The sequence below is a fragment of the Kitasatospora sp. NPDC049285 genome, assembly GCF_040678815.1.
Taxonomy (GTDB): domain Bacteria; phylum Actinomycetota; class Actinomycetes; order Streptomycetales; family Streptomycetaceae; genus Kitasatospora.
On sequence record NZ_JBFAQR010000033.1, the window covers coordinates 1 to 56,354 of the forward strand.

Genomic DNA, 56,354 nt, shown 5'->3' on the forward strand with positions numbered 1-56,354 from the left:
TGTCGTACGCGGTCGAGCCGGTCTCGGCGGTGTCGATGTGCAGCCAGAAGCTGAAGGTCGCCTTGCAGCCGGCCGGGATGGTGACGGTCTGCGAGGCGGTGTCGGTGTGGGCGGAGCCGTAGCCGTCCATCCAGGCCTTCCAGGAACCGCTGTGGGCGGCCTCGGAGGTGGAGTTGTCGACCACGCCGGAGGTGGTGGTCCACGGGGCGGCGGTGCCGGTCTCGAAGCCCGCGTTGCCGAGCAGCTGCGCCGGGGTGCAGGTGCCGCCGGTGCCGGACACGGTCCAGCTGAAGGTGGCGGAGCCGGCGGCGCCGGTGGTGTCGGTCGCGGTGACCGTGACGGTGTAGGTGCCGGCGGCGGTCGGGGTGCCGGTGATCTTGCCGGTCGACGAGATCGCCAGGCCGGCCGGCAGGCCGGAGGCGGTGTAGGTCAGGGTCTGGCCGGACGCGCTGTCAGTGGCGCTGACCTGCAGGCTGACCGCCGTGCCGGTGGTGCCGGTCTGGCTGCCCGGGTTGGTGACGGTCACGGTGTTGCCGCCGGTGCTGGTGCCCAGCAGCGCGTTGGTCAGGCCGTCGGCGATCGGGGTGCCCCAGCCGGTGACCTGGTCGTAGCCGGCCTTGGTGGAGAAGTCCTGGTTGGCGCCGGAGGTGACGTCGTGGAAGGCGGAGCCGTAGCTGCTGCCGTTGGCCAGGGCGTACAGCTTCGGGTTGGCCTCGCCGAGCACCGGCTTGGCGGCCGCGGCGGCCTTCTGGTTGAACAGCGCGGCGTAGCCGGACCACAGCGGGGCCGCGGCGGAGGTGCCGCCGTAGACCTGCCAGCCGGCGCTGGTGCTGCCCTGGGTGTAGATCGCGAAGCCGGAGGCCGGGTCGGCGTTGGAGGAGACGTCCGGGACGGTGCGCTGGGTGCCGCTGATCCCGGTGCCGGTCTGCCAGCTGGGCTTGGCGAACTGGGTGGAGGTGCCGCCGCCGGCGGTGCTCCAGGCGCTCTCGGAGCTGTAGGTGGTGCCGCTCACCTTGAGGTTGGTGCCGCCGACGCCGGTGTTGTACGGGCTGGAGGCCGGGAAGTCGACCGCCTTGACGGAGGAGCCGGAGGTGGAGCGGGTGCAGTCCCGGGAGCCGTCGTCGCCGGAGGCCGAGAAGATCGAGATGCCCTGGGCGGCGGCCTGCTTGAAGGAGTTGTTCACCGCGGTCATCGAGGACGCGGTGGTGTCCGGCTCGCAGGAGCCCCAGGAGATGGAGATGACCGAGACCCGGTTGTCGGCGACGATCTTGGCCGCCATGTCGATCTCGCCCTGGTCGCTGTTGGGGGCCTCGTAGACCAGCTGGGTCGCCTTGGGGGCGACGCCGCGGACGATCTCGCTGTCCAGCTCGACCTCGCCCTGGCCCTGGCCGGGCTTCGAGTCGTAGTTGGCGCCGTCCACCGAGACGGTGCTCACCGCCGGGCCGGACAGGCCGAACTGGCTGTCGTAGGTGGAGAGGTTGGTGCTCTTGTAGCCGTCGAACTCCCACAGCGCCACGGTGGTGCCGGTGCCGTCCGCGCCCAGCTGGTTCAGCCGGTACGCGCCGTCGTAGGTCGCCGGGCCGAAGCCGCTCGGGGTGGCCATCGGGGTCGCCGCGGACGGCTTGGCCAGGCGGGTGGTGCGCACGGTGTGGTCGCTGAGGCCGCTGACGCCCTCCACCACACCGGCCAGCGCGGACGGCACCGAGGCGGCGCCGTCGTTGGCGAAGAACGCCCGGCCGCCCTGCTGCGGGTCGGTGTAGGTCGACTCGTGGGTGCCGAAGGCCTGCGCGATCTTGGCGGCGGGGCCGCTGGCGTCCACCACCTGGCGGTTGCCGCTGACCGCGGTGACCTTCAGGCCCTGGGCGGCCAGGTAGGCGCGGACCTGGTCGACGTCGGCCTGGGTCGGGCCGAACTTCTCGGTGAACTGAGCGGGCGTCAGGTAGTGCCCGAACTCGACGGAGCCGGGGGTGCTCACCGCCGTCAGGAACCGGTCCAGCTCGGCGGTGTTGCGCAGCTTCAGGTTGACCGCCACGGATATCTCGCGGTCCGCCGGGAGGTCTCCCTGCTTCTGCGAGCGGGCCACCGCCGGGGTCACGGTCTGCGGCAGCGCCACCCGGGCGGCGGCGGCGTTGGGGGTCGGCGCCGCCTGGGCGGTGCCGACGCCCAGGGAGACAACGGTCAGGGGCAGCACGGCAAGTGCCGCGGCAAGGGCGAGCGAGCGGGGTCGCACGGGCTCCTCCGGAAATCTGGGGGCGTTCCGGTTGGTCGAAAACGCTCGCCAGAATCTCTCAGAGAACTCCCAGGAATAGACCCATGCCTGAGCAATTGCTTACTAAAAAACAGTCAACTGTGGAACGGGAAAGCCATTAACTGAATGCGCGGCCGAACTCACTGAATGGCGGGGCGGCCCAGCCAGCGGCTCAGCGCCGCCCGCAGCTCCCCGCGGGTCGGGTCGACGCAGGCCCACGCCGCGTAGCCGTCCGGGCGGACCAGCAGCACGGTGTCCCGCAGCTTGCCGTGCGGGTCGGCGGGGGCGGCCGTCACCACCCGCTCCGGCCAGGAGTCCGCGACCGACAGCTCGTCGTTGCTGATCAGCACGAACTGGCCGCCGCGCAGCGCCTCGTGGAGCCGCGACGGGCCGCCGGGCACGTCCACCGCGAGCCGCAGGTCCGGCAGCCGGCGGCCGGCCAGCGGGTGCGAGCCCTTGTCGGCCGGGTAGGAGAAGGCGATCCCGGAGACCTGCTTGGCGCCCAACTCGGCCAGCGGGCCCACGTGTCCGGAGACCGTGCTGAGCGCGGAGCGCAGCGCTCTGGCCGGAGCGTGCTGGGCCTGGGCGAGCCGCACCAGCGCGCCGGAGCTGCGCAGCACCGCCCGGCCCACCGGGTGCCGCTCGGTCTGGTAGGTGTCCAACAGGGCGTCAGGAGACCAGCCGCGCAGCACCGCGGCCAGCTTCCAGCCCAGGTTGGCGGCGTCCTGCAGGCCGGTGTTCATGCCCTGGCCGCCGGCCGGGGAGTGGCAGTGCGCGGCGTCGCCGGCCAGGAAGACCCGGCCGGAGCGGTAGGTCGGCGCCTGCCGCTCGTCGCTGTGGAAGCGGGAGGTCCAGCGGGCGTCGTGCAGCCCGTAGTCCTCGCCCATCACCTCCCGCACCAGGTCGGCGAGTTCGGCCAGCACCACGGGCTCGGAGTCGGCCACCTGGCGGTTGCGGTCCCAGCCGATCACCCGGAACCAGCCGTCGCCGAACGGTGCGAGGAAGGCGAAGCCGGCCTCGCCGGCGCCCGCGGTCAGCGGCTCCTCCGGCTCCCGCTCCAGGCGGACGTCGGCCAGCATCACCGAGCGCACCACCGACTCGCCGGGGAACGGGATGCCCAGCAGGTCGCGCACCGTGGAGCGCACGCCGTCCGCGCCGACCGCGTACCGGGCCCGCAGGGACTGCTCGCCCGCGGTCAGCGTGACGCCCCCGGCGTCCTGCCGAAGACCCGTCACCTCGGCTCCGCGGCGCAGCTCCACGCCCGCCTTCAGGGCCCGCTCGCGCAGCACCCGCTCGGTCTGCGACTGCGGGGTGACCAGTACGAACGGGAACCGGCTGGGCAGGCCCGCCAGGTCGACCCGCAGCCGTCCGAAGACCCGCAGCGAGGGCATCACCTGCCCGGTGGCGATCAGTTCGTCGGCCAGGCCGCGGGCGTCCAACTGCTCCAGGGTGCGGGCGTGCACCGCGAAGGCGCGGGTCAGGTTGGACTCCTCCGCGCGCTTCTCGAGCAGGACCACCCGCAGGCCGGCCGCAGCCAGGTCGCCGGCCAGCAGCAGGCCGGTCGGACCGGCTCCGACCACCAGCACGTCGCAGTCGAACTCCATCTCGGACATCCGTGTCTCCCGTCGTCGTCCCGTCGTCACCAGAGCGGAGTCCGCGGCGGCCCGGGTTCTCAGCGCGCTCTCAGACTGCCATCATCGCGGGCCCATCAGGGGCTGTGAACCTCCTTTCCATGACACAGCCAGCGATGCGCCGACCCGCCCGGCTCGACCCGGCGGCCGACGGACGGAGCCCGGCGCCCACCACCGTGAAAACCCGTCTGGTGGAGGTCGTCGTACCCGTCTACAACGAGCAGCACTCGCTGGAGCGCTGCGTCCGTGAGCTGCACGCCTATCTGTCCGAGACCTTTCCGTACGACTACCTGATCACCGTGGCGGACAACGCCTCGGTGGACGGGACCTGGGAGGTGGCCACCCGGCTCGCCGAGCAGATCCCGCAGGTGCGCGCCGTCCACCTCGACCTCAAGGGCCGCGGCCGGGCGCTGCGGCACGTGTGGGGCAGCAGCGAGGCCGACGTGGTGGCGTACATGGACGTCGACCTGTCCACCGGGCTGGAGGCGTTCCTGCCGCTGGTCGCGCCGCTGCTGTCCGGGCACAGCGACCTGGCGATCGGCAGCCGGCTGCACCGCGGCTCGGCGGTGGTGCGCGGCCCCAAGCGGGAGTTCATCTCCCGCACCTACAACTTCCTGCTGCGCGCCACCATGGCGGCGAAGTTCTCCGACGCCCAGTGCGGCTTCAAGGCCGGCCGCACCGAGGTGGTGAAGCGGCTGCTGGACGAGGTCGAGGACAACGCCTGGTTCTTCGACACCGAACTGCTGCTGCTCGCCGAGCGCTCCGGCCTGCGCATCCACGAGGTCCCGGTGGACTGGGTGGACGACCCGGACAGCCGGGTGGACATCGTCCGCACCGCGCTGGACGACCTGAAGGGCATGGCCCGGGTGGCCCGGCGCAGCCTGGCGGGGACCGGCCGGGTCGAGCTTCCGGAGAGGGTGCGGCAGGCGCAGGTGCCGCTGGGGCTCGGCTGGCAGGCCGTCAGCTTCGCGGTGATCGGCGGCCTGTGCACGCTGGCGTACGTCCTGCTCTACCTGCTGCTGCGGCAGGCGGTGCCGGCGCTGCTCGCCAACGCGCTGGCGCTCGGCGTGACGGCCGTCTTCAACACCGCCGCCAACCGGCGCTTCACCTTCGGCGTGACGGGCCGTCAGGACGCGCTGCGACACCAACTGGAGGGCGGGATGGCCTTCCTGGTGGGCCTGGCGCTGACCAGCGGCGCGGTCGGGGCGCTGCACTGGCTGCGCCCGGGGTCCGGGCACGGCGTGGAACTCGGCGTGCTGGTGGCGGCGAACGCGCTGGCCACCCTGGTGCGCTTCGTGCTGCTGCGGGTGTGGGTGTTCAACCCGCGGCGGCCCTGAGGCACTCGGCTCTGGGGCGCCCGGCCCTGAGGCGCCCACTGACCGGCCGGAGGCCCGGAACCGTTGTGGGACGGTTCCGGGCCTCCGGTCACTGCGGTGCGGGTGCGACTACTTGCGGATCTCGATGGTGCGGAACCGGCTCGCGACGAACGCGCCGTCGCAGTACGCGGCGTTGGCGGCCGGGTTGGCGCCGGTGCCGTGCAGGTCGGAGAAGGCGGCGGTCTGGTTGACGTACACCCCGCCGGTCAGGTTGAGCGAGAGCGAGACGCCGGAGTCGAGGCAGGCCTCGATCAGCGCGTCCTCCACCGCCGGGTCGGTGGTGTAGGCGCCCGCGGTCATCGCGCCGTGCTCGGCGGTGGTGCGGCGCAGCAGTTCGACGGCGGCGGCGGTGTCGGCCACCGCGACGGCGAAGGCGACCGGGCCGAAGCACTCGGCGAGGAAGACCGCGCGGTCGTCCGGCTTGTCGGCGTCGGCCTTCACCAGCGCGGGGGTGCGGATGGTCGCGCCGGGGAACTCGGCGGAGGCCACCACCCGCGGGGCGAGGGCGAGTTCGCCGAACTCGCCGCCCGCGGCGGCGGCGCTGCGGCCGAGCACCGCGGGGTTGACCACGGCGCCGAGGATGGCGGACGCCCGGGCGTCGTCGCCGAGCAGGCCGTCGATCGCCGCGGCGAGGTCGGCGACCACCTCGTCGTAGGAGCGCTCGCCCTGGTCGGTGGTGATGCCGGTGCGCGGGATCAGCAGGTTCTGCGGGGTGGTGCACATCTGGCCGCTGTACAGGCTGAGCGCGAAGGCCAGGTTGCCGAGCATGCCGCGGTAGTCGTCGGTGGAGTCGATGACGACCGTGTTGACGCCGGCCTTCTCGGTGTAGACCTGGGCCTGCCGGGCGTGCTCCTCGAGCCAGTCGCCGAAGCCGGTGGAGCCGGTGTAGTCGATCAGCTTCACCTCGGGGCGCACGGCCAGCACCTGGGCGATCGAGGAGCCCTCGTGCTCGGCGGCCAGGCACACCAGGTTCGGGTCGAAGCCCGCCTCGGCCAGCACCTCGCGGGCGATCCGCACGGTCAGCGCCAGCGGCAGCACGGCCCGCGGGTGCGGCTTGACCAGCACGCCGTTGCCGGTGGCCAGCGAGGCGAACAGGCCCGGGTAGCCGTTCCAGGTCGGGAAGGTGTTGCAGCCGATCAGCAGCGCGGTGCCGCGCGGCACCGCGGTGAACTCCTTGGTCATGCTGAGCGGTTCGCGCTTGCCCTGGGGCTTGGTCCACTGCGCGGAGCGCGGCAGCCGGACCTGCTCGGCGTACGCGTAGGCGACCGCCTCCAGCCCGCGGTCCTGGGCGTGCGGGCCGCCGGCCTGGAACGCCATGCCGTAGGCCTGGCCGGTGGTGTGCATCACCGCGTTCGCGAACTCGTGCGAGCGGGCGTTGATCCGGCCCAGGATCTCCAGGCAGACCGCCGCGCGGGCGGCCGGGCCGGCCTTCGCCCACGCCGGGCGGGCCGCCTCCAGCGCGGCGAACAGCGCGTCCGGCTCGGCGTGCGGGTAGCTGACGCCCATCTCGATGCCGTACGGCGAGGCCTCGCCGGTCACCGGCTCACCGCCGCCGGGGTGCCCGGGCAGCGCGAACTCGCGGCCCAGCACCGCCTCGAAGGCGGCCTTCCCGTCGGCGGGGGCGCTCTCCCCGTACGCCTTCGGGAACTCCGGGTACGGCGACCAGTAGTCGCGGTCCGCGATCGCGGCGAGTGCGCGGTCGAGGGTGTCCTGGTGACGGGCGGTCAGTTCGGCGACCGTCGGGGTGGGGGTCGCAGCAGCCATGGTGCGCTCCTCATAGGGGCGGGGCGGGACACACCTCAGAGTAACCGAACGATCGGTCGGGGCAAGGGCCCGTGGCCGATCCGATCTCCGCGCGCCGGTGCGCCCCGCGTGATCGCGGTCTACGGAATGCCCAGCTCGAACAGGACGTACCCCGCGTACCAGCCGGAGGCGGCCGCCGTGACGCCCATGACCACCGCCAGCGAGGGCAGCGACAGCCGCTTGAGCGCCACCGCGATCGGCAGGAAGAGCGGGAAGCAGGGCAGCAGGTAGCGCGAGGTGTTGCCGAAGATCTGCTGGCTGCCGAGCACCAGGACCACGGTGACCAGCGTGTAGACCACCAGGAAGGCCGGCGGGCGCAGCCGGATCAGCAGGAAGACCAGGATCGGCAGGGCGAACACCAGCAGCAGCGCGATCAGGTCCTCGGTGGGGTAGCCGAAGATGTAGTCGTGGTGGCCGAGCAGCAGGTTCTTCACCACGTTCTGGGAGTGCTTGCCCCAGTCGAAGAAGTGCAGCCAGGCGCCGCGCTGCAGCTCGAAGTAGGCGGTCCAACTGCCCATCCGCCAGCTCGCCCAGGCGATGTAGCCGGCGAAGCCGAGCGGGGCGATCAGCAGCGCGGTGAGCGGTCCGGCCACCCCGTCGCGGCGGCGCACCAGCGCGGTCAGCGCGGCCACCCCGATCGCGGCGGCCAGCGCCGCCGAGGTCGGCCGGTTGAGCCCGGCGACGAAGGCGGTCACGCCCGCGGCCAGCCAGTTGCGGGTCAGGACGAAGTAGCAGGCCCAGGCGGCCAGCGCGACGAACAGCGAGTCCGAGTAGACCGCCCACTCCACGCCGGAGCCGGGAAACAGGCCCCACACCCCGGCCGCGATCACCGCGGCCCGCCGCCCGGCCAGCAGCTTGGTCACCGCGTAGATGCCCGCGGCGGCGACGAACGAGGAGACCACCGAGACGAACACGCCCGCCCCGAAGGTGCCCAGGCCCGTCACCGCGGAGACCAGCTTCATCAGGCCCGGGTAGAGGGGGAAGAAGGCGACCGAGTTCTGTTCCAGCGTCCACGGCCCGCTGGAGGACGGCAGCAGCTTCGGGTCGTAGCCGTTCGCGGCGACCTGCTGGTACCACCAGCCGTCCCAGCCGCCCATCACGTCCCAGGTGTGGGCGCCGCCGCCGAACCGGTGCGGCTTGGTCAGGTACTCGCCCGACCAGGACAGCAGCCACATGAACACCGTGAACGCGATCAGCCGCACGGCCCCGAACACCGCCAGTGCCGGACCGTACTCCCGCGCCGTGCGCCGGGCCCACTCCCGCGCTCCCTCGCGCGGGACGTCCCCCCTCGGCGGCACGTCGGGACGCTCGGCCACCTCGGTGTCGGGGCTTGCTGCCATCGCCATCAGGTCCTGTCTGAGTGTCGGCCCGCCGCCGGGCCCGCCCGGAATTCCCGGGCGAGCCTACGGTACGCAGTAGTGGTCTGTACCTGACGGGACACCCGCTGGTTAAACTCCCACCACCGGACGGCCACCACCCCCATGCGGCGGGAGAACCCGATGAGCACTGCGGACCAGGACGCCACCGTCCTGTCGGTCGTGGTCCCCATGTACAACGAGCAGGACGCGCTGCCCGCGCTCGTCGCCCGGCTGCGCCCGGTGCTCGACGGGATCGGTGAAAGGTACGAGGTGGTCGCCGTCGACGACGGCAGCGCCGACAAGACCGCCGCGCTGCTGCGCGACCTGGCCGCCGACTGGCCCGAGCTGCGGATGGTCCGGCTGCGCCGCAACAGCGGCCACCAGGCCGCGCTCACCGCCGGCCTGCACCGCGCCGTGGGCCGCTACGTGGCCAGCATCGACGCCGACCTGCAGGACCCGCCGGAGAAGATCCCGGAGATGCTGGAACTCGCCCGCCGCGACGGCCTGGACATCGTCTACGGCGTGCGCGAGGACCGCTCCACCGACACCGGTTTCAAGCGGTACACCGCCGCCGCCTACTACTGGCTGATCCGCCGCCTGGTGGGCCGTCAGGTCCCCTCGCACGCCGGGGACTTCCGGCTGCTGAGCCGCGAGGCGGTCGAGGCGCTCAAGGAACTCCCCGACCAGCAGCGGGTCTACCGGCTGCTGGTGCCCTGGCTGGGCTTCCCCAGCGGCGAGGTCCGCTACGTCCGCGAGGAGCGGGTGGCCGGCAGCACCAAGTACCCGCTGACCAAGATGGTCCGGCTCGCGCTGGACTCCATCACCGGCTTCTCCGCCGCCCCGCTGCGGCTGGCCACCTGGCTGGGCACCGTCGCCTTCTTCACCTGCCTCGGGCTGCTCGCCTTCTGCCTGATCGTGTACCTGGCCGGCAGCACCGTGCCCGGCTGGACCTCGCTCTTCGCCGGCGTGCTGTTCATCGGCGCGGTGCAGCTGATCTGCGTCGGCCTGCTCGGCGAGTACGTGGCCCGGATCTACACCGCGGTGCAGTCCCGGCCCGCGTACTTCGTCGCCGAGGACACCGCCGCCGACCGCGGCTGAACCCCGGCCCCGGAGGCCCACCCCCTCCGGGGCGGGCCTCCGGGGCGCCGGGGATACTCGTGACCATGGCCGACCACTCCGCGCGCACCGCCTACACCGTCGACTCGCTGCTCGCCGTCACGGTGCGGGTCTTCAACGAGCGCGGCTACGACGGCACCTCGATGGAGGACCTGTCGCGGGCCGCCGGGATCTCCAAGTCGTCGATCTACCACCACGTGCGCGGCAAGGAAGAACTGCTGCGCCTCGCCGTCGGCCGGGCCCTGGACGCGCTGTTCGCCATCCTCGACGAGCCGGCCGCCGCCGAGGGCCGCCCGGTCGACCGCCTGGAGCACGTGGTGCGCCGCACCGCGGAGGTGCTGCTCGCCGAACTCCCGTACGTGACCCTGCTGTTGAGGGTGCGCGGGAACACCGCCACCGAACTCTGGGCGCTCGAGCGGCGGCGCGACTTCGACCACCGGGTGGCCGAGCTGGTCCGCGAGGCGGCCGCGGCCGGCCAGTTGCGCGCGGGCCTGGAGCCCCGGCTGGCCACCCGGCTGCTGTTCGGCATGATCAACTCGGTGGTGGAGTGGTACCGCCCCGGCCAGCGCGACACCGACGGCCTGCCCGACGCGGTGGTCCGGCTGGCCTTCGACGGGCTGCGCGCCCAGGACTGAGGCCGGTCCTCAGCGCTCGTCCGGCGGCACCTGGTCGGTCTCCTCGAAGACCAGCATGGTCTGCGTGCTCAGCACCTGCGGGATCGACTGGATGCTGCCCAGCACCAGCTCGCGCAGCGCCCGGTTGTCCGCGGTGTGCACCAGCATCAGCACGTCGAAGTCCCCGCCGACCAGCGCGATGTGCGCCACGCCCGGCAGCTGCAGCAACTGGTCGCGCACCGTCCGCCAGGAGTTCTGGACGATCTTCAGGGTGATGTAGGCGGAGGCGCCCTGGCCGGCCTTCTCGTGGTCCACCCGGGCGGTGAAGCCGCGGATCACCCCGTCCTCGACCATCCTGGAGATCCGGGCGTACGCGTTCGCCCGGGACACGTGCACCCGCTCGGCCACCGAGCGGATCGAGGCGCGACCGTCCTGCCGCAGCAGCCGCAGGATCGACCGGTCGACTCGGTCGAGTCTGGACACCTGTTCAGCCGACATGGCCCCCCATCCCTCGTGATTGGACGTGCTGACCCCAGCAGACCGCCCGTGCGGCCGATTGTCCACCGTCTTGACGCAGATATGGTCAAGGTGAACAGACGACCGAACAATCGGTAGGGAGCCCCCACCACCCCGGAGGTGCCCGAGATGACCGTTCTCGACCACAGAGACCAGGCCGACCACGCGTCCGTGCCCGGCTGGCTGCCCGGTGCCACCGCGCCGCGCACCGACCCCGCTCCCCTGCTGCCCGACGCAGCGCCCTTCCGCGTGCTGGGCACACCCGCCGCCGACAAGGCCGACCCCGAGCTGCTCCGCGAGCTGTACCGCCGGCTGGTGGCCGGCCGCCGCTACAACCAGCAGGCCACCACCCTCACCAAGCAGGGCCGGCTCGCCGTCTACCCGGCCTCCACCGGCCAGGAGGCCTGCCAGGTGGCCGCGGCACTCGCCCTGCGCGAAGACGATTGGCTCTTCCCCAGCTACCGGGACACCCTCGCGGTGGTCGCGCGCGGCGTCGACCCGCTGCAGGCGCTCACCCTGCTGCGCGGCAACGCCCACACCGGCTACGACCCGCGCGCCACCCGCACCGCCCCGCTCTGCACCCCGCTCGCCACCCAGGCCCCGCACGCGGTGGGCCTCGCGCACGCCGCCCGGCTGGCCGGCGACGACACCGTGGCCCTGGCCCTGCTCGGCGACGGCGGCACCAGCGAGGGCGACTTCCACGAGGCGCTGAACTTCGCCGCGGTGCTGCACGCCCCGGTGGTCTTCCTGGTGCAGAACAACGGCTACGCCATCTCCGTCCCGCTCACCCGGCAGTCCGCCGCGCCGACCCTCGCCCACAAGGCGGTCGGCTACGGCCTGCCCGGCCGGCTGGTCGACGGCAACGACGCCGCCGCGGTGCACCAGGTGGTCTCCGAGGCGGTCGAGCGGGCCCGCCAGGGCGGCGGCCCGACCCTGGTCGAGGCGCTCACCTACCGGATCGAGGCGCACACCAACGCCGACGACGCGACCCGCTACCGGCACGAGGAGGAGGTCGCCGCCTGGCGCGAGCACGACCCGATCCGGCTGCTGGAGGCGGCGCTGCGCGAGCGCGGCCTGTTCGACGAGCAGCTCGCCGCGGGCGCCGCCGAGGAGGCCGAGGCGCTGGCCGCCCGGATGCGCGCCGAGTTCCACGCCGACCCCGAGCTGGACCCGACGGCGCTGTTCGCGCACGTCTACGCCGAGCCCACCCAGCAGCTGCGCGAGCAGGCCGCCCAGCTGGCCGCCGAACTCGCCGCCGAGGCCGAGGTGCACCCCCGATGACCACCGCCACCCGCAACCAGTCCGGCACCCGCACCGGCACCATGGCCCAGGCGCTCAACGCCGCACTGCGCGACGCGATGCGCGCCGACCGGGCCGTGACCGTGCTCGGCGAGGACGTCGGCACCCTCGGCGGGGTCTTCCGGATCACCGACGGCCTGGCCGCCGAGTTCGGCCCCGACCGCTGCCTGGACACCCCGCTCGCCGAGGCCGGCATCCTCGGCACCGCCGTCGGCATGGCGATGTACGGCCTGCGCCCGGTGGTCGAGATGCAGTTCGACGCCTTCGCCTACCCGGCGCTGGAGCAGCTGTTCTCGCACGTCGCCAAGATGCGCAACCGCACCGCCGGCAAGCTGCCGCTGCCGATCACCGTCCGGGTCCCGTACGGCGGCGGGATCGGCGGCGTCGAGCACCACAGCGACGCCTCCGAGGCGTACTACGCGCACACCCCCGGCCTGCACGTGGTCACCCCGGCGACCGTCGAGGACGCGTACGGGCTGCTGCGCGAGTCGATCGCCTCCGACGACCCGGTGGTCTTCCTGGAGCCCAAGCGCCTCTACTGGGGCAAGGCCGAGTGGGACCCGGCGGTCGGCGTCGAGCCGATCGGGAAGGCGGTGCTGCGCCGGCCGGGCAGCTCGGCGGTGCTGATCACCTACGGGCCCTCGCTGCCGGTCTGCCTGGAGGCCGCCGAGGCGGCCCGGGCGGAGGGCTGGGACCTGGCGGTGCTGGACCTGCGCAGCCTGGTGCCGTTCGACGAGGCCACCGCCTGCGAGGTGGTCCGCTCGGTGGGCCGCGCCGTGGTGGTGCACGAGGCCACCGGCTTCGGCGGGGCGGGCGCGGAGATCGCCGCCCGGCTGACCGAGAAGTGCTTCCACCACCTGGCGGCGCCGGTGCTGCGGGTCACCGGTTTCGACATCCCGTACCCGCCGCCGATGTTGGAGCACCACCACCTGCCCGGGGTGGACCGGATCCTGGACGCCGTCGCCAGGCTCCAGTGGGAGGAGTGATGGCGATGCCGGTGGTCCGCGAGTTCACGCTGCCCGACCTCGGTGAGGGACTCACCGGGGCCGAGGTGGTGCGCTGGATGGTCGAGGTCGGCGAGGTGATCGCCGTCGACCAGCCGGTGGTGGAGGTGGAGACCGCCAAGGCCGTGGTCGAGGTGCCCTGCCCGTACGGCGGCGTGGTCACCGCCCGGTACGGCGAGGTCGGCACCGAGATCCCGGTCGGCGCGCCGCTGGTGACCGTCGCGGTCGCCGCCGCGCCCGGCGACGCGCCCGCGCCCGAGGTGGAGCGCCCGCTGGTCGGCTACGGGGTCGCCGAGACCCGCCGGGCCGGCCGCCGCCGGGTGGTGCCCGGGGCTGCCGTCGCGGTGGCTCCCCCCGCGCCGGTGGAGCAGCCGCCCGCTCCGGTGGCGAAGGCCCCCGGGGTGGTCGCGGTGATCTCGCCGCTGGTGCGCCGGATCGCCCGGGAGCACGGCCTCGACCTGGCCGCGCTGGCGGGCAGCGGGCCGGACGGGCTGATCATGCGCCGGGACGTCGAGGCGGCGGTCCGGCACACCGCGGTCGCTCCGGCGCCGACGGTTTCACGTGAAACCGTCGCCTCCGAGGCCCTCGACGGGGAGCTGATCCCGCTGCGCGGGCTGCGCCGCACCGTCGCGGAGAAGCTGACCCGCAGTCACCAGGAGATCCCCGCCGCGACCTGCTGGGTGGACGCCGACGCCACCGAGCTGATGGCGCTGCGCGCGCAGCTCAACCGTGCGCCCGGGCCGAAGGTGAGCGTGCTGGCGCTGCTGGCCCGGATCTGCGTGGCCGCCCTGGGTCGCTTCCCGGAGCTGAACTCCAGCGCGGGCCCCGACGGCATCCGCCGCCACCGCGCCGTCCACCTGGGCTTCGCGGCGCAGAGCGAGCGCGGCCTGGTGGTGCCGGTGGTGCGGGACGCCCAACTGCTGGACACCGAGCGGCTGACGGTGGAGCTGGCCCGGCTGACCGAGGCGGCCCGGGCCGGGAAGCTCACCCCGGCCGAGCTGACCGGCGGGACCTTCACCCTGAACAACTACGGCGTGTTCGGGGTGGACGGCTCCACGCCGATCCTCAACCACCCGGAGGCGGCGATGCTCGGGGTCGGCCGGATCACCCCCAAGCCGTGGGTGCACCAGGGCGAGTTGGCGGTCCGTCAGGTCACGCAGCTGTCCTTCACCTTCGACCACCGGGTCTGCGACGGCGGCACCGCGGGCGGCTTCCTGCGCTTCGTCGCGGACTGCGTGGAGCAGCCCGGCCTGCTGCTGCGCGGCCTGTAGGGCGGGCAGCGGTCGTCACCTTGCGTGGTCGTACGGCCGCGCAAGGTGGGGAGGGCCCGCGAGATTAGCGCGTGAACGGTGTCGGTGTCCGGTCTTCGCGTGATTTGTCGGATGAGCTGTGCGGGCGTGCCAATGTGCTGAAGGCGTCAGCAGATTGGTCGACCGGAAGCGAAACGATTCTCTTGGGTACTCGTCAGATCGCGCTGAAGAGCAGGTCGCTGAAGGTCAGGGCGGGCCATGGCTCGGCAGCGGCCGCCGCCGTCCCCGGGTTGGCGGCCGTCCCGGCCGCTTCCTCCGCCGCCGGTCCGGAGCCGGCCGCCGAACCGGAGCCCGCCACAGGTCCGCCGCCCGCGGCCGGGCCGGAGGCCGCCGACCGGCCGGAGCCCACCACCGGGCCGGAGCCCGCCGCGGGTTCGGCTGCCGCGGGTTCGGCCGCCAAGGCTTCGCTGCCCGTGGAGCCGCAGCCGGAGCCGCAGCTACAGCCCGAGCCGCAGCCCGGTGCCGTGGTGCCCGCGCGGGTGCCGACCGGGCCGGTGATCCCGGCGAAACCGACCCGGCCGCCGACCGTGCCCGCGCCGAGCCTGCCGGACGGGGCGCCGGGGCCGTCGTTCCAGCCGCTCTTCCCGACCGCGCCCGGACTGAACTGGGCGGGTCCCGGCGACAGTTGGTCGCAGGCCTGGGCGCTGGAGACGCTGGCCGAGACGCCCGTGCAGCCGGTGGCGCCGGTGGTGGAGCCGGCCGCCGAGCAGGCGCCGACCGCGGAGGACGTGGCGCTGATCCGGGCCACCCTGGCGGTGGTCGAGCCGGTCGCGGACCGGGCGACCGCGCACTTCTACGCGCTGATCTTCGTCCACCACCCCGAGGTGCGGGCGCTGTTCCCGGCCGCCATGGACGTGCAGCGCGACCGGCTGTTCCGGGCGCTGCTGATGGCGGCGGCCAGCGCCGACGACCCGGCGGGGCTGCGCGAGTACCTGGGCCACCTGGGACGCGGGCACCGCAAGTACGGGACGCTGACCGGGCACTACGGGCCGGTCGGCGAGTGCCTGGTGGCGGCGCTGGCCCGGTACGGCGGCAGCGGGTGGGACGAGCGGACCGAGCTGGCCTGGCGGCGGGTCTACGGGCTGGTCTCCCGGATCATGATCGAGGCGGCCGAGGAGGCGGCGCTGGCCACCCCGCCGTGGTGGCAGGCCGAGGTGGTGGCGCACCGTCAGGCCACGCCCGAGGTGGCGGTGCTGACGCTGCGGCCGGACCAGGCGTACCCGTTCCGGGCCGGGCAGTACACCGCGGTGGAGACGCCGTGGTGGCCGCGGGTGTGGCGGCACTTCTCGTTCGCCGCCGCGCCGCGGCCGGACGGGCTGCTCACCCTGCACGTGAAGGCGGTGCAGGCGGGCTGGGTGAGCAACGCGCTGGTGCACCGGGCCCGGCCGGGCGACGTGCTGCGGCTCGGACCGGCGGCGGGCGGCATGGTGCTGGACCACGCGGCCGGGCGGAACCTGCTCTGCCTGGGCGGCGGCACCGGGATCGCGCCGATCGCGGCACTGGTCGAGGAGGTCGCGGAGCACGGCGCCGACGGCCGCAAGGTGGAGGTGTTCTACGGGGCGCGGCGCGCCGAGGAGCTGTACCAGCTGGCCGGGTTGCGCGAGCTGGCCGCGCGGCACCCGTGGCTGACGGTGCGTCCGGTGGTCTCCGAGCAGTCGGTCGCGCCGGGCGAGGCGCTGGCCGGGGAGCTGCCCGAGGTGGTGGCCAGGTACGCGCCGTGGCACGGCTTCGAGGCGTACCTGAGCGGGCCGCCCGCCATGGTCCGGCGCGGGGTGGCGGCCCTGCGCCGGTCCGGTGTGGCGGCCGGGTCGGTCCACCACGACCTGGTGGGGGACCTGGCCTGACGCCGGGTCAGGCCAGGTCCTGGGCGAGCAGGGCGCGGACGCCCTCGATGTTCGCGGCGAGGTAGGCACGCAGGCTGGGAGGGACCACGTTGACCGAGGTGACGCCTTCGCGGGTGAACGGCACCCGGACGATCCGGTACTCGCCGTTGGGCTGCTCCACCTCGGGGCCGTGCCGGCGGGACGGGTCCAGGTCGGTGAGCCGGCAGACGAAGAAGTGCTGCACCTTGACCCCGTGCGGGTGCGCGGGGGTGCCGTCGTCGTGGTGCGAGTGGGCGACGGTGTCGACGAAGGCGGGCACCACGTCGGCGATCTTGCCGCCCAACTCCTCGTCCACCTCCCGGTGCAGGGCCTCCACCACGGTGCGGTCGGTGGGTTCGACACCGCCGCCGGGAGTGATCCAGTACGGGTGCGGGGAGCCCGGGCGGACCCGGCGGATCAGCACCAGTGAGGCGGGGGAGTGCGGGTTGTCCGGGTCGAGCTCCAACAGGATGGCCCGGGCGGTGCGTTTGACGACGGGACGGACGGGAGCCGACATGGCTGCCACCTCCGGGGCGCGAGGGTTGTGCGGGAGTCTCCCGCGCGCGGCCCGGGGCCAAACCCGCACAGGGGTGCGATTCGGAGGAAGGCCTTCCGCCGAACGGGCTAGGCGGCATGCCCGGGGGTCCCGGTCGGCGGCGACGGACACACCGCCTGTGGATCTTCGATTCCCGCGAGCGGCCGAGATGACGCCTCGTGATCCGTCGACCACGCCGAGCATGCGCCTTCGAATCGAAGGGGAATTGGCCGGGGCGTGCTCGATAGTGATTGCAGGGGAGGTCGCCCTGTGCTGCAATGTGCGCCTGCCGGGCGGATTCGGAGCAGCCTCCTCCGAATGCCCATCTGTGCCCGGGGGATGGGGATGAGCATGGACCGGATCGGCGAACAAGCCGGCGGGGGGACCGCCTCGGCCACCAGCGGCGGCATACGTGCGCCGCGGGCGCCCACCCTGATCACCTCGGTGCAGCGCGCACTACGGCTGCTCGAAGCGGTCGGCACCCACCCGCACGGGGCCACCGCCAAACAGCTCGCGCGCTCCGCGGCACTCCCCCTCGGCACCACCTACCACCTGCTGCGCACCCTCACCCACGAGGGCTACCTGCGCCGGGACGAAGGCCGGTTCTACTACGGCGAGTCGGTCGACGGGATCAGCCGGGCCGACACCCGCCACGCCGAACGCGCCGACCTGCGCGGCCGGATGGAGGAACTGCGCGACGAACTCGGCGCCGCCGTCTACTACGCGGTCTACGAGGACGGCGAGGTGCGGATCGTCGACGTGGTCTCCGGCCCCGCCCAGCCGCCGGTCGAGGAGTGGGCCGACTTCCGTGCCACCGCGCACGCGCACGCCGTCGGACTCTGCCTGCTCTCCCAGCTCTGCGAGGAGGAGCGGCTCGACCACCTCGACCGCTACCGCCCCACCGCGCTCACCCCGTCCACCGCCACCGAACTGCACACCGTGCTGCGCCGGCTGGACGCGGTGCGGCCCACCATGCCGGTGCTGGAGCGGCAGGAGTACGCACTCGGCACGGTCTGCGCGGCGGTGCCGATCACCGTCGGCTCGGTGGTCGCGACCATGGCCTTCTCCCTGCCGCTGGAGCACGCCGACCGGCTGGACGCGGCCGCCGCGCGCCTTCGTTCCCTGGTCGGGGCCATGTTCCCGGCGTTCGTGAGGTGACCTGGGGTGATTTGGTGTGGTGTTCGTTCACCATTTGAAAAAGCTCACCTTGTCCGGATCGTTGCCAAACATGGACGATGAGGATCGAACGGGGAATCAGCGGACAAAACACACGAAGCCGTTCCACGACAGTGAATCGATGCCCGGTGCACGCGTCTCCCTCAGCGCACGAGCCCGGGCAGAACGAGAGGTAATGGCGCATGTACAGCACGGTCCAAGCCCACATGGCGATGCACCTCGTGGTGTCGAGCGAGCTCTCCTTCCGCATCGTGGTCGACCTGGACTACGACGGCGCCGATCCGTACGCCGTCCGCTTCACCTTCCACCTGCCCGGTGACGTGCCGGTCACCTGGGTGTTCGCACGGGAGCTGCTGGTGGACGGCGTCAGTCGCCCGACCGGCGAGGGGGACGTGCACATCCACCCGGTCGGCGAGGACCTCGCCGAGGTCTGCATCGTCCTGCGCTCCCCCGAGGGCGACGCGGTGCTGAGGGCCGCCGCCCCGCCGATGATCGCCTTCCTGGCCCGCACCGACCGGGTGGTCCCGATGGGCCAGGAGCTGGCCGGCGGCGAGCTCGACGAGGAACTCGCCAGCATCCTGTCCACCACCGGACACGAGAACGCGGGCTGACCCGGGCTCAGAAGCCCGGACCAGCCCGCGCGGTGGAGGACTGACGTGCCGTCAGCCTCGGGGGATCAGCTGTAGTAGCCGAAGACGTCGACGATGACGTCGGTGCTGCTCCACGAACCGTTCTTGATCATCACTCGGCCGTCGGCGCCGACCGGGACGGTGACCATGTTGGGTACGGTCTGGCCCGCCGTCCAGTTGAGGTTCGAGGTGTCGGGCGCGCTCTGCCCGGAGGGGTAGACGGTCAGGTGGCCGTCGACCTTCGGGTTGGTGACGGTCACGTTCAGGACCACGGCCTTGGCCTTGGAGAGCCGGCCGCCGCCGTCCAGGCCGAGGACCCGGACCTCGTCGGCGCCGAACGCGCCGGGGGTGGTGCCCTGGCCGGTCCGGCTGTCGAACAGCCGCTGCGGGGTGGTCGAGTGGAACGACGCGCCCGAGCCGGTGCCGAGGAAGCCGAAGACGTCCACGATCACCTGGGCGGAGTCCCAGGAACCGTTGTTGATCTTGATCGAGTTGTCCGGTCCGAGCGGCACGATCACCTGGTTGGCGACGGTCTTCCCGACGGTCCAGTTGAGGTTCGACGTGGTCGGCAGGGGGTTGCCGGAGGGGTAGACGGTCAGGTGGCCGTCGGCCCGCCCGTCGGTCGCGGTCACGTTCAGCACCACGGCCTTGGTCCCGGCCGGGGCGCCGAGCCGGCTGCCCGGGAGGGTGTAGGTGCCGTACGCGCCGAGGGCGCCCGAGGTGCGGGTGTCCAGCACCCGGGACGGACCGGAGGGCTGGTAGGTGGCGCCGCCGGCGGCGGTGCCGTAGTACCCCTGGACGTCGACGATCAGCTGGGTCTGGCCCCAGGCACCGTTGTAGAAGCGGACCTTGCCGTCCGCGCCGACCGGCACGGTGACCAGGTTCGGCACGGTCTTCCCGGCCGTCCAGTTGAGGTTGGAGGTGTTCGGGCGGCTGCCGCCGGAGGGGTAGACGGTCAGGTGGCCGTCGGTGCTCGGGTCGGTCACCGTCACGTTCAGCACCACCGAGGTGACGCCGGAGGCCGGGATGCCGCCGTTGCCCGTGATCTGCACCGCGGTCTCGCCGTAGGCGGCCAGCGCGGCGCCGGAGCGGGTGTCCAGCAGGCGGGTCGGGGCGACCGCGTTGAAGGTGCCGGCCGGGCTCTGCGGCAGGTTGGCGCACAGCTGCGCGAACAGCTTGTCTGCGCGCGGGCTGCCCAGACCGGTCGTCAGGTCGTAGCCGGCGCCGGCCTGGTAGAGCGAGCCGATGTAGCCGGACTGGTCCAGCACGTTGTTGCCGGTGGTGACGTCGTACAGGCCCGGGGTGCTGCCCAGCTTGTACAGCTGCGGGTTGAGGAAGCCGAGCGGCCCGGCGGCGGCGCACTTCGGGTCGGCGTTGGCGTGCGCGACCAGGCCCGCCCACAGCGGCGCGGCGTAGCTGGTGCCACCGATGATCATGACGAACAGGTCGCTCCCGCTGACCCAGGGCACGGTCAGGTAGCCCTGCTGGGGGTCGGCGACGGCGGCGACGTCCGGCACCTGACGGCAGGTCCGGCCGGCCGCGGCGCTGCAGACGTTGGCGTAGCCCGGGCCGGAGACCCCGGACTGGTAGCCGGTGGCGGAGTCGAGCGTGTACCAGGCCGAGACGCCGCCGCCGGTCGCGGCGCCCTGCTGGCCGTTGACCCCCGGGCTGTTCCACGTCGACTCGGTCCGGGCGCCGACCGATCCGGCCACCCGGGTGCCGCCGACGGCGGTGAGGTACGCGTTAGAGGCGGGCGAGATGACCGCCACCTGCGTGTCGCCCGCGATCTGGCCCGCGCAGGTGGTGGAGCCCGCGTCGCCGGACGCGGCGAGGACGGTCTGGCCCTGGGCCGCGGCCTGCTGCAGGATCAGGTCCTCGGCCTGCAGGTCGCCGACGTAGGCGTAGGGCTCGCACAGGCCCCAGCTGATCGACGCCACCTGGGCCCGGTTGTCCACCACGATCTGCCGCAGGGTGGCGACCAGTTCGGTGGTGGCCGTGCTCGCGCCCTCGTAGACCAGGATGTCCGCGTTCGGGGCGGTGCCCATCACGGTCTCGATGTCCAGGGCGGTCTCGACGCCCCGGCCGGTCTGCCAGTTGGCGGGCGTCGTCGGGCCGCCGTTCACCTTCACCCGGCTGACCGAGGTGGTGCTGCCGAGGCAGCTCCGGAACCAGTTGACGGCCTGGTCGTCGTAGTCCTCCAGGCTCATGATCGCCACGGTCGAGCCGGCGCCGCCGTTGCCGGGGGTCTGCTGGTAGACCTCGGCGATGCTCGTCGGGTCGGTGTACCCGTTCATCGGCTGGGCGCCGGGCAGCCGGCCCGTCAGGTTGGTGCAGAGGGCGGGCTGGCCGCCGACGTAGTTCGGGGTGGCCTGGGCGTCCGGCGTGGTCTTCGGGACCTTCAGTGGCACCGCCTTCGCCTGGTGCGAGGAGGTGGCCTTGGTCAGCGAGTTGAGGCCGGTGATCCCGGTGACCTTCGCGGCCGCCTTGCCGGAGAGCTGCGGGGCCGCGGTGTTGGCGAACGCGGCGCTGCCGTCGGCCAGCGTGTAGCCGGCGAAGTCGGTGGCGAAGGCCTTGCGGGCCTGGGCGACGGTGGCCTTGACCGGGATGGTCAGGCCGTCGCCCTCGACCGCGCCGGGCTGCAGGCCGGCCGCGCTGAGCTCGGCGGTGACGGCGGTGACGTCCGACGGGTTGGCGCCGAACCGGCCGGCGAACTCGCCGGTCCTCAGGTACTGGTGGAACAGCGGGCTGCCCGGCGTGGAGACCGCCGTGACGAAGCTCTCCAACGCGCCCGGGTCGCGCGGTCGCAGGGTCACGCCGAGGTCCAGCGGGGTCGCGTCGTCCGGCGCGGTGGCGTGCTTGGCGTCCGCCGGGGTCACGGGCACCCGGCCGATCCGCTGGGCCGGAGTCGGGGACGCGGCCTGCGCGGCGGTGGGCACCGCCAGGCCGAGCAGCATCGCCGCGGCGGCGCCGCCCGCGAGGGTGCGGTGTATTCGCCTGCGATCAGGGCGAGTGGGCATGCGGGTTCTTCTCCTGCCGGTCGTTCGGCGCCCGCGTGCGCGGACACCTGGCAGTGGCGGACCGGTCGCACGGCTGGGGTCGTAGCAGTCCGGGGGGCGTGAAGTCAGCGCAGAAAGCGGCAGCACGCCGCGAATCCCCCCGGAGTTCGCCCCCCAACCATCAGGGCGGTCAGCACACCGGCCGCCAGTTATACCAGCCTCGATCGGACGTTCGGCAACGGGGTTTCGACCCCGGGTGGCCCGCCGCCCGACGGGCAGTTGGACGGGCCACCCGCGGGGGCGGTCACGCGTCGCGGTCAGTCGTCGCCGAGGGCCAGGTTGAGGCCCCAGGAGACGACGCTGATGATCAGCGCGCCGAGCAGCGCCGGCCAGAAGCCCTCGACGTGGAAGTCCAGGTCGAGCTTGTCGGAGGCCCACGAGGTCAGCCAGAGCATCAGCGCGTTGATCACGAAGGTGATCAGGCCCAGGGTGAGGACGAACAGCGGCAGCGAGAACAGCTTCACCAGCGGCTTGACCAGGAAGTTGACCACACCGAAGATCAGCGCCACCGCCAGCACGGTGACGGTCTTCTGCTGCCAGTCGCGCCCCGACAGCGTGATCCCGGTGACGATCCAGGCGGCCACCCAGATCGCCGCCGCGTTGATGAGCGTTTTGATCACGAAGTTCTTCATGCGCGGATCGTGGCAGGCGTGGACGGCCGCAGGGAAGTCCCGTAGCGGTGTTGTTGAATGGGCCCGGACCGGGAGAGGAGCCGAGCCCCGATGAAGCTGTTCCGGCTGGACGAACTGGACACCGAACGCGCCGCCGGCGGTGGCGCGTACCTGCGCTTCCTGAAGCAGCCGACGATGTCCGCGGGCCTGTACGCGCTCTCTCCCGGCGACACCGATCCGCAGACCCCCCACGACCAGGACGAGATCTACCTGGTGGTCAGCGGACGGGCCGAGCTGACCGTCGGCCGGGAGACCGCCACGGTCGGCCGCGGCAGCGTGGTGTTCGTCCCCGCCGGGGCCGAGCACCGCTTCCACCACATCACCGAGGAACTGCGGGTACTGGTGGTCTTCTCCCCGCCGGAGGACTGACCGTGCCGCGCGGACCGGAGCCAGGAGCGACGCCCGTGACACTGACCGACGAACTCTGGGCGGCCATCGAGCCGACCTACCGTCAGATCCTCGACCACTCCTTCCTCGGCGGGCTCACCGACGGCACCCTGCCGCGGGCCGCCTTCCGGCACTTCGTGGTCCAGGACTCGCACTACCTGCGGGACTACGCCCGGGCGCTGGCGGTGTGCGCCGCCAAGGCTCCCGGCGAGGCCGAGGTGCGGGCCTTCGCCGCCGACGCGGTCGGCGCGATCGCCGCCGAGCAGGAGATGCACGCCGAGTTCCTGTCCGCCTTCGGCGAGGACGCCGAACTGGCCGCCGCCGAACCGGTGCTGCCCACCACGCTGGCCTACACCTCGTACCTGCTGGCCACCGTCTACGGCGGCTCCTTCGCGGAGGCGCTCGGCGCGGTGCTCCCCTGCTACTGGATCTACGCCCGGGTCGGCGAGGAACTGCTGGCCCGCTCCTCCCCCGACCCGCTGTACGCCAAGTGGATCGCCGCGTACGGCGAGGAGTCCTTCCAGTCCGTGGTGCGCCGGGTGCTGGAGCTCACCGACCGGATCGGCGAGGAGCTCTCCCCGGTCGAACGGCGCCGCGTCATCGAGCACTTCGGCACCACGGCGCGCTACGAGTGGATGTTCTGGGACGCCGCCTGGCGCGGGGAGACCTGGCCGGTCTGACCCCGCGCCGGCGCCCGGCTCAGCCCTTGGTGAAGTAGCCGAACAGGTCGGCGATCACCTGGACCCGGCCGAGGTGGTTGTAGACGGTCGCCCGGCCGCCGGTGCCGAGCGGGCTGGTCACCTGGTTCGGCACGGTGCGGCCCGGGTTGACGTTCAGGCTGCTGGTGCCCGGCCGGGCGGTGCCCGACGGATACACCGTCAGGTAGGTGTCCGCGGTGCCCTCGGTGGCGGTCACGTTGAACACCGCCGCCGGGCTCGTGGCCGGGGCGCCGTCGATCTCCACCGTGCCGTCCGCACCGAGCGGCCCGGAGCCGGTGCGGGTGTCCAGCAGCCGGCGCGGCGTGATCGGGGTGAACAGCAGCCCGTCGCGGCCGCCGTAGCTGTAGTAGCCGGCCACGTCCAGCACCACCTGGGTGGAGCCGGCGTGGTTGTAGACGCTCACCTTGCCGCCCGCGCCGACCGGGACGATCACCTGGTTGCCGGTGTCCTGGCCGGGCACCGGGTTCAGGCTGGACGCGTTCGGCCGGGACTCCCCGGCCGGCCACACCGTCAGGTGGGTGGGCTGGGTGGCCTCGGTGGAGGTCAGGTTGAGCACCACCGCGGCCGCTTCGGTCGGCACCCCGCCGGTCCCGGTCACCGTGAAGTCCCGCGCGGCGTCCGTCCCGATCGGTCCCCCGCCGCTGCGGGTGTCGGCGATCCGGGCGGGCTGCAGCGGGGTGTAGCGGTCGCCGATCTGGGTCACCGAGCTGTAGTAGCCGAGCAGGTCGACCACCACGTCGGTGCTGCCGCCGAAGGAGTTGCCGATGCTCACCGTGCCGTCGGCGCCCACCGGCACCGTCACCAGGTTGGGCACCGGCCGACCCGCGGTGTAGTTCACGTTCGAGGTGGTCGGCCGCGGCGCGCCGCTCGGGAAGGCGGTCAGGTGCCCGTCGGCGGCCGCGGACACCGCGGTGACGTTGAGCACCACCGCGTTCGGCGTCGCCTCGTACGGGATCGCCGGGTCGGGCATCACCCGCTGCAGCGGCACCTTGAGCGTGCCGCCGGCCGCAACGGTGGTCGAGCCGCCGAGGCCGCTGCGGGTGTCGACCAGCCGGGTCGGGCTGAGCGGGTGGAAGGTGGCGGCCAGGTACGTGGCGTGCACCGTGGTGTGCGCGGGCACCGTGCGGCCGCCGGCGTCGGTGACCGTCGCGGTGACCCCGTAGTCGCCCTCCCGCGCGTAGGTGTGCTGCGAGTCGGTGCTCGGCGCGGTGCCGTCGCCCCAGTCGTACACCGTCCTGGCGACCGACCACGGCGAGGTGACGCTGAGGTCCGCCGAGTACTGCAGCGGCGAGTCGGTCGGATGGGTCGTCACCGAGGTCGTCATCAGCCCGTCCGGGCTGACCGTGATCGGGGTGCCGCGCCCGCGGACGGTGTCGCCGTTGCCCATGGTCGCCACGACGCTCGGGGTGAAGGCGCCCTGCTTCAGGTAGGTGTGCGAGAAGCCGCTGCCCGGCTCGAAGCTCTGCGGGTCGCTGCCGTCGCCGTAGTCGACGGTGTACAGCACCGGCCGGGACCAGCGTTCCTGGTCGTTCACGTGGAAGGTGACGGGGGTGCCGATCGGCACCCGGTCGATCGGGGACTCCAGGCCGATCCACGCCGTGGAGGTGGTCAGCTCGCGCGCGCCGCGGTCGAGATATCCGTTCCCCGTACCGGAGTTGGCCACGTACGGGTCGTCGATCCGGTGGTAGCCGAGCAGGTCGGTGTCGAGAACGCCGGGGGCGTTCGCATCCGCGGAGTCGACCGCGGGCGAGTCCGAGCGGGGCTGCATGCCGCTCTGGTAGCCGTCGACCTTCGCGTCCCCGGTCAGATCGTGCGCCCCGTGACCCGCGACGTTCTTGGCGAAGGCCGTGGAGTCCGGGTACGTGGTGCCCGCCCACTCGTAGGCGGCCGCGCCGCGGAAGGGCGTCACCAGGTTGTAGTCGGCGACCGTCCCGGCCGCGGAGCCGGCCGACACCGACAGCTTGGCGGGGTGGTCGGCGGCCTCGCAGATGCCGCCCGTGCGGTCGAGGTCGGAGGAGGCGGCCAGCACGTTGTTCTCGACGTACGCGCCGCCGGAGACGCCGGCCAGCTCCACGGCGGGCGAACAGCCGCTGCTGATCGAGTTGTTGGTGACCACGGTGCCCGGTGCGTCGGTGACCAGGACGCCGCCCGCGCCGAGCAGGTTGTCGACCACGTTGGTGGTGATCACGGTGCCCTGGACGCCCGCGTCCACCGCGATCGCGTCGAACTCGTAGCCGCGCAGTACGTTCCGGCTGAGCACGGTCGAACCGGTCGTCCCGGTCAGCCGGACCGCGGCCTTGCGGGTGCTGCTGGAGAAGGTGCCGCCGCCGGTGCGGTTGCCGTCCAGGACGACGTTGCCGGTGTTCTTCAGCAGCACACTCTCACTCCGGCCGCCGATCGCCAGGCCGCTGACCCGGACGTCGTGCACGCCGTCCAGGACGAGGCCGTGTTCGCCCGGGAAGCCGCCGTTGACGAACGGGTTGAGCACCGGCAGCGAGTCGATGCCGTCCCGCAGCTGGCCGCCGACGAAGCTGATCGGCTGCTGCGGGGTGCCCGAGGTGGTCAGGGTGACCTGCTCCGGGTACTTGCCCGGGCCGATCTGCACGGTCTCGCCGGGCTGCACCTGGTCGGCGGCGCGCTGCACGGTGCACAGCGGCTGCGCCTGGGTGGCCGGTCCGTCGTCGGAGCAGCCGGCGCCCGACTTCACGTACAGCGTGCGGGCGGCGGCGGCCGCGGTGCCCGGGGCACCGAGCAGCGGCAGGGCCAGGCCGAGCGTCATCGCGGTGGCGCCGGAGAGCACGCGGATCGAGACCGGAGCGCCGAGCCGTCCGGTTCTCGGGCGCGCGGGAACGCGGTTCATGTGGACCCCCCAAAGTGCTGGTCCCGCACGGTGGTTCCTGTGCGGTCGACCCATTGTGCTCCCGGGTGATCACGCCGTGGACGGCGGGTCGCCGGTTCGCAGCGGCCCCGTTCTCAGGGGTGTCCCCGGGGGTCGGGGTAGGGGTGGATCTCCGGGTTCTCTCCGGGCCGGGAAGCCTCGTTTCGGTGCCGCGGCCCGCCTACGATCGAAGTGTCGAGATCGAGGGAGCGGGAACGCAGCCGGAACTGCCGGCACCGAGCCCGAGGGGAGAAGGTACGGACATGGCTGAGCTCTGGAAGTCGCTGCCCTCATGGGTGCGCAACATCGTCGTCCCGATCATCCTGATCGTGGTCGCCTGGAAGGTGATGTGGGCGGTGATCGGTGTGGTCGCCGGCCTGATCGGCTTCCTGATCAACGTCCTGGTGCTGGTCGGCATCGCCGCCGCCGTGGTGATCCTGATCAAGAAGGCCGCCAAGAGCTAGCTCCCGCAGGGGAGTTGGGAGGACACGGGGGAGTCGCCCGCACGGGGGAGTCAAGCAGGGGGATGCACACGGGGGAGCGCTGCGCTCGACCCGGCGTGGGAGCGGCCTTCGGGCCGCCCCAGCCGGGCGAGGTAGCCGTCGAGGTCCCGGTCCGGGGTGAAGCCCTGGTGCCGGGACTTCGTCGTTTCCAGCACCACCGGATGCGCGAGCTGGTCCAGCGCGTACCGGGTCACGCCCGGTCGTCGGCCCACCGCGAGCGCCGCCACCCGGCGCGGCACGTGCACCAGCCGCACCCGTCGCCCGTGCGCGGCCAGCACCCGGCGCAGCGCCGCGTCCCGCCGGTACGGGGCCCGGTCGGTGACGTTGTACGCGCCGGGCGGCCAGCCGGGCGCCAGCAGGCAGGCCGCGGCCAGGTTCTCCACCGCCGTCAGGCTCAACTCCACGTCGCCGCCGGGCAGCGGCAGCACGCCGCGGCGCACCGCGGCCAGCAGCCGCGGCACCAGGTGCGGGTCGCCGGGCCCGTAGACCGCCCGCGGCCGCAGCACCACCGCGCCCGCCGCGAGCGCCAGCCGGTCGGCGGCGGCCTTGGTCCGCCCGTACGCGTTGAGGTGCCCGCCGTCGGTGGGATGCTCCTCGGTGGTCCGGGAGCGGTCCGGGCGCGGGTCGTACACGCTGGCGCTGCTGACCAGGACGAACGGGCGTCCACTGGCGGCGTCGAGGAGCCGCGCGGTCGCCTCGACGTTGACGGTGTGCTGGGTCCGCTCGGCCGGCGAGCCGGGCGGATGGTCGCCGACGGCCGCCGCGCAGTGGATCACCACGTCGGCGGCGGACAGGTCGGGGGTGTGCGGCTCGGCGGCGTCCCAGGGCAGGTGGACGCCGTGGCGGGCCGGGCGGCGGCCGAGGGACAGCACCTGGTGGCCGCGGGCGGTGGCGAGTTCGGCCAGGTGGGAGCCGCAGAAGCCGGTCGCGCCGGTGACGGCGATGGTCAGTGGGGGCATTGGCGGGAGTCCTCCCAGGCGGTCGGTGCGGGGGGCGTGGGGGCCGGATCGTGGACGGACGGCTCCAGTACCAGGCGCCGATAGGACGGCAGGGCGCTGTGCCGGGCCGGCTCCGCGTGCCTGACCCGCGGCCGGTACGGGGCCAGGGCGTCGAGCAGGTCGGTGAGTTGGGCGCGGGCGAGGGCGGCGCCCGGGCAGGCGTGCGGGCCGAGGCCGAACGGCGCTTGGGTGGCCAGGCGGGGGTCGGCCGGGGTGTCGCGGTGGGCTTCGGCGGCGTGCCGGGCGACCAGCAACAGCCGGTCGCCGCGTCGGAGTCGGTGGCCGAGCACGACGGCGTCCGCCGCGGCGACCCGGGGCAGGACGGGGGAGGCCGCGGTCAGGCGCAGCAGGTCGGCCGTGAGCTCGGGACCTGTCCGCGCCCACAGCCCGGCGCGGGCGCACCACGCGGCGGCGCGGGGAAGCGCGGCCAGCGTGGTGTTCACGGCGGCCACCGCGAGCATCGCGTCGCGGGGGTCGGGGAGCAGCGCGGTCAGCTCGTCTGCCGCGCGGCGGGCCCGCCGCGCGGTGCCGGGCCGGGGCAGCGGCGACGGCAGGTGGGCCCGGGCGGTGGCGGCCGCGGCCCGCTCGGCCGCGGCGGCCAGCACGACGGGGTCGGCGGTGCTGCCGGTGAGCGCGGCGGCGGTCGCGCCGGCCATCCTGCGCGCCAGCGGCACCAGGTCGACGGGCTCGGCGCCGAGGTGCCCGTCGAGCATCGGCTGCCAGAGCGGACGCAGCCGCGTCACCCCGTCGGAGCCCAGCAGGGCGGCCAACTCCCTTCGGGCGCCGCGGTGTTCGCTGCCCGACTGGTCGAAGAGCAGCCCGGTGCCGGTGAGCCGCGCCGCAGTGCCGCCGGTGGTGTGCTCGGCGGTCCGGTCCAGCGGCACCCGGGTGAGGATCTCGCGGTACGCCTCGGGGTGGTGCACCAGCACGGTGCGGCCGACGCGCAGCAGCGGACGGTGCCGGGTGGCGGCGAGCAGTGCGAACAGCACCGGGTGCGAGGCCAGGTAGACCGCGCGGTCGGCCCGCCGGGCGGCGGCGTGCGTGCGGCTGGTTGGCGAGGCGTCAGCTGACTGCTCGTCGGCGGCAGGGTCGGTGTTCATCGGCGCGCCAGCTCCCGTGCGCAGTAGGCGGAGGCCGCGGCCCGGTCCGGTTTGCGGGAGCGGCCGGTGAGCGGGACGGGGCCGAGCAGGACGGCGTCGGGGCGGGCGGTGCCCATCCGGGTGAGCGGGGCGTCCAGGGCGGCGCGCAGCCGTCGCGGGTCGGTGCCCGGCCGGGGCTGGACCAGGGCGACCAGTTGCTCGTCGCCGCCGGGGGCCGGGACGCCGACCAGGACGGCGAGTTCGACCTCCGGCAGGTGCAGTGAGGGCTCGTACAGGCCCGGGTAGATGTTCTCCGCCCGGCGCAGCACCATGTCCTTGAGCCGGCCCGCGAGCACGATCCGCCCGTCGGCCTCCAGGCGGGCGCGGTCGCCGGTGCGGATCCACGGGTCGGGCGGCTCGCCGAGGTAGCGGTCGCGGGCGGCGGGGGCGGAGAGCAGCAGCTCGCCGTCGGCGCCGAGCCGGGTGCGGACGCCCGGCAGGGGGTGGCCGAGCAGGTCGCCGGAGCCGGTGAACGCACTCTTCTCCGCCTCCTCGACGGCGGCGGCCGGGAAGAGCTCGGTGAGCGCGTACACGCCCCAGGCCTCGCCGGCACCCGCTGCCTTGGCTCGGCGGAGCAGGGCGGCGTCGGCGGGCGCGGAGCCGGTCCAGACCCGGCCGGTGAGGTGACGCAGCGGGCGGAGTTGAGGCGGCGTCAGGTAGGTCTCGTCCGGGGACAGGGCGCGGATCTGCCGTTGCAGGGTGGCGGGGCGGCGGGCCGGCAGGGCGACGGTCGCCCCGGCGGCGAGGGCCGGGACCAGCACGAAGGTGGTGCCGCCGAGTACGACGCCGCCCGGCTGCGGCCGGACCAGGGCGTCCACCGCGCGCACGCCCGCCGCCAGGGTGGCCCGGGTGTGCACCACCGCGCGCGGGGCGGCGGTGGTGCCCGAGGTGAAGACGATCACCGCGTCGCCGTCGCCGTCGTACGGGCGCGGCGGCGGTGCGGCGGCGTCCGGGACGGCGGGCGCGCTGCCGAGGGTGCGGGGTCCGAGGGTGACCACCGGGCCGAGCTCCCGCAGCGGCGGGAGTTCCAGCCGCAGGCGGCGAGCCAGCGGACGGGCCCAGCCGGCCACCGCCTGCGCCGCGGCGTCGGCCACCACCAGCGCGGGCGGTGCCAGCGCCAGGCGGGCCCGCAGCACCTCCGGCCCGGCGCCCGGGTCCAGCACCGCGACCCGTAGGCCCAGCCGGTGCGCGGCCAGCAGCACCGCGAGCGCCCGCGGCCCCGGCCGGACCGCCACCCCGAGCGTGTCCCCCGGCCGCAGCCCGTACCGGTGGTGCAGCGAGGCCGCCAACCGGTCGGCGAGCGCGGTCAGTTCACCGCACCGGGCGAGCACGCGCGGGCTGCCGCCGCGGGTCGCGGTGAGCAGCGCGGGTCGGGAGCCGCCCTGACGGAGGGTCCGATCGAGTTGGTCGAGCACGGCGGATCGCTCCTGGGTGGTCGCGGCTTGGCTGCGGGTCTCGAGGCTCGGGTCTGGGTATCGGGTCTCGGTCCTCGGGTCTCGGCTCTCTGGTCTCTGGTCGGCGCGAGGGTGCCCGGTGCGAGGGCTACCGGTGCGAGGGCTACCGGACGTCCACCGCGCGGTTACCCGCTCCGCGTTCGAGGTACCAGCGGGCGGTGCCGCGCAGGCCGTAGGCACGGATGCGGCGGGTCGAGTTCTGCACCACCATGTCGCGGCGGTGCACGATCGCGGTGCTGCGCAGCCGGATCCGGTTGATGAAGGCCCGGTCGGTCGGCGAGGGGCGGCGGGGCATGCCGCCGCTGGCGAGGTAGAGCTCGGCGGTGATCGCCATGTTGTTGCCGGCGTGCATCCGGTACGGCGTCAGGTAGCCGTGGCGGCGGCGGTGGGCGGGCCGGATCCGGCCGAAGAACGCGCCGAGGGCGACCAGCAGCAGGAAGACGCCCCGGCCGAGCGGCCCGTGCTCGTCGCGCCGGGCGGTGACCCGTCCGCACACCAGACCGCCGGAGCTGAGCATCCCGGCGCGGGCGGCGGCGCTCCAGCCGGGCTGCGGGAGGCAGTCGGCGTCCGTGCGGGCGAGCAGCCGCGCGCCGTGCGCGATGGCGTGCCGGAAGCCGGAGTCGACGGCGCAGCCGACGCCCTTCTCGGGTTCGGTCAGCAGGTGCACCGGGAAGGGTGCCTGCGCCGCGAACGCCAGGACCTGCTCGGCGGTGGCGTCGGTGGAGCCGTTGTCGACCACCAGCAGGGTGAAGTCGCGGTCGTGCTGGGCGGCGAGGGCACGCAGCGTGCCGCCGATCCGGGCGGCCTCCTGGTAGGCGGGGACGACCACCCAGAGCTCGGTCACGACTTCTCCCAGACCATCGTCTGCAGGCTGACCCCGCCGCCCAGCCCGACCATCAGCACCCGCTCGCCGGGCATCAACTCATCCATGATGCGGTCGAGTTGGACCCCGATCGTGGCGGACGCCAGATTGCCCAGCTCGGGCACGGTGACCACCAGCTTGTCCGCCGGAACCCCGGTGAGCTCGACGAACCGCTCCAGGTAGGGGAGGGTCACCTGGTGCACCAGCACCCGGGTGTAGGCGTCCCAGCCGTAGCCGGTGCGGGCCGCCACCCGGGTCAGGATGTCCGCGCCGATCTTCTCGAAGACGCCGCGCAACTCCTTGCCACCGCCCCGGAAGTAGCTCCACTCGTCGCCGCGCGGATGCCGCGAGCCGCCGCCGGGGATGCCGCCGACCTCCCAGTGTTCGGAGGCGGTCTCGGTCTCCACGTCGAGGATGCCGCCGCGTGCCACCGGTTCGACCACGACGGCCGCGCCCGCGTCGCCGAAGGTGTAGCCGGCGAACCCGTCGCGGAACTCGGCGAGGCCGGACGGGTCGCGGCGCATCGCCCGGCTCGGGGTCTCGCCGGTGACCACCAGCGCCCGGCGGGCCCGGCCGGCCAGGATCATCGCCCGCGCGGTGTCGATCCCGTTGAGGAAGCTGTTGCAGGCGTTGGAGACGTCCAGGGCGTGGGCGCGGGAACCGAGTTCGGCCTGCACCAGGTGCGCGGTCGCGGGCTCGCAGACGTCCCGGGAGGCGGAGGCGAACACCAGCAGGTCGACGTCGGCGGGTTCCAGCCCGCGGGCGGCCAGCGCCTTGCGGGCCGCGTCCAGCGCGAGGACGGAGGGGTGCTCGTCCGGTCCGGCGAACCGGCGGGTGCGGATGCCGGTCGCCTTCTCGAACATGCCGTCGGGCAGCGCGAGTCCGCTTCCAGCCGCCACCTCGTCCTGCAGCTGCTTCGAGGTGACGACCTGCCGGGGCAGGCACGAGCCGACGGCGGTGATCCCGACGCGGGGCAGCAGATTCATGGGCTCGATGCTCGCGTGCCGGGCGTCACGGGGGCGTGAGTACGGGTACTCAGGTCGCAGGGGCGCGGGTGCGGAACCGTGGTCCCGCACCCGCGCCCCCGTTCCACTCTGACCGGTCGTCAGCTCTTGCTGCCGTCCTGGATCGGGATGACCTGCGCCGCCGCGGGCTTGGCGGCGGCCTCGGCGGCCTCCGCACCCCCGCCGGGGTTCATCGAGCTCAGCAGCTGCCGGGCCAGGCCCAGGCCGGTGCCGCCCATGGTGAGCGCCTTGGCGAACATCTCGGACATGCCCTCCGCGCCGTTCAGCAGCACCATGTGCTCGACATTGCCGAAGGCGTCCGCGCCGGCCCGCACGATGGCCGGCCAGTTCTCCGCCAACTGCTGGGCGACGACGGCTTCCTGGTTCTCGGCGAGGGCCGCCGCGCGGGCCTTGATGCCCTCCGCCTCGGCCAGGCCCAGCGCGCGGAGGGCCTCGGCCTCGGCGAGGCCCTTGGCCGCCGCGGCGGCGGCCTCCGCCTCACCGGTGGCCCGGGTCGCCTCGGCGGCGGCCAGACCGCGGGCCCGGGTGGCCTCGGCCTCGGCGCCCGCCGCGACCTTGACCCGGTTGGCCTCGGCCGCGGTCTTCAACTCGGTCTCCTTGGCGGACGCCTGGGCGGCCGAGATCCGGGCGTCGCGGTCGGCGTCGGCCTTGGTCCGGGTCTCGTACGCCCGGGCGTCCGCGGGCTTGCGGACGTCGGCCTGCAGCTGCTGCTCCCTGCGGTGCGCCTCCAACTCGGCGACCTTGGTCTCCTGGACCACGACCTCCTGCCGGGAGGCGGCCAGCGCGAGCGGTCCGGCCTGCTGCGCCTGGGCCGCGGCGGTGTCCATCTCGGCCTGGTAACCGGCCTGCTGGATCGCCGAGTTGCGCGTCGCCTCGGCCTTGCGGGCGAACGCCTCCTGCTCCGCCTCGGTGGCCCGGCGGTCGGCCTCGGCGGCCGCGATGCGGGCGTCGCGCTGGACCGCCGCGGCGTGCGGCGCGGCCAGGTTGGTGATGTAGCCGGTCGGGTCCAGGATCTCCTGGATCTGCAGCGAGTCGATGATCAGGCCGAGCTTCTCCATCTCGGCGCCGGACGCGGAACGGGTCTCCCCGGTGAGCCGCTCACGGTCGCGGATCATGTCCTCGACCGTCAGCCCGCCGACGATGGAGCGCAGGTGGCCGGCGAACACGTTGTGCACCCGCTGGCCCATCATCTTCTGCTGGTCCAGGAAGCGGCGTCCGGCGTTGGCGATCGACACCGAGTCGTCGCCGACCTTGAAGATCACCACGCCCTTGACGTGCACCGGAATGCCCTGCGACGTCACGCACTCGACGTCCAGCTCGGACTCGTTCAGGTCCAGCGACAGCCGCCGCACCGCCTGGACGCCCGGCACCACGAAGGTGCCCCGCCCGGTGACGATCCGGAACCCCAGGCCGTCCCCGTGCTTGGCGCCCGAGATGATCAGCGCCTCGTTCGGTTCGGCGACCCGCCACATCAGCTTGAACAGCGTGACGATCACCACGATGGAGGCGATGGCGCCTCCGACGATGCCGACAAGCATCGGCAATCTCCCCCTTCAGGGCGCACCGGTCCCGTGGCTGCGCGTCGGTTGTGCAGGATGGCGCGGAACGCGGTGGCAGCCCGACATTCTGCGCCTGCCGTGATCGCAGCGGAAGAGGGATCGCCCGTGCGCACCGTCACTGTCTCGAAACAGTTTCGGGAGGTTTGCCGGAGCGCTGCTGACGTGCGGTCAGACCGCTCAGAACGGCTGCACGTAGACCGTGCGCGGTGGCTGGTACTCGACCACCACGACCGTCGAGCCGATCTCCAGCGTCTCACCGGGCACCGCCAGGTACGCCAGGAACGCCTCGCTGCCCTGACGCTCCGGCACGTGCACCATGACCTCGCCGACCAGCCCCCGGCCGATCCGGCCCGTCACCCGCCCGATGAGTCCGACCATCGCGCCAGTCTGACCGGCCGTCCGGAGCATGTCCACTGGCCGGAAGCCGTCTGGACCCACAAGGTTCGCACCGCTACGGTGGTCGGCGTCCTGCCCTCGCAGGACACGGGAGCTCGGAGCACCGGGCTGAGAGGACGCTGACCGGCACGTGCGCACGTGCCACTCGCTGCGTCGACCGCAGGAACCTGACCGGGTAATGCCGGCGTAGGGAGTGAACAGGTCTCATGACCGTTTTCGAAGCACGGCCGCAGTCTGCCTCCGACGGCTCGAACGACGCCGCTACCGGTTCGGCGTCGACGGACAGCACCACCACCGGCTACCCGACCCCGGCGTGGCGCAAGGCGTACCGCCAGGGCAGCCGCCCCGACCTGCGCGTTCCGTACCGCGAGGTCCACTTGACCAACGGCCGCACCGTCCCGCTGTACGACACCTCCGGCCCGTACACCGACCCCGACCACAGCGCGGACGTCCGGCGCGGCCTGCCCGCGCTGCGCGACCCGTGGATCCGCCAGCGCGGCGACGTCGAGGAGTACGACGGCCGGGAGGCCCGGCCCGAGGACGACGGCATCCGCCACACCTCCCCGCGCGGCGGCGACCTGCGCACCCTGGACGCCGTCTTCCCCGGCCGCCCGCGCCGCCCGCTGCGCGCCCGCGACGGCGTCGCGGTCACCCAACTCGGCTACGCCAAGCAGGGGTTGATCACCCCCGAGATGGAGTACGTGGCGCTCCGGGAGGGCCTGGAGCCCGAGTTCGTCCGGGACATGGTGGCGCGCGGACGCGCCGTCATCCCGGTCAACGTCAACCACCCCGAGGTCGAACCGGCCATCATCGGCACCGACTTCCTGGTGAAGATCAACGCCAACATCGGCAACTCCGCGGTCACCTCCTCCATCGAGGAGGAGGTGGAGAAGATGACCTGGGCCACCCGCTGGGGCGCCGACACCGTCATGGACCTCTCCACCGGCCGCAACATCCACACCACCCGCGAGTGGATCCTGCGCAACTCCCCGGTCCCGATCGGCACCGTCCCGCTCTACCAGGCGCTGGAGAAGGTCGACGGCCGCGCCGAGGAGCTCAGCTGGGAGGTCTACCGGGACACCGTCGTCGAGCAGTGCGAGCAGGGCGTCGACTACATGACGGTGCACGCCGGCGTGCTGCTGCGCTACGTCCCGCTCACCGCCCGCCGTAAGACCGGCATCGTCTCCCGCGGCGGATCGATCATGGCCGCGTGGTGCCTGGCGCACCATCAGGAGAACTTCCTCTACACCAACTTCGAGGAGCTCTGCGACCTGCTGCGCGCCTACGACGTCACCTTCTCGCTCGGTGACGGCCTGCGCCCCGGCTCGATCGCGGACGCCAACGACGAGGCGCAGTTCGCGGAGCTGACCACGCTCGGCGAGCTCGGGCGGATCGCCCGCGCCAAGGACGTCCAGGTGATGATCGAGGGCCCGGGCCACGTCCCGATGCACAAGATCCGCGAGAACATGGACCTCCAGAAGGAGATCTGCGACGACGCGCCCTTCTACACCCTGGGCCCGCTCACCACCGACGTCGCACCCGGCTACGACCACATCACCTCGGGCATCGGCGCCGCGATGATCGCCTGGTGGGGCACCGCGATGCTCTGCTACGTCACGCCCAAGGAACACCTGGGCCTCCCCAACCGCGACGACGTCAAGACCGGCGTCATCACGTACAAGATCGCCGCCCACGCCGCGGACCTCGCCAAGGGCCACCCCGGTGCGCAGGCCTGGGACGACGCGCTCTCCGACGCCCGCTTCGAGTTCCGCTGGGAGGACCAGTTCAACCTCGCGCTGGACCCGGAGACCGCGCGCGACTTCCACGACGAGACGCTCCCCGCCGAACCGGCCAAGACCGCGCACTTCTGCTCCATGTGCGGCCCGAAGTTCTGCTCCATGAAGATCAGCCAGCAGATCCGCGCCGACCACGGCGACGGGTCCAGCGCGATGCAGAGCGACGTCGACGCCGAGGCGCTGGCCGGGATGCAGGCCAAGTCCGAGGAGTTCGCGGCCCGGGGCAACCGGGTCTACCTCCCGCTGGCGGACTGAGCCGCCGATGACGCCGGTCCGCGCTTCGGAGGGGGGAGCGCGGGCCGGGCTCTTTCCGGGTCAGGCGGCTCAGCTTCCGGCGTCGTCGGCCGGGCGGTCCCGCTGGGGTGGCACCCGCGGCGTCGTGATGTCCTGCTCCTCGTCGGGGCGGCGGCTGGGCGGGACTTTGAACCGGGCGCGTAGCACGGCGGCTTCGGCCAGAGCCTGTGGGGACGGCGGGCGCGGCGTGTTCCGTCGGCAGGACGGGGTGGTGGCGGGCGCCGGTACCGGGCGCCGCTCCAGTACGGCGACGGCGCTGCTGCGCTCGACCGTCAAACCGGCCCCCGTCGGGGCGAGCGAGTAGCGGGCGATGACGGCTCCGCCGGGCGTTTCGATGGACAGTCGGGCCTGGTCGAGGCGCCGGCAGACCTCCACCTGGGCGCCGGCCAGGTGGTCCGGCACGACGTAGAAGTTGCCGCGGAAGGGCACCAGGCCCTGGGCGGTGATGGTACGGCGGGCGCGGACGCGGGCCGGGAAAGGCAGGACGGGCATCTCGCGAAGCGCGGCGGTGTCCACACAGCGGCTGCCGACCTCTGGGTGCGGCGCGTCGTCGGTCCTCCTGCGCCGGGAGTCCAGGTTCGCGGCGAGCCGGTTCAGGCTGCCCTGGGCGTCCTGGAGGGTGGTGTCGTTCGTCACCCCGCGCCACCAGGAGCGGAGGGCCCTGTCCAGGGTCCGACGGGTGTGCGAACGGTGGTCGGTCGGCAGGCGGCACTCGATGCGCGCGCCGTAGTGTCCGGCCACCTGTCGGAACGCCGGTGTCACCCGGTTGGTCGTCGGGCACCACATGGCCGGTGTCCGGCCGAACCGCCAGCACCCGGCGGTGCCGCCGAGCCGTCTCAGCACGAGGTCGACGGCTTCCACGAGGTTGGGCAGTTCCTGGTCCTCCGCGAGCGCCACAGACCAACGGCCGAGGCCGTCGTCGGCGTCCGTACCGGAGCCGGTGAGCGAGGCCAGCAGCAGGCACGCCCGGTTGCCGTAGCCCCAACCCGTCGGCGGCTCGGGAAGCCGCAGCCAGTCGAACTCGACGGCCTCCTCGCTCCGCCGGGCGGCGGGTCGGCTGCGCGCGACCGTGACTGCATCCTGGCACTGCTCACAGGCCGGCCGGGCCTGGTGTCTTCGCAGGCCCCGGGTGAAGGTCGAGTAGCCGCCCGGATAGCCGAGGTCGACGACCTCGTCGAAGAGCGCGGTCGCGGCGAGGTGCGGGTCCTCCGCGAGGCGTCGGCGGCAGTACGGCAGGAATTGGAGGAAGGCGTCCTGGGAAGAAATTCGGATGCCCGGGGTTCGCTTGCCGCGAAGGTAGGACCTCACCGTTTTTCGATCACGCCCGAGGTGTCGGGAGATCTTGATTATCGACCATCCCTGGCGATGAAGACTGACTGCTTCCAGGTACTCCCGCCTGCTGAGCAAGAAGCCTCCCGAGGTCGAATCCAGACCGATTCAAGTCGGTGAATATGCCAAGAGCAAACCGGAAACATAGCACGCGGAGTGGCTGTGCCGAGAGAATGAACGTTTCTCTTGCGATTGTTTTACTGGGGACTTCTGGCGAGCGGTGCCGGAGGTGAATATTTGATTACCCATACCCGGGCCGATTGGGATACGTTCCGTAGTCGGCGAGAAAAGACCCACCCCCCGCGCCACCCCCCGGGTAATTTCATGGAGCGTCTCCGATATCGAATATGGAAGGACACCTGGATGCCGTAAGAACGGAGATCGCCGCTCCTCGTTGATGAACCCGTGACCTCAACACGCCAGCCCTACACCTCGTCACCCCCCGTGCGGGAGCCGGTCGCCCCGCTCGGGAACTGGCTCTTCGTTCCCGACCGCCACAACGCCGTGGGCGACGTGGCCACCGGCTACCTCGCGCGCAACGGCGAGCGCGTCACCCTGTCGTACACGTCCCGCGCGTTGGCCGATTTCGAGCGGACGATCCGGCAGTTGCAGAGCGACTTCGCCGCGCGGATCGGCTCCCTGCTCTTCTCGGCCGAGACGCCGCAGGTCGTACCGAGGCCCCCTGCACGGGCCCTGGCCGGGGAGCGGACCAAGCCGCGGACAGGCGACCGCGTGGGGAGCGTGCCGTGTACGACCGTATGACCGAGCCTCCCGACCGGCACGGGGACCACGGCTTCGGCGAGCCCGAGGACCGGGCATGGGCCACGCCCCGTGACCGTATCCGTGCGGCAACCCTTCCGGCGGGCGACTGGTACGACGACGGCTTCGCCCGTGACCTCAGCCGCGCGTACGGCGACGCGCAGGCGTTCAACCCCACCGTCACATCGGCCGGCGGTTGGGGGGACGAGACGGTGTTCGTGCCCCCTCCGCGCGCGCCGGTCGACCTGCCGGGGCCGGCCAGGCAGGGCCGACCGGTCGGCCCGTCGGCCTCGCGGCATCGCCGACGGTCTCCTGTCTCCCACCCGGCCCGTGCCCAGCTGATCAGCTCGGTGTTCGGCGCTCTGACGGCGGTCACGGTCGCCTCGGCCTGCGTACTCGGCTGGGTGTTCTCCTACGGCCCGTTGCGGGAGGTGGCGTTCTCACGCGTGCCGCAAGGACTGTCGCCGTTGTGGCCGGCGGTCGTCTACGGGCCGTGGCTCGCGGGTTGTCTGTCGGTCCTGCGTGCGGTCCAGTACGGACGTCAGCCGGTCCACTCCTGGGTCGTGGTGGTGCTGTTCTCCGGCCTCGCGGCCGGACTGTGCGTCGCCGACGTCTCCTGGACCCTGTCCGCCGTCATCGTCGCCGGGCTGCCCCCGCTCACCGGAGTCGTCTCGCTCCATCAACTGGTTCGCCAGCTCACCGCGGTTCGGGGCACGCGCCAACCTCTGGGCCGCCAGGCGGGGCGCAAGGCGTCCCGGTGACCCGCGGTCACCGGCCGATGGCCGCCGACCGAGGCCGTGGTCGCGGTGCGCGGTCGTTCTTGCCCAATTGGGCAAGAACGATCTTGGTGGTGGGGGCGCGGCGTCCGCGACGTCTGCGGCAGCGGCGCCCTCGACATCCGCGGTTGTGGGCGAGAGCGTCGGCGCGTGCTGCCGGGTGGGGGGCGGTCGGATGACTATCGTCCGTGCCATGACCGATACGGCACCGGGCGCCGTTCTCGACGCTCTCGCACTTCCCTCACCGCGCCACGGTGGGGCCGAACCGGCCCGCATCATCGCCGTCTGCAACCAGAAGGGCGGCGTCGGGAAGACCACCACCACGATCAACCTGGCCGGCGCCCTCGCCAGTCACGGCCTGCGCGTGCTGGTCGTCGACTGCGACCCGCAGGGCAACGCCAGCATGGCCTTCAAGGTCCCGCTGCTGAACGAGGACGCGGGCGCCACCCAGGCCACCGTCGTCCTGGGGATGGGCGACCCCCGACCGATCATCGCCCGCACCCGGGTGCCGAACATCGACGTCCTCCCCGGCTCGATGGACATGTGCTTCCTGCCGTCCCGGATGCGCGAGCACGGCAGCAGCATCGGCCTCTACCGCCGCCTGCTGTCGCACGTGGTCCACCTCTACGACGTGGTCCTGCTCGATCTGCGACCGGCGCTGGACACCGACACCGACGCCCAGACCGCCGCGGCGGACGCGGCGATCATCCTGGTCGACGTCGACGAGTGGTCGATGAAGGCCGTCAAGATGCAGACCGCCCAGCACATCGTCGCGATGCGCAAGGCCGAGCGGCCGGACGGCGACCTGGAGATCCTCGGCCTGATCATCGGCCGGGTCACGCGGCCGATGGGCGACTTCGACGCGAAGATCTACCAGCAGCTCAGGAGCCACCCGCGCATCCGCTGCATCGGCGAGGTCCCCATCCGGGCGACCGACCTCAAGGAGTCCCGCAGCGTCGGCCTGCCGGTCGTCCAACACCGGCCGAAGAGCGACACCGCCGGATTCTTCCTCGACATCGCCGCCCACGCGGGACTGGTGAAGACCGCATGAGCCACGCGTACGAGCTCGAAGGCTGGGACGACGACGACGCCACCGAGGCCGCCGTGGCCAGCCTGGCCGGCACCGCCCAGCGGGTGGCCGACGAACGGCAGACCGCGGCCGACGAACAGCTGGCCACCCGCATCACCGCCGCGGTCGAAGCGTCCCGTCCAGGTCTCGACAAGATTCCCGACCCGGTCGACCCCGCCGGTGACGGCGACCTGACCGCCGAGGAGCAGCACCGCCTCGCGGCCTGCGTCGAAGGCGTGGAACTGCTGTCCACCGCCTACTGGGTCGCGGGCAAGTCGCTGGACACCATGGCCGTCGGCCGACTGTTCCGCCGGCTCCCGCACAAGCTGGAGCCGGACCGCTGCTACGCCACGATCGAGGAGTGGGCGGACGTCGAGCACGGCATCAAGCAGTCGCGGTGCAGCAAGCTCCGCGCCGGGTGGGAGCTCGGCGAAGTCCTCAACGCCCGCGGCTACAAGGCCCCCGAAGGGCAGGTCCGCGAGCTGGTGCCGCTGAAGAACCGTCACGGCCTCAAGGCCGCCGTCGGCGTCTACCAACTGGTCGTCAACGCGGCCGGCGCCGACAGGGTGACCGCCGAGCGGATCCGCGAGACCGTGCGCCTGCTGCCCGGCGACCTGGCCCTCAGCGACGAGGACGACCCGCAGGCCATCGCCCAGGCGCTGAACGGCGTGATCGAGGCGGCGGAGCCCCCGCCGTCCAGGCCGCCCACCCCGCTGTCGGCCAAGCTCAGGCGCGACGTCGACCGCCGGGCCCTGGCCCTCGCCGACGGCCTCGACCGCCGACGCATCGACCGCCACGAGGTCCTCGGCCACCTGCTCGCCGCGTTCGCGGACGAGACCGACAGCCGGGTCTTCGACGCCGTGTTCGACCGGATGAAACGGGCCGTCGTCTGACAGACCGGTGTGTGCCGACCGTCGGCCGGTAGCGTGGCCGGTGATGACACGGACATGTGCCGGCGTCGCCGGTGTGACCAGCGCAGGCGGTGTTCGAGGTCGTGGACGGCCTTCGTCGTGGACGGCGCGGGCGTCGTCCGCCGGCGGCACGTCTTCACCCGGCGTCGGGGAACGGGGCGGGAGCCAGGTGCTCGTCCAGCCATTCGGCGAGGCTGGCGGCGCTCGGCTTGACCCAGATGACGCCGGCCTTGATCTCGATCCCGAGCGCCTGCTGCAGCCGCTGTTGCAGTTGCACCGCGCCGAGGGAGTCGAGACCCAGCAGCACCATGCTGGTGTGCGGTCCGATGTGCCGGGTTCCGCCGCCGAGGAGTTCGCGGACCTGGGTGATGATGAACTCCTCAAGTATCAGGCGGCGTTCGGCTCCGCTCGGGGCGGCGAGCAGTTCGTCACGGACCGGGAAGGAGGTTTCTTCGGACGCCGGGGCCTCGCCGAGGAGTTCGGCCAGCAGGGCGGAGCCTCGCACGGCCGGGTAGGGCGCGGTCCACTGCCACACGTCGATCGGCGAGTAGGCGATTCGGCGGTGACCATCCGTCAGGATGCGTTCCAGGGCGGCGATTCCGTCGGCGGGTGAGATCATGAGGACGCGCTGCCGGGCGAGGTGCCGGCCCCTTCCGACCTCGCTCCAGGCACCCCAGTGGATGCCGGTCGCGGGAAGGCCCTGGCTCTGGCGCCACTCGACCAGGGCGTCCAGGAAGCCGTTGGCCGCCGCGTAGGCGGCCTGCCCGGGTGAGCCGAGCAGGGAGGCGACCGAGGAGTAGACCACGAAGTGGTCCAACTCGTGGTCGATGCTGGCCTGGTGGAGTGCCCAGGCGCCGTCGGCCTTGCCGCGCCAGACCCGGGCGGTCAGGTCCTGGTCCAGGTTGGCGAGGACGGCGTCCTCGACCAGCCCGGCCGCGTGCACGATGCCGCGCAGCGGCAGTCCGCCCTCGACGGCTGCCGCGATGGCCAGTTGCACGGTGGACGGGTCGCCGAGGTCGCCGAGGGCCACGGTGAGGTCCGCGCCCGTGGAGGCGCGCAGTTCCTCCAGCACTCGCTCGGCGTGCGCGGACGGGGCGGATCGGCCGCACAACACCACCCGGCGCATGCCCTGTTCGGCCAGCCAGCGTGTCGTCAGCAGGCCGAGGCCGCCGAGGCCGCCCGTCACGAGGTACGCGCCGTCCGTCCGTACCGGCGTGGGCAGGCTGAACGGTGCCGGGCCGGTGCGGACCCGGGCGACGCGGCGTTCCTGCTGACGCCAGGCGATCTCGACCATCGGCCGGTCGGTGGCGAGCAGGTCGTCGAGCAGTACGTCCAGCGGGGTGTCGCCGGCCAGCTCGATGCTGCTGGGCCGCAGTTCGGGGTGTTCGAAGGCGGCGACCCGGAGCAGGCCGCGCAGGCCGGCTGCGCCGAGCGGGCCGTCGTCGCTGCGCCAGACGACCCATAGCCGGGGCAGGTCAGTGCGGTGTGCGAGCTGTTGCAGGATCGCCGTCACCCTGTCGACGTCCTTGCGCGCGGCCGTTGCCCGGTCCTGGTCCGCGGCGGGAGTGATGGCGATCAGCACGGACGTCGGGGAGTGCGGGGTGTCCTCGTCCAGTGCCGCGGCGATTTCCTCCGCGTCGAACGCGTCGGACATGACGCCCTCCGGGCGGGTGAGCAGGCGGCTGCCCGCCGACCGTTGACCCAGCATGGTGCACAGGCGCCGGGGCCACACCGGCCCGTCCTCGGCAAGGACCAGCCACCTCCCGTCCGCCGGTTCCTCGGCGGTGGGCGTCGGCTCGGGCACCCAGGCCAAGTGGGCCAGGCGGGAGGCGAAGCGCTCGGCGGGCGGGGTGATGTTCGCCAGCCGCAGCCCGCGGATCTCGGCGACCACGGTGCCGCTCGCGCTCACCAGACGTGCGGAGGCGACGCAGGTCAGATCGTCCACCTTGTGCAGTTCCACCGCTGCCAGTCGGGTGTGCGCGGTGGGGCCGTAGAGGCGGATCTCCTCGAAACCCGCCACCACGACCGGGCCCGGGCTGGTGGCGTGGTGCGCCAGCCAGACGGACACCACGGTCTGGACGACCTCGTCGGCGAGCGCCGGGTGCAGCGCCATCGCCCAGGCCGAGACGCGGGCTGTCTCGGCGATCCGCAGCCGGGCGACGGCCCGGTCCTCCTCGGCGTGCACCTGGATGCCGTCCAGCGCGGTGAAGGCCGGGCCGTGCTGCACGTTGTGCCGCTCGCGGAAGTGCCGGTAGAGGTCGGCCGGGGAGGAGTCGGCCCACTCGGGGCCGGCCGGGACGGACGGGTCCGCCGGCGGCGCGGCGTCGAGGGCGGACAGCGGCCGCACCGTGCCCCTGGCGTGGACGACCACGCCGCCGTCCTCGTCGAAGGACAACACCTCGGCCTCGGCGCTGCCGTCCGTGCGCAGCAGACGGGTGGTGACCAGCGGTTCCGGGTCCAGGACCAGCGGGTGGTCCACGCGCAGGTCGCTCACCGCGATTCGGTCGGTGCCGAACACCCGGGCACCCGACGCCAGCAGCATCTCCGCGAAGCCCGTTCCGGGCAGTACGGGTACGCCTGCGACCCGGTGGTCGTCCAGCCAGGGAAGACGGCCCGGGCTGATCGGGGTCTGCCACAGGTGCTGGTCGGGCGTCTGCGGGTCGCGGACGTGCCCGCCGAGCAGGGGGTGCTGCTCGGCGCCGACCAGGCCGGGGGCGACCAGCACGTGCGGCTCCTCGTCGCCGCCGAGGCGCACGCGCTCCCAGGTCGTGCCGGGGACGTCCGCCAAGTCCCCGCCGTCGTGGTGGGCGGACCAGTCGATGCCCTCGTACCCGGCGCAGTGCACCGCGCCGAGGTGGGTGAGGAAGGCGTCCTGGTCGTCCAGGCCCTGGCGCAGGGTGCCGACGGCGACGGCGTCGCGCACACCGTCCGCCTGGGCGGTGTCCAGGATCGGGCGGACCGCCAGCGGGTGGGCGGTGCATTCGATGAACAGCCGGTGCCCGGCGGCCAGCGCGGCGGAGACGGCCGTCCGGAAGCGCACCGGGTCCCGCTGGTTGCGGACCCAGTACGCGCCGTCCAGCGGTCCGGGCTGTTCGGGGTCCTCGCTGACGGTGGAGAAGAACCCCGTGCCCGGCGGCAACGCCGATACGCCCGCCAGGGCGGTGCGGAGCTCGTCCAGGATCGGATCGACCTTCGGCGAGTGGGAGGCCACGTCGACGTCGATCATCCTGGCGACCGTGCCCTGCGCGGTCCACGCCTCGACCAGGGCGGCCACCTGCCCGCTGTCGCCGGAGACGACCGTGGTGCCCGGCGAGGTGAGCACGCCCAGGGAGACGCCGTCCGCGCCCGCACGCTCGATCGCGGCCCGGACCTCCTCCTCGCCGAGCATCACCGAGGCCATGGCCCCACCGGAGATGGTCGCGAGCAGGGCCGCGCGGCGGCAGATCACCTTCACTCCGTCGGCCAGGCCGAGCGCGCCGGCCACCACCGCCGCGGCCACCTCTCCCAGCGACTGCCCGATCACCGCGGCGGGCTGCACGCCCCAGGAGCGCCACACCGCGGCGAGTGCGATCTGAACCGCGAAGAGCATCGGCTGGACCCGTTCGATCCCGATCGAGACGTCCCCCGCCTCGATCAACTTCCGTACCGAGAAGCCCCCTTCGGCCTGGATCAGTGGCTCCAGTTCGTCGATGGCTGCGGCGAACACCGGTTCGCCGGCCAGCATGCCCCGGCACATGTCCGGGCGCTGGGAGCCCTGGCCGGTGAAGACGAGGACCGGACCGGCATGGCCGGGCGGCAGCGCCACCGGGCCGCTCGCCGTCCCGTCCGCCGTCTCCCCGGCGGCGAACGCCCGTGCGCGGGCGCTCAGTTCGTCCAGGTCGCGGGCGGCCACGGCGAGCCGCTGGTCCGCGTGCGCTCGGCGCTGGGCCAGGGTGTGCCGCACGTCGAGCGCGTCGACGCTCCCGCCCGCGGTCCGGGCCCAGTCGGCGAGCCGTCCGGCCGAGAGCTGCAGCGCCTTCGGCGAGTTGCCGGACAGCAGGTACAGCCCGGCGCTTCGCCCGGCCGGGCGACGGCGCGGCGCGGCGGGAGCCGCCTCCAGTACGACGTGGGCGTTGGTCCCGGTGACGCCGTACGAGCAGACCGCGGCCAGTCGGGCCTCGCCGGGGACCGGCCACTCGGTCAGCTCGGTCGGCACGAACAGCCGCGAGGAGCCGTCGCGTTGGATCGCCGGGTTCCACTCCCGGAAGTGCAGGTTCGGCGGGATCACGCCGCGCCGGAGCGATTCGATCGCCTTGATGGCGCCGGCGATGCCGGAGACGGGCTCCGTGTGGCCGATGTTCGTCTTGACCGACCCGAGCGCGCACCGCCCCCGGCCGTGCCCGTACACCGCGTCGATCGAGGTGTACTCGACTGGATCGCCGACCGCCGTACCCGGGCCGTGCGCCTCCACCAGCCCGACCTCGCCGGGGTCGATGCCGGCCTTCTTCACCGCCTCCCGGAACAGCGCCTGCTGGACCTCGGTGGAAGGCGCGGTCAGCCGGGTCGCCTGGCCGTCGTTGTTGACCGCACTGCCACGGATCACCGCCAACACCCGGTCCCCGGCGGCCCGTGCGTCCGCCAGCCGCTTCAGCACCAGCACTCCGGCGCCCTCGCCGCGCACGTAGCCGTCGGCCCGGGCGTCGAAGGCATGGCACGCACCACGCTGTGACAGCAGCAGCGGAGCCTCGTAGTAGTGCGTCTCCGGGGAGACCATCAGCAGCACGGCGCCCGCCAGGGCGGTGTCGCACTCCCCCAGCGTCAGCGCCCCGCACGCCGCGTCCAGGGCCACCAGCCCGGACGAGCAATGCGTGCTGACCACCATCGACGGACCGCGTAGGTCCATCGAGAAGGCCACCCGGCCCGCCGCTCCGGCGGTGAAGTTCCCGAACAGGTACGGGCTGTTCGGCGAGTCCTCCACCGGCCGTGCCTCACGGAACAGGTTGTCGGGCGCGTAGGTGCCGATGTACACCCCGGTACGCGATCCGCGCATCCGGTCCATCGGGATGCCCGCGTGTTCCACGGCCTCCCAGGCCACCTCCATCAGCACCCGGAACTGCGGATCGACCCAGCGCTGCTCCGACGGCGCCACCGAGAACGCCGCCGGATCCCAGGCCCACACGTCGCCCTCAAGGAAACAGCCGATGCCGGCCCGCTCGGCGATCTCGGGATCGTGGATCGCGGCCAGGCGCCTGCTGTTCCAGCGGCCTTCGGGCACCGGTCCCACCGTGTGCCGCCCCGCGGCCGCGAGGTCCCACAGCCCTCCGGCGTTTTCCACCCCGCCGGGGAAGCGACAGCCTATGCCGACGACCGCGATCGGCTCGACCTCTGAGGCAGACATCTCGTTCCTTCCAAAGTGAGCGCGAGCGGGGTGAGAGCGAAGGACCGAACTCGGAGCGAAGTCAGAAGGAGCCGGGGAAGGGGCTCCGGGAAGCGGCGGCGGGGCGGGAAGGCAGCTTTCGCCGGCGCGGCCGGCGCTAGCTCCTGGGCTGCACCGTCATCGGCAGGCTGCTGGGCCGGAGAGTCCCGTGGGCGATCTCCCGCACCTCCACGCCGGGGACGGGTACGAGCCGCCAGCGCGCCACGATGGTCGCCACCACGATGACCATCTCGGTCATCGCGAAGTGGTCGCCGATGCACTTGTGGCGACCACCGCCGAAGGGCATGTACGGCGCCTTGAGTTCGGGGTCCGCCCACCTGTCGGGATCGAAGCGATCGGGTTGCGCGTACAGGGCCGGGTCGCGGTGCATGGCCGTCAGGCTGTAAACGAGGTTGGTGCCCGCGGGGAGTTGCGCCCCGCCCAGGTCGACCTCGGTGTTCGACGTCCGCATGAGGATCCACGGCGGTGTGTACAGGCGCAGTGCCTCGGTGACGAGGCGCCGGGTGAACACGAGCTGCGGCAGCTCGTCGAAACCCGCGTTCCGGCCCTGCAGCACGGAGTCGACCTCGTCGGTCAGTCGCTCGTACAGCTCGGGGTTCCTGCCGAGTTCGTGGAACAGCCAGCTCAGGGTGGTGGCAGAGGTCTCCATGCCGGAGAAGAAGATGGTCAGCACCTCGTCGAGCAACTGCTCGCTGGTCATGCCCTGATCGGTCCCGTCGTCGCGTGCCGCGACGAGCATCGACAGCAGGTCCCCGCGGTCCGTCGGGTCGGCCAGGTACGCCTGCACGAAATCGGTCACGAGCTCGCGGAGTTCCGTGCCCGCCCGGTCGAACCGGCGGTTGCCCGGTGTGGGAAGAGATCCCAGCAGGTCAGGTGCGATGGTGTGCCAGAGCACCCCCTTGAGGAGCGTGTCGAGGTGCTTCGACACCTCCGCCGCGGCCTCCTCCGACAGGCCCTGGCGGAAGAGCGTCCGCGCGGTGATCGCGCACAGGAGCCTGTGCATGGCCCGGTCCAGATCGACCCGTTGGCCGGCCTGCCAGCGCCCGGTCAGCCGGGTGGATTCCTCCACCATGGCCTCGGCGTATTCGCGAAGCCTCGCCACATGGAACGCCGGCATCATCATGCGACGCTGCTTCAGGTGGTAGGCCCCGTCCGACGTGGCGATGCCGTAGCCGGCGAAAGCCCTCGCCTTCGCGAAGACACGGCCGCGGTCGAACGAGTCGGCCCGCGTCACCAGGACCTGGTTCAGCAGTTGCGGCGAGTTGACCACGTAGAAGTCCGACGAGCCGACCCTGATGCGTACGAGATCGCCGAGCCCGCGCAGTTCCAGAAGGTAGTCCAACCGCCTCCGGGCAAGTGGTATGAGATGCCCGACCAGTGGAAGGCCGCCTGGCGCCAGCGGCACCACACCCGACCTCGCGACGGCGGACTTTGCCAGCAGTTTCATCCTGCCTGCTTTCTCCCTGGGCATCCACGGACGGCGGAACGGCCTGCCCGGCCCCCCCATGGTCGATGGCGGGGCCGAGAAATCCTCAAGTTTTCCGGCCCCGCCCATTCATAACGGGGCATCACGGCAGGCGGTTCACCTCCCGAGGACATCGCCGGCGCACCGTGCCCGACCAGGCACACCAACGGAACAGGTCACTCGGACCAACCTCACCCCTGCTGCTTGACAGCCAAAGGAGCATCCCCAACGATGTTCCGGGTGTGGCCCGGTGGACAGCTCCTCGACCAGTTCTGCACCCCCGCGCCGCCGGTACCCGACCCTCTTCACCGTGGCGGTCATTACCACCGCCGCGTCGTTGAGATCGCCCGGGCGACCTGACGACTGATCACCGGATTCCACGGCCGTTATTGCGCCGTCCCGGCCTGGCGCTCCAGGCCGGCCATGACGTCCGACCACCCGTCAATGAAATCAACGACCCGGGATTCGCGGTCCTCGTTCCGGTCACGCCGGATGGGTTTCCGGGCGATCCGGTCGACGAAACCTTCGCGCTCCAGGGCAGCATTCGCCAAAGGCCGAGGAGAGGACAGTTACCGACCAATGGGCCGCTACAGCAGGCTGCACTACATCCAGACCCTGGATCCCGAGCGTGACTACGACGAAATCTTCAAGCTGGTCACCCGATACGAGTTCCCCTGGGACTACCACACCGGATGGTCCTTCGCGCTGGTCACCGACTTCGTCATACCCAGCATCACCCACACCCTGGCCGGCACCGGGGAGTTCGCCCACCGCGGCATGAAGCGCTACGACGACACCATGCTCTTTCCCTTCGAAGCCCATCGGGACGGACTCGACTCCGCCCACGGCAGGGAAGCCGTACGCGCGCTCAACAAGATCCACGGCCGCTACACCATCTCCAACGAGGACTACCTGCACATCCTCGCCGGCCACGTCGTCGCCGCGATCGACTGGATCAACCAGTACGGCTGGCGCCCCCTGTCCGACCACGAGCAACGCGCCATCGCCCTGGCCCACCGCAGGCTCGGCGAACTCATGGGCATCAAGGACATCCCGTCCTCGTACGACGAGTTCAAGACGTGGCTGGAACGCGACATCCAGGAACGCGGCACGTGGCACTACGCGAACGGCGCCATGGTCGCGCACGCCATGCGGATCATCGCCGCGCTGTGCCCACCCGGCACGCGCACGATCGCGACCAAGGCCATCACGTCGATGATTCCCGAGAACATCCGGGGCATCCTCGACCAGCCGCCCCTGCCCGCCTGGTTCGGCGCCCTCGTCCGCCGCGCGCTTCGCGCCCGGGGCCGACTGATCCGCCTCACGCCCCCGCGGCCGGACTCCCGGCCCTACGTCCGAAAACCCCGCAGCTATCCGCGCGGCTGGACCATCGGCCAACTCGGCCCGGACCACCACACCGAATCCGCGGCAGCCGGGGACACGCAATGAAGGAGACGCCACCGCCCCGGGAGGTATCGATGTCCCAGCCCCGGTCCAAGTCCCAGAGCGGGGATATCAAATACGCCGCGTGGGCGGGAATCGTACAACTTCCCGCCGGGTTCATCGTGCTCATCATCGCGGGGAGCTTCCCCCACGTATTCCCCGTCTGGGACGAGCCTCCGTCGGAAATCGTCTCGTTCATGGTGAACAACGCTCCACGAGTCGTCATCGGCTGCTTCGGAAATGCCCTTGCATTTCTTCTGATGATCTGGTTCGTCGTTGGCCTGACGGAAATGATCCGATCGAGAACGACCTCACCGCGCCCGGTCTTCACCCAACTCATCACACCGTGTGCGGTCGCTACCGTCTCCACTTTCACGGCATCGACAGTTCTCTGGCTGGCAACCCTGCTCGGGGCCCTGGGGCACCCCGTGGCGATGAGCACGTCCATGGTCCACTACACCTTCATCACGTCCATCCTCTTCTGGCCGTTCGCCGAACTTCCCGCAGCCCTCATGATGATCGCAGCCGGGGTCGCCACCCTTCAGGTGCCGGATTTTCCCACATGGCTGGCGAAGTCCGCCTTCCCGGTGGCCGCCTTGAATTTCGCGATCAGTTTCGCAGTCATCGCGAAGAACGGATGGCTGGCACCGCTCAATCTGACCATGATCGTCCCGATGGGGCTGATTTTCGGCTGGATGACCGCAGCCGGAGTGGTCATGCTCCGCGCCGAGCGATGACCCTGGATCCACCAGCCGAGCCGGCCGTCCCCCCGGAGGGGGCGGACTGTAGTGACTGACGATCAGAGGCGGCGGGTGGTGGTGGCGGTGGTGAGGATGAGGGCGCTGGTGATCGTGTAGAAGGGGGCGGGGAACGCGGCCAGCACGCGTTCGGTTTCCTTCAGGTCGGCCTGGTGCGCGGAGCCGGTGGCGATGCCGAGGGCGATGAGGGCGATGGCCAGGGCGTACGCGGCCCGCAGGGGGCGCGGCACGCGCGGCAGTTCGAAGGAGCTGCGGACCTGGTTGGCCTTGACGCGGGCGGCGATCAGGCGGAAGAGCCCGACGATGAAGACCGGGAAGACGGCGAGGAACAGGCCGAGCACCAGGGGCTTCGGGACGAGCGAGCGGCTGGGGAGCCAGGTGGCGGAGAGGCAGAGCAGGTCGATGCCGCACAGCGTGGCGGTCAGCAGGTAGTGGCCGCGTTCGAATCCGCGCAGTCCGTGCAGCGCCGGGTAGGGCGTCCCCGACTCGTTCATCCCCGGCTTGCCCATCCCCGACGCCTCCCCCACCAGCGATCATGACGGCGGATCAGCGTCCTCCGTACCCGAGGGGCGGTAGGTGATCCGGGCTACGGCGGGGGCCGAGACCACCTGGACGGTGTCGGTGCCGGGGAAGCGGAGGTGAGCGAAGCCGCCTTCCAGGGTGACCTGGACGTCGGTGGCGGTGCTGACGGGGTGTCCGTCGGCGTCCAGGACGGTGTAGCCGGGGCGGAGTTCGACGGTGCCGTGGTGGCTCTGCGGGCTCATGCGGGGACCTCCGGGAAGTCGAGGACGGGCTGCGCCAGGTGGTTGAAGTAGTTCGACAGGGTGTTGAGTGCGATGTGGGCGGTGATCTCGGCGAGTTCGGCGTCGGTGACACCGGCTTCGCGGGCCGTGGCGAGCTCCTCGTCGGTCACCCGGCCGCGGGTGTGCAGGATGCGGTCGGCGAGGTGCAGGACGGCGTCGGCGTGCGGGTCGGTGTCGTCGGCGGCCTGCCGGGTGCGGGCCAACTCCTCGTCGCTGAGGCCGAGCAGGCGGCGTCCGCGCAGCGTGTGGGCGCTCACGCAGTAGGTGCACTCGTTGTGCTGGGCGGTCAGCAGGGCGAGCTGCTCGCGCAGCCGCGGGGTCAGCGCGCCGGCCCCCAGGTGCTCGTGCAGAGCCAGGTAACCGCCCAGTGCGGCAGGGCTGTTGGCGAGGGTGGCGTGCAGGTTGGGCAGCCGGCCGAGGCGGGCGCGGGTGCGCTCCAGCAGGCCGTCCGGGTCGTCCGTGAGCAGTGGCAGGCGTGGCATGACCCCTCCAGATGGTACCGACCGGTTCCGTTCTGACTGGGAGACGGTACCGATCGGTACCGAAATCGTCAACTACCCGCTAACCTGAGGAACATGGCCACCCACGCACGCGCCCGCCTGCTCGACACCGCCGAGCAGCTCTTCTACGCCGAGGGCATCCGCGCCGTCGGCGTGGAACGGATCCTGGCCGACTCCGGCGTCGGCCGTGCCTCCTTCTACCGGCACTTCGCCGGCAAGGACGACCTCGTCGTCGCGGTCCTCGCCCGCCGCGACCAGAACTGGCGCGACTGGCTCTCCGAGCGGGTCACCGCCCTCGGCGGCAAACCCCTGAACGTCTTCGACGCCCTCGCCGAACGCTTCGCCCGCGCCGACTTCCGCGGCTGCGCCTTCATCAACACCATGGTCGAGACCGCCGACCCCGACAGCCCCGCCCACCGGGTCGCCGCCGAGCACAAGGAGAAGGTCACCGGCTACCTCGCCGCCCTGCTCGCCGCCGACGGCCGACCCGGCGACCAGGCCGCCGAACTCTCCCGCCGCCTCGTCCTGCTGATGGACGGCGCCATCGTCACCGCCCTGCGCGAAGGCACCACCGCCCCCGCCGCCGAGGCCCGCGCCATCGCCGCCGCACTCCTCGGCCCGTCCTGACCGATTCGTGCGCGGCCGGACCGACTCCGGCCGATCCGTGCGAGCGGGCGTACTACGGCGGCACCGGGGTGAGGATGCGAACGTTTCGCCCACCCCCGTCCACCCAGGAGGCGCGCCCATGTCGGCCGACGTTCACCCCGACCCCACCCCGCTGCGCCAGGCCGCCGCCGCCCTGCAGCCCGACCTGGTCGCCCTCCGGCGGGCCCTGCACCGCGACCCCGAGATCGGCCTGGACCTCCCCCGCACCCAGGCCAAGGTGCTCGCCGCCCTGGACGGCCTCGGCCTGGAGACCACCGTCGGCAAGCACCTCAGCTCGGTGACCGCCGTCCTGCGCGGCGCCCGCCCCGGCCCCGCCGTCCTGCTCCGCGCCGACCTCGACGCGCTCCCGGTCACCGAGGCGACCGGCCTGCCGTACGCCTCCGAGGTGCCGGGCGCGATGCACGCCTGCGGCCACGACCTGCACACCGCCGCGCTGATCGGCGCCGCCAGGCTCCTCGCCGCCCGGCGGGAGGAGCTCGCGGGCAGCGTGGTCTTCATGTTCCAGCCCGGCGAGGAGGGCGGCGGCGGCGCGGCCCTGATGGTCGACGAGGGCGTACTGGACGCCGCCGGGGAGCGCGTGGTCGCCGCGTACGCGCTGCACGTCGGCGCCTCGCTGCTGCCCGCCGGCTACGTGGCCGGGCGGCCCGGGCCGATCATGGCGGCCTCGGACACGCTGCGGGTGGTGGTGCGAGGCCGCGGCGGCCACGGCTCCAGCCCGCACCTGGGGATCGATCCGGTGCCGGCCGCGTGCGAGGCGGTGCTGGCCCTGCAGACCATGGTCACCCGGCGCTTCGACGCCTTCGACCCGGTCGTCCTCACGGTCGGCACCTTCCACGCCGGTACGGCCGAGAACGTGATCCCGGACGAGGCGGAGTTCGGGGCGACGATCCGCTCGTTCTCGCCGGAGGCACGCGAACGCGTGCTGACGGAGGGCCTGCGGGTGGTGCGCGGCGTGGGGGAGGCACACGGCTGCGAGGTCGAGGCGGAGATCGAGCCCGGCTACCCGGTGACGGTCAACGATCCGGTGGAGGCGGCGTACGCGGAGCGGACGGTGCGTCAGGTGCTGGGGGCGGAGCGGTACATCGAGATGCCGCGACCGGTGGCCGGGTCGGAGGACTTTGGGGTGCTGGCGGAGCACGTTCCTGCGGCGTACGTGATGTTCGGCGCCTGCCCGCCGGAGAAGGACCCGTTCACGGCGCCGTACAACCACTCGGCGGAGGCGGAGTTCGATGACGGGGTGCTGGGCGACGCCAGTGCGGTGCTCGCGGCGTTGGCGCTCGGGAGGAGCCGCTAGGAGCCGCCAGGAGTCGCTAGGGGCCCGGGGAACGGCGGGAGTGCGTGGCGGTCGGGGTCACAGGGCGCTGCAAGGTCTTGGCGTATGGAGGTCTCCGGAACCCCGAAGCCCCCAGACGCCACCGCGCCCTTGAGACCACACCGCCACGCACTCCCGCCGTTCCCCGGGCCCCTTTCGGCCCGGAGGGCCTCTCAGGCTCGCGGTTCGATCGGGACGTAGTCCGTGGCGCGGCCGTCCGGGGTGAGGAGGTGGCCGACGAGTTTGAGGGTGCGGAGGGTGATCTGGCGGTTGAGGATGCGGAGTTCGGGGAAGCGGCGGGTGAGTTCGGACTCGATGCGGCGGAGGTCGGGGATCTGGGGGGCGATCAGGTAGAGGGCGAGGTTGGCCGGGCCGACCGTGACGGCGCACAGGCGGGTCTGGGGGAGCGCGGCGAGGCGGCGCGCGGCTTCGGGGAGGCGAGTGGGCGGCACGTCGAGCCAGAGCATCGCGCCGACGGGGTGGCCGGTGACCCGGGGGGAGGCGTCGCAGCGCAGCACGAGGCGGCCGGAGTCGCGGAGTTCGGCGAGTCGGCGGCGGACGGTGGAGGCGGGGAGGCCGGTGCGGGCGGCGAGTTCGGCGTAGGGCATGCGGCCGTCCGCGCCGAGGGCCTGGATGAGGGCGAGGTCCTCCTCGATCCGGCGGGACGGCAGCGGGTGCGGGGGTGGCGGCGAGACGGTGAGGGCGCGGCGCTGGTCGGCGTCCAGCGCGCCGTTGGTGAAGCGGCTGCCTTCGACCAGGGTGCGTTCGACCAGGGAGGTGCGGGTGCGCAGGACGCCGGGGACGGTGCCGACCCGGTCGAGGAGGTAGGCGGTGAGCCCGGCGTGGTCGAGCGCGGCGACGGTGAGCAGCAGGTCGGCGTTGCCGGTGACCAGTTCGATGCTGGCGGTCTGCGGGTGGCGTCCGAGCTCCGCGGCGACCTCGGTGACCCGGTCGGCGGTGCACTCGACCTCGATCAGTGCGGACAGGCCGCGGCCGATCCGGTCGGCGGAGGGGTAGCAGGTCACCCAGGCGTCGCCGTCGGCGGTGAGGCGGGCCCAGCGGCGGGACAGTGTGGCCGGGTCGACGCCCAGCGGGGCGGCCAGCCGGGACCAGGGAGCGCGCGGGTCCATCCGCAGGGCGTCCACCAGGGCCAGGTCCAGCTCGTCGATCATGGCTGATCCTTGCGTCGGGAGAGCCGCTGGAGCGGATTCGTGCGAGGCGGGTGGTTCGGCCTCCAGGTTAGTCATCCTTGCCGCCACCCCCACCGACCGCGCCGGCGACGCCGACCGCGGCACCCTCCGCACCCCCGTGGATCCGCCGATGACCCCCGCCACGCCGGCCGACTCCCCCGCCACCCCGGCCGACTCCCCCACCGACGCCACCGAGAAGAGCGACACCACTGCCACGGCCACAGGCAGAGCCGTCGCGTCCGCCGTCCCGCTGCTCGTGCTGGTGGAGTTCGCCAGCGGCGTGCTGCAGGGCGGGTTCCCGATCCTGCTGCCGCGGGTGGGTGAGCACCTGGGCCTGCGGGCGTCCGACCTGAGCCTGGCGCTGGGCGTGGAGTTCCTGGTGTCGGGCGTGGCGGTGCCGCTGACCTCGCGGCTCGGCGACCTGTACGGCCACCGCCGCCTGCTGCGCGCCACCGTGCTGCTGACCATGCTGGGCTTCGTCGTGACGGCGCTGGCCGGGGACCTGACGACGCTGCTGCTGGGCCGGGCGCTGGCCGGGTTCCTGGCCTGCTGGCTGCCGTTGGAGTTCGCGATCCTGCGGGACAACCTGGGCGAGGAGCGCGGCGGCCGCGCGGTGGGGCCGCTGGTGGGCTCGCTGACGGTGGGTTCGACGCTGGGCGCACTGGCGGTCGGCGGGCTGGGCTCGGCGCCGTCGGCGACCCGGCCGCTGCTGTGGGCGCTGGCGGCGCTGCCGCTGCTGGCGTTGCCGGTGGTGTGGCGGCTGGTCCCGGAGTCCCGGACCCGGGCGCGCGGCCGGATCGACTGGGCGGGCGCCGCGCTGCTCTCGCTGGGCCTGACCCTGCTGCTGGCGGGCCTGGCCGGCAGCGCCGTGCTGCCGGGCACGGCCGTCGCGGGGCTGCTGCTGGGCGGCGTGCTGCTGCTGGTGGTGTTCGTGGTGCGGGAGTTGGGGACGGACCAGCCGATGGTGGACGTCCGGCTACTGGCCCGGCGGGCCACCGCGCCGGTGTTCGGGCTGAGCTTCCTGCTGGGCTGCGCGCTGTACGGGGCGCAGGGGCCGACGCTGGCGTACCAGGCGGCCAAGCCCGCCGAGACCGGGTACGGGCTCGGTGCGGTGCCGCTGGTGCTGGGGCTGCTGGTGCTGCCGCAGACGGCGGCGGCCACGGCGGGCGCGCTCACCGCACACCGGCTGGCGGCCCGTCAGGACGTGCCCCGGGTACTGGGGTTGGCCTTCGCGCTGTGCACCACCGGGTACGCGGTGATCGCGCTGGGGCACGCCGCGGCGTGGCAGTTCGTGCTGGGCGGTGCGCTGGCCGGGTTCGGCGGCGGCCTGGGGCTGAGCCTGCTGCCGGCGCTGCTGATGCGGCGGCTCCCGGCCGACCAGACCGGGATCGGAACCGGCGTCTACAACACCCTGAAGTCGCTGGCGGGTGCCGCGGCGGGGGCGGTCGCGGCGGCCGTGCTGAACGCCCTGGTGCTGCGGGCCGGGGTGCCCACCGAGGGCGCGTACACGCTGGTGTGGACGGGCTGTGCGGTGGCCTGCGCGGCGGGCGTGCCGCTGGCGCTGGCGCTGGGGGAACGGCGGGTGAGGGTCCGTCAGGTCTCGTCCGGGCCGGTGAAGTCCGGCGGGGTGTAGCCGGGGCCGGTGAACTCGGCGCGGCGCGGGTTGCCCTGGGCGTCGGTGAGGCCCTCGGGGCCGGGGCTGGTGAAGTCCGGGGAGGTGTACCCGGGCCCGCCGCGGGGGCC

The 56,354-nt window shown here is 72.9% G+C and carries 46 protein-coding genes and 1 riboswitch (1 of these 47 running past the window's edge); of the genes, 22 read left to right on the forward strand and 24 right to left on the reverse strand.

The genetic code is table 11. The features are described from left to right. Both AB0K51_RS21185 and AB0K51_RS21190 read right to left on the reverse strand, forming a co-directional pair. A partial coding sequence (locus tag AB0K51_RS21185; protein ID WP_363457650.1) for a protease pro-enzyme activation domain-containing protein occupies positions 1–2,230 on the reverse strand: 2,230 nt, incomplete at its 3' end. A gap of 158 nt (positions 2,231–2,388) precedes the next feature. Next, entirely contained in the window at positions 2,389–3,861 is a 1,473-nt protein-coding gene (locus AB0K51_RS21190; protein WP_363457653.1) for an FAD-dependent monooxygenase, read from the reverse strand. A gap of 119 nt (positions 3,862–3,980) precedes the next feature. Here AB0K51_RS21190 and AB0K51_RS21195 point away from each other — a divergent pair, with 119 nt between their 5' ends. After that, the gene (locus AB0K51_RS21195; RefSeq protein WP_363457656.1) at positions 3,981–5,216 is read left to right on the forward strand and encodes a glycosyltransferase; all 1,236 of its coding nucleotides are present in this window, start codon (positions 3,981–3,983) and stop codon (positions 5,214–5,216) included. 108 nt (positions 5,217–5,324) lie between these two features. Here the strand turns inward: AB0K51_RS21195 and paaN are convergent, their stop codons facing one another. Together paaN and AB0K51_RS21205 are read right to left on the reverse strand one after the other, a co-directional pair. Further along, positions 5,325–7,019 carry a phenylacetic acid degradation protein PaaN gene (gene paaN, locus AB0K51_RS21200; protein WP_363457659.1) on the reverse strand — a complete coding sequence of 565 codons (1,695 nt, stop codon included), beginning with the start codon at positions 7,017–7,019 and terminating at the stop codon, positions 5,325–5,327. A gap of 119 nt (positions 7,020–7,138) precedes the next feature. Then, on the reverse strand, positions 7,139–8,404 hold the full coding sequence (locus AB0K51_RS21205; protein WP_363457662.1) for a glycosyltransferase family 39 protein: 1,266 nt from the start codon (positions 8,402–8,404) through the stop codon (positions 7,139–7,141). 153 nt (positions 8,405–8,557) lie between these two features. On the opposite strand from AB0K51_RS21205, the gene AB0K51_RS21210 reads away from it, so the two are divergent. Both AB0K51_RS21210 and AB0K51_RS21215 read left to right on the forward strand, forming a co-directional pair. After that, entirely contained in the window at positions 8,558–9,514 is a 957-nt protein-coding gene (locus AB0K51_RS21210; RefSeq protein WP_363457665.1) for a glycosyltransferase family 2 protein, read from the forward strand. A 65-nt stretch (positions 9,515–9,579) separates the two neighbouring features. After that, the gene (locus AB0K51_RS21215) at positions 9,580–10,167 is read left to right on the forward strand and encodes a TetR/AcrR family transcriptional regulator (protein WP_363457667.1); all 588 of its coding nucleotides are present in this window, start codon (positions 9,580–9,582) and stop codon (positions 10,165–10,167) included. Between the two features lie 9 nt (positions 10,168–10,176). Here the strand turns inward: AB0K51_RS21215 and AB0K51_RS21220 are convergent, their stop codons facing one another. Next, the gene (locus tag AB0K51_RS21220) at positions 10,177–10,644 is read right to left on the reverse strand and encodes an Lrp/AsnC family transcriptional regulator (protein ID WP_363457670.1); all 468 of its coding nucleotides are present in this window, start codon (positions 10,642–10,644) and stop codon (positions 10,177–10,179) included. Between the two features lie 138 nt (positions 10,645–10,782). Here AB0K51_RS21220 and pdhA point away from each other — a divergent pair, with 138 nt between their 5' ends. From pdhA to AB0K51_RS21240, 4 genes are all read left to right on the forward strand, one after another. Further along, complete coding sequence (gene pdhA, locus AB0K51_RS21225) at positions 10,783–11,943, forward strand: pyruvate dehydrogenase (acetyl-transferring) E1 component subunit alpha (protein ID WP_363457673.1); 1,161 nt, start codon at positions 10,783–10,785, stop codon at positions 11,941–11,943. Further along, positions 11,940–12,947 carry an alpha-ketoacid dehydrogenase subunit beta gene (locus AB0K51_RS21230; protein WP_363457675.1) on the forward strand — a complete coding sequence of 336 codons (1,008 nt, stop codon included), beginning with the start codon at positions 11,940–11,942 and terminating at the stop codon, positions 12,945–12,947. Before pdhA ends, AB0K51_RS21230 begins: the two co-directional genes overlap by 4 nt. A gap of 5 nt (positions 12,948–12,952) precedes the next feature. Further along, positions 12,953–14,236 (forward strand): dihydrolipoamide acetyltransferase family protein, encoded by a 1,284-nt coding sequence (locus AB0K51_RS21235; RefSeq protein WP_363457806.1) that lies wholly within the window; start codon positions 12,953–12,955, stop codon positions 14,234–14,236. 182 nt (positions 14,237–14,418) lie between these two features. Further along, on the forward strand, positions 14,419–16,119 hold the full coding sequence (locus AB0K51_RS21240) for a globin domain-containing protein (protein WP_363457677.1): 1,701 nt from the start codon (positions 14,419–14,421) through the stop codon (positions 16,117–16,119). 7 nt (positions 16,120–16,126) lie between these two features. On the opposite strand, the gene AB0K51_RS21245 is transcribed toward AB0K51_RS21240, so the two are convergent. Continuing rightward, entirely contained in the window at positions 16,127–16,654 is a 528-nt protein-coding gene (locus AB0K51_RS21245) for an NUDIX hydrolase (protein WP_363457680.1), read from the reverse strand. Positions 16,655–16,990: 336 nt separating this feature from the next. Between AB0K51_RS21245 and AB0K51_RS21250 the strand changes: the two genes are divergently transcribed. Together AB0K51_RS21250 and AB0K51_RS21255 are read left to right on the forward strand one after the other, a co-directional pair. Continuing rightward, entirely contained in the window at positions 16,991–17,830 is an 840-nt protein-coding gene (locus AB0K51_RS21250) for a helix-turn-helix domain-containing protein (protein ID WP_363457682.1), read from the forward strand. Positions 17,831–18,030: 200 nt separating this feature from the next. After that, positions 18,031–18,459, forward strand: a complete 429-nt coding sequence (locus AB0K51_RS21255) for an SsgA family sporulation/cell division regulator (protein WP_363457685.1) — start codon at positions 18,031–18,033, stop codon at positions 18,457–18,459. 65 nt (positions 18,460–18,524) lie between these two features. Here the strand turns inward: AB0K51_RS21255 and AB0K51_RS21260 are convergent, their stop codons facing one another. Together AB0K51_RS21260 and AB0K51_RS21265 are read right to left on the reverse strand one after the other, a co-directional pair. Beyond that, positions 18,525–21,494, reverse strand: coding sequence for a S53 family peptidase (locus tag AB0K51_RS21260; protein ID WP_363457688.1), 2,970 nt, complete (start codon positions 21,492–21,494; stop codon positions 18,525–18,527). 296 nt (positions 21,495–21,790) lie between these two features. Continuing rightward, a complete protein-coding gene (locus AB0K51_RS21265; protein WP_363457690.1) occupies positions 21,791–22,165 on the reverse strand; it encodes a phage holin family protein in 375 nt (124 codons plus the stop codon). A gap of 90 nt (positions 22,166–22,255) precedes the next feature. Between AB0K51_RS21265 and AB0K51_RS21270 the strand changes: the two genes are divergently transcribed. After that, on the forward strand, positions 22,256–22,573 hold the full coding sequence (locus AB0K51_RS21270; RefSeq protein ID WP_363457693.1) for a cupin domain-containing protein: 318 nt from the start codon (positions 22,256–22,258) through the stop codon (positions 22,571–22,573). Positions 22,574–22,608: 35 nt separating this feature from the next. After that, complete coding sequence (gene tenA, locus AB0K51_RS21275; RefSeq protein ID WP_363457696.1) at positions 22,609–23,271, forward strand: thiaminase II; 663 nt, start codon at positions 22,609–22,611, stop codon at positions 23,269–23,271. Positions 23,272–23,290: 19 nt separating this feature from the next. Here tenA and AB0K51_RS21280 read toward each other — a convergent pair whose 3' ends face one another. Continuing rightward, positions 23,291–26,170 carry a NosD domain-containing protein gene (locus tag AB0K51_RS21280; protein ID WP_363457699.1) on the reverse strand — a complete coding sequence of 960 codons (2,880 nt, stop codon included), beginning with the start codon at positions 26,168–26,170 and terminating at the stop codon, positions 23,291–23,293. Positions 26,171–26,451: 281 nt separating this feature from the next. Between AB0K51_RS21280 and AB0K51_RS21285 the strand changes: the two genes are divergently transcribed. Next, positions 26,452–26,652: a DUF5326 family protein gene (locus tag AB0K51_RS21285; protein WP_363457701.1), complete on the forward strand. Its 201-nt coding sequence runs from the start codon at positions 26,452–26,454 to the stop codon at positions 26,650–26,652. A 50-nt stretch (positions 26,653–26,702) separates the two neighbouring features. Here AB0K51_RS21285 and AB0K51_RS21290 read toward each other — a convergent pair whose 3' ends face one another. From AB0K51_RS21290 to AB0K51_RS21320, 7 genes are all read right to left on the reverse strand, one after another. Beyond that, positions 26,703–27,650: an NAD(P)-dependent oxidoreductase gene (locus AB0K51_RS21290; protein WP_363457704.1), complete on the reverse strand. Its 948-nt coding sequence runs from the start codon at positions 27,648–27,650 to the stop codon at positions 26,703–26,705. Next, entirely contained in the window at positions 27,638–28,789 is a 1,152-nt protein-coding gene (locus AB0K51_RS21295; protein ID WP_363457706.1) for a cytochrome P450, read from the reverse strand. The genes AB0K51_RS21290 and AB0K51_RS21295 overlap by 13 nt, the downstream gene beginning before the upstream one ends. After that, a complete protein-coding gene (locus AB0K51_RS21300) occupies positions 28,786–30,243 on the reverse strand; it encodes a class I adenylate-forming enzyme family protein (RefSeq protein WP_363457709.1) in 1,458 nt (485 codons plus the stop codon). The genes AB0K51_RS21295 and AB0K51_RS21300 overlap by 4 nt, the downstream gene beginning before the upstream one ends. Before the next feature lie 142 nt (positions 30,244–30,385). Then, a complete protein-coding gene (locus AB0K51_RS21305; RefSeq protein ID WP_363457712.1) occupies positions 30,386–31,126 on the reverse strand; it encodes a glycosyltransferase family 2 protein in 741 nt (246 codons plus the stop codon). After that, positions 31,123–32,130, reverse strand: coding sequence for a ketoacyl-ACP synthase III (locus AB0K51_RS21310; RefSeq protein WP_363457714.1), 1,008 nt, complete (start codon positions 32,128–32,130; stop codon positions 31,123–31,125). The genes AB0K51_RS21305 and AB0K51_RS21310 overlap by 4 nt, the downstream gene beginning before the upstream one ends. A 119-nt stretch (positions 32,131–32,249) precedes the next feature. After that, a complete protein-coding gene (locus AB0K51_RS21315; RefSeq protein WP_363457716.1) occupies positions 32,250–33,707 on the reverse strand; it encodes an SPFH domain-containing protein in 1,458 nt (485 codons plus the stop codon). A gap of 198 nt (positions 33,708–33,905) precedes the next feature. Then, a complete protein-coding gene (locus tag AB0K51_RS21320) occupies positions 33,906–34,106 on the reverse strand; it encodes a hypothetical protein (RefSeq protein WP_363457719.1) in 201 nt (66 codons plus the stop codon). Between the two features lie 96 nt (positions 34,107–34,202). Beyond that, positions 34,203–34,335: riboswitch (TPP riboswitch) on the forward strand. Here AB0K51_RS21320 and thiC point away from each other — a divergent pair. Beyond that, the gene (gene thiC / locus AB0K51_RS21325) at positions 34,331–36,175 is read left to right on the forward strand and encodes a phosphomethylpyrimidine synthase ThiC (RefSeq protein WP_363457721.1); all 1,845 of its coding nucleotides are present in this window, start codon (positions 34,331–34,333) and stop codon (positions 36,173–36,175) included. Its footprint overlaps the riboswitch before it by 5 nt. 69 nt (positions 36,176–36,244) lie before the next feature. Here the strand turns inward: thiC and AB0K51_RS21330 are convergent, their stop codons facing one another. Then, the gene (locus AB0K51_RS21330; RefSeq protein ID WP_363457724.1) at positions 36,245–37,621 is read right to left on the reverse strand and encodes an IS21 family transposase; all 1,377 of its coding nucleotides are present in this window, start codon (positions 37,619–37,621) and stop codon (positions 36,245–36,247) included. 327 nt (positions 37,622–37,948) lie between these two features. Here AB0K51_RS21330 and AB0K51_RS21335 point away from each other — a divergent pair, with 327 nt between their 5' ends. The 4 genes from AB0K51_RS21335 to AB0K51_RS21350 all read left to right on the forward strand — a co-directional run bounded on the left by AB0K51_RS21335 (position 37,949) and on the right by AB0K51_RS21350 (position 41,040). Further along, positions 37,949–38,305, forward strand: a complete 357-nt coding sequence (locus AB0K51_RS21335; RefSeq protein WP_363457726.1) for a hypothetical protein — start codon at positions 37,949–37,951, stop codon at positions 38,303–38,305. Beyond that, positions 38,290–39,063, forward strand: a complete 774-nt coding sequence (locus AB0K51_RS21340) for a DUF2637 domain-containing protein (RefSeq protein WP_363457729.1) — start codon at positions 38,290–38,292, stop codon at positions 39,061–39,063. The genes AB0K51_RS21335 and AB0K51_RS21340 overlap by 16 nt, the downstream gene beginning before the upstream one ends. Positions 39,064–39,271: 208 nt before the next feature. Next, complete coding sequence (locus AB0K51_RS21345) at positions 39,272–40,129, forward strand: ParA family protein (protein ID WP_363457732.1); 858 nt, start codon at positions 39,272–39,274, stop codon at positions 40,127–40,129. Beyond that, positions 40,126–41,040: a hypothetical protein gene (locus tag AB0K51_RS21350; protein WP_363457735.1), complete on the forward strand. Its 915-nt coding sequence runs from the start codon at positions 40,126–40,128 to the stop codon at positions 41,038–41,040. The genes AB0K51_RS21345 and AB0K51_RS21350 overlap by 4 nt, the downstream gene beginning before the upstream one ends. A 154-nt stretch (positions 41,041–41,194) precedes the next feature. Here the strand turns inward: AB0K51_RS21350 and AB0K51_RS21355 are convergent, their stop codons facing one another. Both AB0K51_RS21355 and AB0K51_RS21360 read right to left on the reverse strand, forming a co-directional pair. Beyond that, positions 41,195–46,435 carry an SDR family NAD(P)-dependent oxidoreductase gene (locus tag AB0K51_RS21355; RefSeq protein ID WP_363457738.1) on the reverse strand — a complete coding sequence of 1,747 codons (5,241 nt, stop codon included), beginning with the start codon at positions 46,433–46,435 and terminating at the stop codon, positions 41,195–41,197. A gap of 136 nt (positions 46,436–46,571) precedes the next feature. Beyond that, on the reverse strand, positions 46,572–47,921 hold the full coding sequence (locus tag AB0K51_RS21360) for a cytochrome P450 (protein WP_363457741.1): 1,350 nt from the start codon (positions 47,919–47,921) through the stop codon (positions 46,572–46,574). A 597-nt stretch (positions 47,922–48,518) separates the two neighbouring features. On the opposite strand from AB0K51_RS21360, the gene AB0K51_RS21365 reads away from it, so the two are divergent. Together AB0K51_RS21365 and AB0K51_RS21370 are read left to right on the forward strand one after the other, a co-directional pair. Beyond that, positions 48,519–49,388 (forward strand): oxygenase MpaB family protein, encoded by an 870-nt coding sequence (locus tag AB0K51_RS21365; RefSeq protein ID WP_363457744.1) that lies wholly within the window; start codon positions 48,519–48,521, stop codon positions 49,386–49,388. Between the two features lie 29 nt (positions 49,389–49,417). Further along, on the forward strand, positions 49,418–50,119 hold the full coding sequence (locus AB0K51_RS21370; protein WP_363457747.1) for a hypothetical protein: 702 nt from the start codon (positions 49,418–49,420) through the stop codon (positions 50,117–50,119). A 62-nt stretch (positions 50,120–50,181) separates the two neighbouring features. Here the strand turns inward: AB0K51_RS21370 and AB0K51_RS21375 are convergent, their stop codons facing one another. The 3 genes from AB0K51_RS21375 to AB0K51_RS21385 are packed head-to-tail and all read right to left on the reverse strand — an operon-like array spanning position 50,182 to position 51,425. Beyond that, a complete protein-coding gene (locus AB0K51_RS21375; protein ID WP_363457749.1) occupies positions 50,182–50,649 on the reverse strand; it encodes a hypothetical protein in 468 nt (155 codons plus the stop codon). Between the two features lie 24 nt (positions 50,650–50,673). Next, positions 50,674–50,904, reverse strand: coding sequence for a hypothetical protein (locus tag AB0K51_RS21380; protein WP_363457751.1), 231 nt, complete (start codon positions 50,902–50,904; stop codon positions 50,674–50,676). After that, entirely contained in the window at positions 50,901–51,425 is a 525-nt protein-coding gene (locus tag AB0K51_RS21385) for a carboxymuconolactone decarboxylase family protein (protein WP_363457754.1), read from the reverse strand. Before AB0K51_RS21385 ends, AB0K51_RS21380 begins: the two co-directional genes overlap by 4 nt. Before the next feature lie 93 nt (positions 51,426–51,518). Between AB0K51_RS21385 and AB0K51_RS21390 the strand changes: the two genes are divergently transcribed. Next, a complete protein-coding gene (locus tag AB0K51_RS21390; RefSeq protein ID WP_363457757.1) occupies positions 51,519–52,070 on the forward strand; it encodes a TetR/AcrR family transcriptional regulator in 552 nt (183 codons plus the stop codon). Positions 52,071–52,188: 118 nt separating this feature from the next. After that, positions 52,189–53,403, forward strand: coding sequence for a M20 family metallopeptidase (locus tag AB0K51_RS21395; protein ID WP_363457759.1), 1,215 nt, complete (start codon positions 52,189–52,191; stop codon positions 53,401–53,403). Positions 53,404–53,594: 191 nt separating this feature from the next. On the opposite strand, the gene AB0K51_RS21400 is transcribed toward AB0K51_RS21395, so the two are convergent. Then, on the reverse strand, positions 53,595–54,593 hold the full coding sequence (locus AB0K51_RS21400; protein ID WP_363457762.1) for an Lrp/AsnC family transcriptional regulator: 999 nt from the start codon (positions 54,591–54,593) through the stop codon (positions 53,595–53,597). Positions 54,594–54,741: 148 nt separating this feature from the next. On the opposite strand from AB0K51_RS21400, the gene AB0K51_RS21405 reads away from it, so the two are divergent. Continuing rightward, complete coding sequence (locus tag AB0K51_RS21405) at positions 54,742–56,244, forward strand: MFS transporter (RefSeq protein ID WP_363457764.1); 1,503 nt, start codon at positions 54,742–54,744, stop codon at positions 56,242–56,244. Here the strand turns inward: AB0K51_RS21405 and AB0K51_RS21410 are convergent. Then, positions 56,205–56,354 carry the end of a hypothetical protein gene (locus AB0K51_RS21410; protein WP_363457766.1) on the reverse strand. Its footprint extends 756 nt past the window's final position, so only the last 150 of its 906 coding nucleotides appear in the window; the start codon falls outside the window, past its right edge — the gene reads right to left on this strand; it ends in the stop codon at positions 56,205–56,207. The genes AB0K51_RS21405 and AB0K51_RS21410 overlap by 40 nt on opposite strands.

Excerpts from the sequence above, each read along its gene's own strand:
- AB0K51_RS21405 (WP_363457764.1), top strand. The coding sequence starts at position 54,742 with ATGACCCCCGCCACGCCGGCCGACTCCCCCGCCACCCCGGCCGACTCC.
- AB0K51_RS21345 (WP_363457732.1), top strand. The coding sequence starts at position 39,272 with ATGACCGATACGGCACCGGGCGCCGTTCTCGACGCTCTCGCACTTCCC.
- AB0K51_RS21355 (WP_363457738.1), bottom strand. The coding sequence starts at position 46,435 with ATGTCTGCCTCAGAGGTCGAGCCGATCGCGGTCGTCGGCATAGGCTGT.
- AB0K51_RS21375 (WP_363457749.1), bottom strand. The coding sequence starts at position 50,649 with ATGGGCAAGCCGGGGATGAACGAGTCGGGGACGCCCTACCCGGCGCTG.
- AB0K51_RS21270 (WP_363457693.1), top strand. The coding sequence starts at position 22,256 with ATGAAGCTGTTCCGGCTGGACGAACTGGACACCGAACGCGCCGCCGGC.
- AB0K51_RS21195 (WP_363457656.1), top strand. The coding sequence starts at position 3,981 with ATGACACAGCCAGCGATGCGCCGACCCGCCCGGCTCGACCCGGCGGCC.
- AB0K51_RS21210 (WP_363457665.1), top strand. The coding sequence starts at position 8,558 with ATGAGCACTGCGGACCAGGACGCCACCGTCCTGTCGGTCGTGGTCCCC.
- AB0K51_RS21235 (WP_363457806.1), top strand. The coding sequence starts at position 12,953 with ATGCCGGTGGTCCGCGAGTTCACGCTGCCCGACCTCGGTGAGGGACTC.
- AB0K51_RS21380 (WP_363457751.1), bottom strand. The coding sequence starts at position 50,904 with ATGAGCCCGCAGAGCCACCACGGCACCGTCGAACTCCGCCCCGGCTAC.
- AB0K51_RS21250 (WP_363457682.1), top strand. The coding sequence starts at position 16,991 with ATGCCCATCTGTGCCCGGGGGATGGGGATGAGCATGGACCGGATCGGC.
- AB0K51_RS21315 (WP_363457716.1), bottom strand. The coding sequence starts at position 33,707 with ATGCTTGTCGGCATCGTCGGAGGCGCCATCGCCTCCATCGTGGTGATC.
- AB0K51_RS21280 (WP_363457699.1), bottom strand. The coding sequence starts at position 26,170 with ATGAACCGCGTTCCCGCGCGCCCGAGAACCGGACGGCTCGGCGCTCCG.
- thiC (WP_363457721.1), top strand. The coding sequence starts at position 34,331 with ATGACCGTTTTCGAAGCACGGCCGCAGTCTGCCTCCGACGGCTCGAAC.
- AB0K51_RS21190 (WP_363457653.1), bottom strand. The coding sequence starts at position 3,861 with ATGTCCGAGATGGAGTTCGACTGCGACGTGCTGGTGGTCGGAGCCGGT.
- AB0K51_RS21230 (WP_363457675.1), top strand. The coding sequence starts at position 11,940 with ATGACCACCGCCACCCGCAACCAGTCCGGCACCCGCACCGGCACCATG.
- AB0K51_RS21295 (WP_363457706.1), bottom strand. The coding sequence starts at position 28,789 with ATGAACACCGACCCTGCCGCCGACGAGCAGTCAGCTGACGCCTCGCCA.
- AB0K51_RS21245 (WP_363457680.1), bottom strand. The coding sequence starts at position 16,654 with ATGTCGGCTCCCGTCCGTCCCGTCGTCAAACGCACCGCCCGGGCCATC.
- AB0K51_RS21255 (WP_363457685.1), top strand. The coding sequence starts at position 18,031 with ATGTACAGCACGGTCCAAGCCCACATGGCGATGCACCTCGTGGTGTCG.
- AB0K51_RS21320 (WP_363457719.1), bottom strand. The coding sequence starts at position 34,106 with ATGGTCGGACTCATCGGGCGGGTGACGGGCCGGATCGGCCGGGGGCTG.
- AB0K51_RS21370 (WP_363457747.1), top strand. The coding sequence starts at position 49,418 with ATGTCCCAGCCCCGGTCCAAGTCCCAGAGCGGGGATATCAAATACGCC.
- AB0K51_RS21290 (WP_363457704.1), bottom strand. The coding sequence starts at position 27,650 with ATGCCCCCACTGACCATCGCCGTCACCGGCGCGACCGGCTTCTGCGGC.
- AB0K51_RS21215 (WP_363457667.1), top strand. The coding sequence starts at position 9,580 with ATGGCCGACCACTCCGCGCGCACCGCCTACACCGTCGACTCGCTGCTC.
- AB0K51_RS21265 (WP_363457690.1), bottom strand. The coding sequence starts at position 22,165 with ATGAAGAACTTCGTGATCAAAACGCTCATCAACGCGGCGGCGATCTGG.
- AB0K51_RS21220 (WP_363457670.1), bottom strand. The coding sequence starts at position 10,644 with ATGTCGGCTGAACAGGTGTCCAGACTCGACCGAGTCGACCGGTCGATC.
- AB0K51_RS21310 (WP_363457714.1), bottom strand. The coding sequence starts at position 32,130 with ATGAATCTGCTGCCCCGCGTCGGGATCACCGCCGTCGGCTCGTGCCTG.
- AB0K51_RS21365 (WP_363457744.1), top strand. The coding sequence starts at position 48,519 with ATGGGCCGCTACAGCAGGCTGCACTACATCCAGACCCTGGATCCCGAG.
- AB0K51_RS21350 (WP_363457735.1), top strand. The coding sequence starts at position 40,126 with ATGAGCCACGCGTACGAGCTCGAAGGCTGGGACGACGACGACGCCACC.
- AB0K51_RS21400 (WP_363457762.1), bottom strand. The coding sequence starts at position 54,593 with ATGATCGACGAGCTGGACCTGGCCCTGGTGGACGCCCTGCGGATGGAC.
- AB0K51_RS21360 (WP_363457741.1), bottom strand. The coding sequence starts at position 47,921 with ATGAAACTGCTGGCAAAGTCCGCCGTCGCGAGGTCGGGTGTGGTGCCG.
- paaN (WP_363457659.1), bottom strand. The coding sequence starts at position 7,019 with ATGGCTGCTGCGACCCCCACCCCGACGGTCGCCGAACTGACCGCCCGT.
- AB0K51_RS21260 (WP_363457688.1), bottom strand. The coding sequence starts at position 21,494 with ATGCCCACTCGCCCTGATCGCAGGCGAATACACCGCACCCTCGCGGGC.
- AB0K51_RS21390 (WP_363457757.1), top strand. The coding sequence starts at position 51,519 with ATGGCCACCCACGCACGCGCCCGCCTGCTCGACACCGCCGAGCAGCTC.
- AB0K51_RS21205 (WP_363457662.1), bottom strand. The coding sequence starts at position 8,404 with ATGGCGATGGCAGCAAGCCCCGACACCGAGGTGGCCGAGCGTCCCGAC.
- AB0K51_RS21395 (WP_363457759.1), top strand. The coding sequence starts at position 52,189 with ATGTCGGCCGACGTTCACCCCGACCCCACCCCGCTGCGCCAGGCCGCC.
- AB0K51_RS21385 (WP_363457754.1), bottom strand. The coding sequence starts at position 51,425 with ATGCCACGCCTGCCACTGCTCACGGACGACCCGGACGGCCTGCTGGAG.
- AB0K51_RS21285 (WP_363457701.1), top strand. The coding sequence starts at position 26,452 with ATGGCTGAGCTCTGGAAGTCGCTGCCCTCATGGGTGCGCAACATCGTC.